Source organism: Sinorhizobium sp. NG07B (assembly GCF_002532005.1).
Classification (GTDB): domain Bacteria; phylum Pseudomonadota; class Alphaproteobacteria; order Rhizobiales; family Rhizobiaceae; genus Sinorhizobium; species Sinorhizobium fredii_C.
In genome coordinates this window covers 964,668-1,010,057 of sequence record NZ_NWTD01000003.1, presented here as the reverse complement: position 1 = coordinate 1,010,057, position 45,390 = coordinate 964,668, and the positions used below count along the sequence as shown (strand labels likewise).

The window sequence follows — 45,390 nt, the reverse complement described above, 5'->3', positions numbered from 1 at the left end:
GCGCAAAGAACTCGTGGACCGGAGATTGGTTCCGGATTGCTCGTTCACAATCAGAGCACGGCCGTGAGCAGGTGCGGATTTCAGGTGGGGTTGAGCGCCTTCACGCGCCGTCGATCGTCAGCCTGGTAGTAGGCACGGGGGTGGTTTGGCAGTTGGGTAAAGGCGGGCGTCACGTCTCCCAGCGACCCGTAAGGATCAGCTCGCGAGCTGCTTCCCGGGTCTGGGAGCTTGAAGGGTCGCATAAATCAGATTGCAGGCAAAAATTAGTGACGCCGGCCCCTGGGGTGTGACCGCTACTGACGTCGCCAAAATAGAGCAGCATCTCTCCGAGGGGGCAGAGGATACCGCTCTCTTTTCCAAGTACTCTGCGGCACGGCTTAATAGTGGTAATAACCGTAGATCGGCCGCGCGCGGCCTTTGCACTTGATTTCTTCCTTGTACCCGTCGTCGTCCCACTTGCGCTCGATCTTGCAGCGGCCGCGACGATACTCTTCCTTGTAGGCTCTCCGCTCGTATCGGGGTTCGTCATAATAGCCGCGCCAACGCCAGCGGCCATGACCGCTCTCATCTTTCCAAGGATCGGCCAGTGCGGTCCCCGCACAGGCGGTCAATGCTATGCCGGCGGCGGCTAACATGGTCGCGATTTTCATGTTCAGTCTCCTTGCGCCAGGTGCCGGGTCAACGCTCATGTGTTGAGTTGGTTTCTAAATCAGTCTGCCAACTCACATCCATAGGACCTTAGTCCGACTCCCAGGGGCAAAGGTCCTGCGCCCATTGCGAGTGTTGCTGCTTGTTCCAGATACCGTCAGGAGCAAGGCCGCGAACGACGGCTGTCGATCAACTCGGGTCTATCGGGTCTTCCGCTATGGCATCAAACACCGGATGGAAACAACGCGTTTTAGAAACCGCTTGGCGCGCAATTTCGAGCCCCTTCACGATCGGCGTGTATATGGCGGTTGCGATCTGGATTGCTTTTCTTGCGAGCGCCAAAACGGGTATTCCGGCGTACATATTCATGGCCGCGGCGTTTTTGCTGGTGATATTCGTCGACCCGCCCGAGCGGCTAGCGAGATTTAGAGAACGTCGACGTCGATCAAGCCCGCTGTCTTCAGCAGCCCAGCGGCGGTCTGACGCTGTAACGGTTCGCGGGGGCGAGCACCGGTAGCCGTCGCTACCGCGATGACCCCTTTGAGAGTCCGAGAGCAGCGCCTTTAAGTCCCTTCTGGGCAACTCTGGGACCTCAAGTTCTTGTCCGACTCGCCTTGTAAAAGGATGTCGTGATGTCCGGGGTCGCGTCACCACCAGTGGTGTAGCTGGGCGGTAGCGAAGCCGCTCGCGAGCGCGCCCTCGACAGCGCCGTAGCGAGCGAGCGGCGTAGCGGTGGTCATCGATGTTCCCCGGTAGGGTCGGGTTGCTGACACCAACCTGATTCGAAGGAACCATCGATGACCGACGACATGATGAACCTGCGCGCGCTCGTGGAGAAGACCCCGGATTGCGATCTCCTGCGCGAGATGATCGGCTTCGCCGCCGAGCGCCTGATGGAGCTTGAGGTGGGCGCCGCCACCGGCGCCGGCTTTGGCGAGAAGACCCCGCTGCGGCTGGCCCAAGACCTATGACAATGCCGATCTCGACCGCTTCGCCACCCAGGTGAACGAACTGGTTACTTCCGTCGACCGCGGCGTTGCCGAGACCCGCCGGGTGATCTCGGCATTGGCGGAGGGTAACCTTACGGAAACCATGCGCGGCGAGTTCCAGGGCGCCTTCGGCGAGCTTCAGTCCAATGTCAATCAGACGATGGCGAACCTGCGCTCCGTGCTCGGCGAGGTCCGCGGGGCGATCGACACGATCAACGGCGGCGCCGGCGAGATGCGGATTGCCTCGGGCGACCTCTCGAAGCGCACCGAGCAGCAGGCCGCCTCGCTCGAAGAGACCTCCTCGGCGCTGGAGGAAATCACGGCCGCGGTCAAGGGCTCGACGGAGCGGGCCACGGAGGCCAGCCACATGGTCGACGAGGCCCGCAAGAGCACCGAGCAGTCGAGCGCTGTCGTCAAGGATGCGGTCTCGGCCATGGGCAGGATCGAAGCGGCCTCCGGCGAGATCGGCCAGATCATCAACGTCATCGACGAGATCGCCTTCCAGACGAACCTCTTGGCGCTCAATGCCGGCGTCGAGGCGGCACGGGCCGGCGAGGCCGGCAAGGGCTTCGCCGTCGTGGCGCAAGAGGTGCGCGAGTTGGCGCAGCGCTCCGCCAATGCGGCCAAGGACATCAAGACCCTGATCTCGCGCTCGGGCACCGAGGTCGAGGCCGGAGTGAAGCTGGTGACGGCGACCGGCGCGGCGCTTACCCTAATCGAAAGGCATGTGGTCAAGGTCAACGAGCTCGTCCATTCGATCGCGACCGCCGCCCGCGAGCAGTCGATCGGCTTGTCGGAGGTCTCGACGGCGGTCAACCAGATGGACCAGGTGACGCAGCAGAACGCGGCGATGGTCGAGGAATCGACGGCGGCGACGAACCGGCTCGCGGACGAGGCGGCGAACCTCGCCCGGCTGATCGCCCGCTTCCGGCTCGAGGCGGGCGCGGCACCGCGCCTCGCCGCAGCCGACAGCATGCCGGCGGCTTCTCCCGCCCGGGCGCTCGGCCGCAAGCTCGCCGGCGCCTTCTGCGGATGAGCGGCGGCGGCCGCGGATTCGAGGAATTCGATCAAGGGTCTGTCTTAAGGACCGCATGTCCGTTCCCATGCCACCGGAACTTTTGTCGATCCTATGTTCGGCAGATGGGCTGCCTGGCGAGCCTCGTTCGCTGCCCGATTTTTACGTGGTAGACATTTTTTTCCGGGCGACATCGGTTTCGGATCGGCACAGAGGCAAACTCTGCTTGCGGAAGGTGCGCCGTTAACGCAAGCCGTCATTATTCGGTCGCGAGCTCCAGGGTAACGGTCGTGCCGGCGCCTATTCTGGATTCGATCCGAGCCTCACCGCCGCTTTGCCGGATGAAACCGTAGACGATGGCGAGCCCGAGGCCTGCTCCGCCTTCCTCGCCGCGCGTGGTGAAATAGGGCTCGAAGGCTTTGTCGACGGCCTCGGGCGCCATGCCGATGCCCGTGTCTGAAACCGCGACCGAGACTGCGCCCGGGGCAGATGTCGCCTTGATGGTGATGACCCCTCCGTTGGGCATGGCGGCGGCGGCATTGAGGCAAAGGTTGAGAATGGACTGCTCGAACAGGGCAGCGTCGAGCGACACTGCCGGAAGGCTGAAATCCAATGCAAGGCTGATTTTGCATTTCGGCCCAACTGCAATTTCCAGGACGTCGGCCATGCCGCGAAGAACGCCCGCCACATCCACCGGCGTGGGGTTGAGCGGATGCTGGCTGCCGACGGACAGCATGCTGGACGCAAGCGCCCGGCCGCGATCGGCCGCCTTGCGGATGCGGGCGATATGCCTCTTCTGGCGTTCGTTGTAGCCCGTCTCCCGCTCCAGAAGACCGAGACTGCCGGTGATGATCCCGATCATATTGCCGACCTCGTGGCTCACCTGATGCGTCATGCGCATGATACCGTCGAGACGCTGCGCCTTTGCCGCGTCCGCCTCCTGACGATCCATGTCCGTCACGTCGCGGGCAAGCAGCACGATGCCGCCATCCGGCTGGCGCGATAGCGAAATTTCGACGACGCGGCGAGCCTCGGAGCGGTGGCGCAGCACCATGCGATCGGCAAGCGTTCCTGCTTCGCCGCCGCAAGGCAGAAGCGAGGGGTCGACCTCCGGCACGCCTTCGACGAACCGTCTCAAGGGCAGCCTTCGCGCCGCACCTGATTGCCCGACCAGTTCGATGACGCGGCGGTTCATGGTGATCGGCCGCCCGGTCGCGTCGAACAGGGCGATACCTTCATTCATGTTGCGAAAGGTGGAACGAATGGTCCGTGCCGCAGCTTCGGCGGTGCGCCGTAAACGGGAGACGCGGTCGACGCTGTCCTTGAAGGCCTTGAATGCCTGAAGCAGCCGCACGAGTTCCGTCTCGCTGCCGGCGTAAACGGGTGGCCGGACATCGCTCTCGCCCCTTGCGAGGTCGTTCATGCCGTTCGACAAGGCGACGATACCGCCGGAGACCCGCATTACCGAGCGTATCGACACGATCGCCATCAGCAGGACGAGGAGCGAGGCGGCGGCGACCGTGAGCAGCAGGCGGCTGAGCGCCTCGGAGGCGGAGGCAAGGTCTTCGTTGAGGCTGCGGGCGATGGCGTCGCTTTGCGCCTCCGTCGCATGCGAGAGATGGCGCGACGCCGAATGCAGACGCGTGACCGAGCCTCTAACCGCGAACATCTCGAGGAGGTATCTCGTCTGGGCCTCGAAGACACGCTCATAGGGGGCAAGCTCCGCCGTTGGAATGGTGTTGAGCGTGGTCTCGGCGACGTAGCGCCGGCGCAATTCTCCGAGTTGGAAGAGACTGTCCGAATTCGATGCGGACTGGACGATGGCATTCAGCCTCTGGCGCAGGGCGGCATTCGCCACCGTTTGGCTGGTCGCGATCTCGCCGATCGCCGCCGCGGCTGCGGCCTTGTGCTGCTGGGCGGATTCGGCATCGCCCGCCAGCACGAGTGTTCGGGCGCGGACATCGTCGAGCAGGTCCAGCATTTCTTCGATGGGGAAATTTGCCACGATGGCTGCGTCCGCCTGCGGTCTGATCGTCCTCAGCAGGTTGTCGACCTGCGAGACGACTGCGCGGCTTTCACTCGCCACGCGATAGGGCGAGGTCGCATTCATCAGCAAGGGGGCACTGGCGACGAGGTCCGAGACGTGCCTGGACACGAGTGACGCCTTGGCGAGGCTCGTGAAAGCATGCGTGCCATAGGCCGCCATCTCATTGCGGGCTTTCTGCAATCCGTAGATGGCGATGACGGCCAGGCTGAAAACCAGAAAGCAGATGAAGACGATCGCAAACGGCAGACGGAAAGCGATGGAGGAAAGGAACGGCCGGCTGATCACGAAATCGGCTCGACTTCGTCGGTGTGCAGAACATAGCCCTTACCGCGGCGTGTCTGGATGTGGCGCGGCAGGTCGGGGTTGCGCTCGATCTTGCGCCTCAGGCGCAGCACCAGTACGTCGACGTTGCGGTCAATATAACGCTCGCTTTCGGCGCCAAGGCGATCGAGTATCTGGGCGCGGCTGACGGGAGTGTTGGGCTGCTCGGCGAGAATTTCGAGCAGTGCGAATTCGGCGGCCGTTAGTGTCCGGCTGCGATCGGCGAGGCAGACGGCACTGCGCGCCTTGAGATCGACCGCCCAGTCGCCGAGGCGGAGCGACGCGGCTGGCTGGTCGCGTTCGCTCTCCTTTTCCGGCCGCAGCGACGGAACGGTACGACGCAGCACCGCCTTTATGCGCGCCGTCAGTTCGATCGGCTCGAAGGGCTTGACGACGTAATCGTCTGCGGCCGTCTCCAGCCCTAGCACGCGATCCGTCGCGCTTCCGGCGGCCGTGACCATTATGATCCCGATGTTGGTCTGGGCGCGCAGCCGCTGGGCAAAGGCGCGTCCGGATGTTCCCGGCAAGTTATGGTCGATCAGCACGAGGTGGACCGTTTCCCGCGCCAGGATTTTGGACGCATGCTCCGCTGATGGAGCGCTCACCGGGAGCCAGCCCTCGGCTTCGACCAGGTCGGAGATAAGCTCCGCCATGTCCGTATCGTCCTCGACGATCAGAATCCTCACCTTCTCCGTCAACACTGTGCAGTCCTCCCGCGGTCATCATAGGCGTGCCACGGCAAATGTTCAAAGCCTCGCTGGTTATGGGTGATTGTCACATTTGCAATTTTTGTAATGCGTGAAACGGTTGCGGTCCTGCGCTGACATAACGGTAACCATTCTCCGATTGCAGTGGCGGCCAGATCTGACGATGCTGGTTTCAGCGATTGGAACGGGGAGGTTCCGATGAGGGAGGCGAAGGTGAGGACAATCACCGCACTTGGCCTGGGGCTTGGCCTTTGGCTCGGATCATCAGGCATCAGCATGGCGGGCGCGACGCTCAATGTCCTTTGCGGCGTCGATGAGAGCTGGTGCGCGCTGATGGCTGCGGCCTTCCGGGCCAATAGCGGCACTGACGTCGTGATGACGCGCAAGAGCAGCGGTGAAATCCTTGATCAGGTTCGTGGCGAACGCCGATATCCGACGGTCGATGTCTGGTGGGGGGGCCCCGGCGACGCCCATCTTCAGGCCGGCTCCGAAGACCTGCTCCAGCCATATCGTTCATACCACGAGCGCGATTTGCTGCCCTGGGCGCAGAACTTCCTTGCCCTGTCCGGCGGCCGATCCGCGGGGATCTATGCCGGCGCGCTGGGATTTGCCTATAACTCCGAGCGTCTCGCGCGCTACGAGGTGCCGGCGCCGACATGCTGGAAGGATCTGACCAGCAGCGCCTATCGCGGCCGCATTCAAGCTGGTAACCCGAACTCGTCCGGAACGGCGTTCACGATGCTCGCGACCCTCGTGCAGCTCTTCGGCGAGGACGAAGCCTTCCGCTTCATGGGCGATCTCGACCGCAACATTGTGGAATACACCAAATCGGGCTCGGCGCCGGTCAAGGCTGCCGCTCGCGGCGAAACGCTGATCGGGATTTCCTTCATGCACGACGCAGTGACGCAAAAGCAATCGGGTTCGTCTCTCGTCATCGTCGCGCCGTGCGAGGGCACCGGCTACGAAATCGGGGCTGTGAGCATCCTCAAGGGCGCACGCAACCTGGAGATGGCCCGGCGTTTTGTCGACTTTGCCCTCAGTCCCGAAGGCCAAGCGACGGGTGTTGCAGCCGGACAGTATCAGGTGCCGTCCAACGCCCAGGCCGCGCTGCCAGCCGCGGCGCCCGACATCTCGATGATCAAGATCGTGGATTATGATTTCGCGACATTCGGATCGCCGGAGGAGCGAAGTCGGCTGTTGAGGCGCTTCGACACAGAGATCCTCGCCGCCAACTGACGTCGGCAAACAAACTCTAACGCAAACGAACGCTTCCCGAAACGGACCGCGACCTCGCGGCGCCGATGGCCGACGTCTTGCTCGTGATGGGCACGGCGCGCGACCGGAATACCCTCAGACGCAACGCAACAGGAGGATAGCCATGCGACTGAAATCCCTCTCGATCCTGCTTTTTGCCGCCACGGCGCTCGGTGGCCTCGAAGCCCGAGCGGCGGGCGAACTCAACCTCATCTGCTCGGCCGACGTCGTTATGTGCGAGATGCTGCAAGGCGATTTCGAGAAAACCCACGACATCAAGGTGAACATGGTCCGACTGTCTTCCGGCGAGACCTATGCCAAGGTCCGGGCCGAGGCACGCAACCCGAAGACCGACGTCTGGTGGGGCGGCACGGGCGATCCGCAAATGCAGGCAGCGTCCGAAAATCTGACGCTCGAATACAAGTCGCCGGCCCTCGATCAATTGCATGACTGGGCGAAGAAACAGGCAGAAAGCTCGGGCTACCGTACGGTTGGTGTTTATGCCGGCGCGCTCGGCTGGGGCTACAACACCGACATCTTCATGGCCAAGGGCTATAAGGAGCCGGCCTGCTGGGCGGATCTGCTTCTCCCGGAACTCAGGGGCGAGATTCAGATTGCCAATCCGAACTCCTCGGGCACCGCCTACACCGCGCTCGCTTCGCTCGTGCAGATCATGGGCGAGGACCAGGCCTTCGACTACCTCAAGAAGCTGAATGCCAACGTCTCGCAGTACACGAAGTCCGGTTCGGCGCCGGTGAAGGCGGCCGCCCGCGGCGAGACCGGTCTCGGCATCGTCTTCATGCATGATGCGGTATCGCAAGCGGCCGAGGGCTTCCCCGTAAAGCCCATAGCCCCCTGCGAAGGCACCGGCTACGAGATAGGCTCCATGTCGATCATCAAGGGTGCGCGAAACCTAGACAATGCCAAGGTCTGGTATGACTGGGCGCTGTCGCCGGAAGTCCAGTCGCGCATGAAGGATGCGAACTCCTTCCAACTGCCGTCCAACAAGACCGCGGAAGTCCCGAAACAGGCCCCGAAGTTCGAGAGCATCAAGCTGATCGACTACGACTTCAAGACCTATGGTGATCCAGCCAAGCGCAAGGAGTTGCTAGCGCGCTGGGATCGCCAGATCGGCGCTGTCGCCAACTAAGCCGAACTCGGCGTGCCGCATCCGGGCGACAAGCCCGGATGTTCGGCTCCTCTGACAATTCCTACGTGACGAGAGCGAGGTTCGCCATGATGAATGGCAATCGCAGACTGGACATCGTCCTTGCTTTGGGGGCCGCGGCGCTGACGCTCGCCCCCTGGTACAGGATAGAGGGCGGCTTTTTCGGTTTCGGCTGGCTTGCCGAATTTCCTTCAGGTGCGGAGACGGCACCTGGATTGCTGCAGATTTTCACCCATGGCAGGACCTGGCTTGTCGGCGTCTTGCTGTTGTTCGCCGTCGCCTGCCTTGCTCGCGGCATGCGCCACCCGATCCAGCGTGGCCTGGCTCTGGCCGCCGTGGGCGGGCTGGGCCTCGTGTTCCTCGCCGCCCAGGGACTGGCAATCGGCTTTGCCGGCTGGACCTGGACGATCAGCGAAATCCTGTTCGGCGCGCTTTCGGAGGGCCAGCCATCCATGGGAGCAGGGGCGGCCTTGATGGCGCTGGTCTTCGTCCTGCTGTTTGCCTTCGGGCTCGCGGAACGCGGCGCGATGAAGGGGGATGCCTTCATCGTGGCATCGATTTCGACCCTCGTCTTCCTTGTCGCGGTGTTTGTCTTCTACCCGATCGGCAGCATGTTCGTCGGCGCTCTGCAGGAATTCGACGGTTCATTCAATCCGGATGGCTTTGTTAGGAACCTGCGGGATCCGGGGATCTGGAGCCTAGGCTGTATCCTTGGAGGCGAGGTTTGCGGGGTGGCGTGGCGCACCTTGTTCCTGGCGAACATGACCGCGCTCGGCTCGACCTTGCTCGGTCTCGCCTTCGCGCTCGTCGCCACGAGGACCCGCTTTCCGTTTAAGAAGGGTCTGAGGCTGCTAACGGTCCTGCCGATCATCACGCCGCCCTTCGTCATTGGCTTGGCGTTGACACTGCTTTTCGGCCGCGCCGGCGTGGTGACCGAGGCATTGTCGAGGCTGTTCGGCGTCGAGCCGGGCCGGTGGCTCTATGGGCTGACCGGCATCTGGATTGCTCAGGTCCTCTCCTTCACGCCGATTTCCTTCCTGGTTCTGATCGGAGTGGTCGAGGGTGTCAGCCCGTCGATGGAGGAGGCCTCGCAGACGCTACGGGCCGATCGTTGGCGCACCTTGTGCCGCGTCTCGCTGCCGCTGATGAAGCCGGGCCTGGCCAATGCCTTCCTCATCGGCTTCATCGAGAGCATGGCCGACTTCGGTAACCCGCTGGTGCTTGGCGGCAGTCACGGCGTGCTTTCAACCGAGATCTTTTTCGCCGTGGTCGGCTCACAGAACGATCCCGCCCGGGCGGCGGTGCTCGCCATCGTGCTCCTCTGCTTCACGCTCTCGGCCTTCCTGGCGCAGCGTTTCTGGCTCTCTGGAAAGAACTTCGCGACCGTCACCGGCAAGGGAGACAGCGGTGCCCATCTCGCCCTGCCACGCGGGCTGTCGATCGGCGTGCATGCGGTTGTGATTCCGTGGGTGGTCTTCACTCTGGTCGTCTACGGTATGATCCTTGTCGGCGGCTTCGTCAAAACCTGGGGCCTCGACAATTCACTGACGCTCGGCCATTACGCCCGTGCCTTCTCCGTCGGCTTCGAGAATGGTGGGATCGCCTGGACGGGGGTTGCCTGGAACTCCTTTTGGACGACGATGGAGATCGCGCTGATCTCGGCGCCGCTGACGGCGATCGTCGGCCTGCTCACCGCCTATATCATCGTCCGCCAGAAATTCGCCGGCCGCAATGTCTTCGAGTTTGCGCTGATGATGAGCTTCGCCATTCCCGGCACCGTCATCGGCGTCAGCTACATCATGGCCTTCAATCTGCCGCCGGTGGAGATGACGGGCTCGGCCCTGATCCTCGTCGCCTGCTTCGTCTTCCGCAACATGCCGGTGGGTGTGCGCGGCGGGATTGCCGCCATGAGCCAGCTCGACAAGAGCCTGGACGAGGCGTCGCTGACGCTCAGGGCGGGCAGCTTGCGAACGATCCGCAAGGTCATCCTGCCGCTGCTGCGGCCAGCCATCAACGCCGCGCTCGTCTATTCCTTCGTACGCGCAATTACCTCGATCAGCGCCGTCATCTTCCTCGTCAGCGCCGAGTACAACATGGCGACGTCCTACATCGTCGGCCTCGTCGAGAACGGCGAATACGGCGTGGCGATCGCCTATTCCTCCATGCTGATCGTCGTGATGATCACCGTCATCACCGGCTTCCAGTTTCTCGTCGGCGAGCGGCGGCTGCGCCGCCTCTCCCAAGCTTCACCCATTTCTGTCGGTCAGGAGAAAACCGCATGACCATCGTCAAACCCGGCTCCGTCGTTTTCGAGAACATCCGCAAGAGCTTCGGCACCTTCACCGCCATTCCCGATCTGTCGCTCACCATCGAGCCCGGCACGCTGGTCACCCTGCTAGGCCCCTCGGGCTGTGGCAAAACCACGACGCTGCGCTTGCTCGCCGGCCTCGAACACCCGACCTCGGGCCGCATCCTGATCGGCGGCAAGGACGTGACGATGCTGCCGGCCAATGCCCGCGACGTCTCGATGGTCTTCCAGTCCTACGCGCTCTTTCCGCACATGAGCGCGCTCGACAACGTCGCCTACGGTCTTGAGTCCTCCGGCCTGAGCAAGAGGCAAGCACGAGCGAAAGCGGATGACGGCCTGAAGCTCGTCGGCCTTGCCGGCATGGGCGAGCGCCTGCCAGCCGAGCTTTCCGGCGGTCAGCAGCAACGCGTGGCGGTTGCCCGCGCGCTGGTTCTTGAACCGCAGGTGCTGCTCCTCGACGAGCCGCTCTCCAATCTCGATGCGCGGCTGCGTCGCAAGGTCAGGACCGACATCCGCGAACTGCAGCAGCGGCTCGGCTTCACCGCCGTCTATGTCACGCATGACCAGGATGAGGCACTCGCCGTGTCCGACCGGATCATCGTGATGAAGGATGGAGAGATCAGTCAATCCGGTACGCCGCGTCAGCTTTACGAAGCCCCGGCCTCGCCCTTCATCGCCGATTTCATGGGCGAGGCGAATGTCGTTGCCTGCGAGATTGTCGGTACCGACGGCGAACAGACGATCGTGCGAGTCGGCGGTCTCGAACACCGCCTGCAGGGACGCAACGCAAAGCCAGGCGCAGCCAAGCTCGCCATACGGCCGGGCGCAATCACGCTGGACGCCCACAACGGGACGGGCATCAAGGGGCGCGTGTTGCATTCGGCCTATCTCGGCGATCATATCGAATACGAGGTGGAAACCGATGTCGGGTCCTTGTTCATCGTCGACCATGCCGTCGATCGTGGCTTTTCGCCCTACGCCGATGTCACGCTCGGCTTCAAAAACCGTGGCGTTGCGCTGATCACTGCGTAAACTTCTCCCATTCGGAAGGAAAAATAGCATGAGCATGGATGAAGCGGGGCTTGATCGGCGCTTTGCACTGGCGCAATCAATCGCCGAGGAAGCGGGAGCGCTCGCGCTCGACTACTTCAACAAGCGTGAGACGCTGGTGATCGAGACCAAGCGCGATCCGCAGGATGTCGTTTCGATAGCTGACCGCGATGTCGAGACGATGATCCGGAGTCGCGTTGCCGCGGAGCTTCCGGAAGATGGCTTCCTCGGAGAGGAATTCGGTCATGCGGAGGGCGATTCCGGCTATACCTGGATTGTCGACCCGATTGACGGCACCGCACCCTTCGTCAACGGCATGTCGACCTGGTGCGTGTCGATCGCGGTGTTGCATGATGGCATCCCGGTCATCGGGATGATCCATGTGCCCTGCCATGGCGAAGTCTATGCTTCGGCTGCCGGTAGAGGCGCGAGCCTCAACGGGAGCAAATTGAGCCTTGACCCGTCTCGTACGATCCAGAACGCCATCACCGGCATTGGTTGCAACAACTTTGTCGCACCAGAGCGGGTCGGCCAGGTCATTGCCGCGCTGCTCGCGATGGGTGGCAACTTCGTCCGCAATGGCTCAGGAGCACTGATGCTTGCCTATGTCGCGGCTGGTCGACTCGTCGGCTACTACGAGCCGCACATGCGTGCTTGGGACTGCATGGCCGGTTTGTGCCTCGTCAAAGAAGCCGGCGGCGCCTACCTGTCCTTTCCAACCGAGCGCGAATCGTTGCTGGAAGGTCATCCGGTGCTCGCCAGCAATCTGAGTGTCTATGCCGATCTGCTGGCGCTTCATGGCTGAAGTACGCCTGTCGCTCGAACGGTTACCAGCCACCTCACGGATCAGGTGACAAAATCAAACCCCGATCACCCTGCGGAGCGGTCGTCCACCCAATGGCCTGGATGACTCCAGTTGGTAGAGGTTAGCCGTTCCTCATCGCGGGATGTTCCCTTCTGCGCAAGAGATCGCGTGGTGCACCGATCGGGGCGCTCGGCGCATGCGAGAAGCGCGCCTCTTGCGGTGGGCGCCTTACAGCGGCTCTAATAGGCAGCGGGAACCGTCGGGTCCCTGGATGGAACGCGACGGTTCCAACAACTGAAGCGCGGAACATTCGCCGGAGCATTGCGTGAAACACATCGTCCTGTTTTCCGGTGGCAGCGCCTGTCGTGCCATCAACATTGCGCTCTGCGGTAAGGCTCACGTGACCCGCATTGTACCCGCCTGGGATAGCGGCGGAAGCTCCAAGGTGATTCGTGAGAGGATTGGACTCCTAGCCGTGGGGGATCTGCGCCAGGCGCTGATGACGATGGCGCACGGCGAAGGCCGCGCGGGAGACGTCGTAAAGATCTGCAACGCTCGCCTCTCAAGCAATCTTGGCCAGGAAGGTGCGTTATCGGAATTCCTCTACTATTCGGAGGGCAGGCATCCGCTTCTCGAGCGTGTGGAACCCGGGTTGAGAGGCGCTATTCTCAATTATCTAAAGACATTCGCCTCCACGGTCGGAAGGGATTTTGATTTTAGAAATGGAAGTATCGGCAACTTCATTCTCGCGGGCGCATGCCTAGCGCACAACGGCGACGTAAACACGGCCGTTTTTGTGTTTCGCAAACTCTGCAGCATCGTGGGCGACGTCTGGACCTCGTCTTTGGACAGCGACCTGGTGCTCAGCGCTACGCTCAAAGACGGCAAGATAATTGAGCGTCAGGATGCGATCACCAGGCTCGCTGACGAAGATGCGAAGATAGGCATTGCCGATGTGCAACTCTCGACAAAATCTGGGGCGCAACCGCGGGCAAATCCAGTGGTGCTCGAAGCCCTCGCCAACGCAGACCTCGTCGCCTTTGGACCGGGTAGCTTTTACACGAGTTTACTACCGCACCTGCAAATCGCAGGAATCGCCAAGGCCCTTTCGCATGTGGACTGCCCCCGTGTCTGGATCGGGAATATCCTGCAATGCAAAGAGACAACGGATAGGACACTGGGCGATCTCCTGAATGCCGTTTCCGACCAATGGCACAAAGAGCAAACGTCCTGCCGCCCCCTCTTGACGCATGTCATGGCCAACCGCGTTTTCTTTCCATTTGAGAAGACCGTCGGGTTGTTCCCCTATCTCTCGCATGCGATGAACTCATCCGATCAATACAAGGTGATCACGGGCGAGTATGAGGACGCCTGGACCCGGGGCCAGCATGACGGCGAGGCCGTTGCAAGCGTGTTGCTCGACCTCGTCGGCGGATAAAACAGGCATCGTTACATGGTCGACAAGATGAGGACCCGAGGAACATGACCAGCAGGACGCCGAAGCGGGCGCTCAGCGAACCGGTGAACCTGCATAGCGACGCGGATACGCGTCGCTATGCCAAGGAGGCGGTGCGGGTATTTCTGAAAGCCTATGGTAGCGGACCTTCAAGCCGATGAATGTCGGCGACTGTGCCTTTTCAGGCAAAAGCAGACAATCCCTTCTCCACCCATCTCAGACAAAGGGAAAGCACTCGGCGGTGGCTGTCCCCGGAAGCTTGCCATTAGCATGCTCAGGCCGGAGAAGTGTTCAACGATGCCCAGTTTCTTCCTCAGAGCAACGCGACCGGAACGGCAGGACGTATGGTTCAAATTTTCATCGTTATCCCACAGTATTAAACAGAACCTGTCGTAAAGACGAAGTGCTTTGAAAAGGAATGAAATGGGCCGCCAAAACACATTCGATGGTTTGTCCGAGTTTTTGGCTATTGCAAAGCGGCAGAGCGTCCGAAAAGCTGCGCTTGACCTTGAAGTGACGCCGGGCGCGATCAGCCAAGCGCTGCAGAAGCTTGAGCGGCGTCTTGGAGCCCCGCTCTTCCACCGCACGACACGGCGGATATCATTGACGGAGGCAGGGGAGACCCTGCTTGCGAAAATTGCCCCTGCAGCGCAACTCATCGAGACGAGCCTGGGGGAGACGCTCCAGCATTCAAACGAACCGTCCGGCACCTTAAAACTTATTGTCGAGCGCCTTGCGTTGCCCCATGTCATAGAGCCGATACTACCGGCTTTTCGCGAAGCCTGGCCGAACGTGAAGGTCGATATAACTGTAAGCAACACGCATGGTGACTTTATCGCCGACGGTTACGATGCGGGCATCCTCATCGGATCATATATCGCCAAGGAGATGATAGCGGTGCGGCTTTCGCCGCCCTTCAAATGGGCGGTCTTCGGATCACCTGACTACTTCATGCATAACGGCCTTACGTCAGTTAGGATGTCACAGAATACGCGCGCGAGACACTTCCACGAACGTTAAGGCTAGTTGCCTTGGGTGACGAACCGCATACCTGCTGCGGACATCCGGCTACCTGCTACGACTGGCATAGCCTAAAGGGCCAAAAAGTTACTGTCGCGAATTTGGGAGTTATGCAACCTAACAGTCATAGGTTCGCCGCGAGGGAAGCTGATAACCTCGTCTGGCAAAGGCCAGTCGGCGATAGTTTCCGGCTCGTCATCCCCATCAACAGCAGCGGTCCTGAGCCGTGAAGCGAGATGGTCTAATGTTGCTCTCGCCTGGGAAGACAACTCGGTTGAATTGGGGGAGAGGTCCTTCGAGAGACCCCAGTAGTCCCATGGTTTCAGCTCTAGCTTACGCAGGGCTGCCACTTCTCGCAGCAGGCTTCCCGCGACGAACCACTCCCCCGCAAGGTTGAGGCTCGATACGCCAAATCGCGAGGCCAACTCCGGATCGCCCATGATCCGAAACCATGCCTCGCTTGCTGTAATGAACCGCTCGCTCGGCACATCCAGGGTGTCGAAAGAAACTCCCCCGATAGCCTCAAACTCCACATCAAGCCGTTTCCAACGCCTGCCGTCGTGCCATTCGCAAAGCCAATGATCTTCCCAATGGTCAGGCACCAGATAGTCCGCAAACCCGACACGAAGGCGAGCCGGGGTGCCGCGCTCCCGAAAACTACTCACCGCCATCATGGCAAAATCCCGGCATACGCCGCCCACCTTAGGCTGCGCGGCATCGCTTTCAAGCAGCTTGCGTTCCACGGCGACCGACAGAATTTCGGCCACGGAGCGAAGCTCCAGATCGGCTATTTGTTGAGGTTTGAAGCCCCGTTTTTTGGATTCAAACCCGCGAGGATGCTGCATGAATGAGCTAATCCACCCGGCGATCAGGTTCGGTTCGCCACCACCGCCCATCAACGTTTCGCGATACGGGCCGGGTTCCGAATAGATGCTTTGAGAAGCATAAAAGGTTCTGCGCATTGTCGTCCCTTTCCAGTTGAGGATTGAGACACGAGAAGAAGGGCAAATTTTCAAAAATTGTCAATCGGTGGGCTCAGGTCGCATTTGCGGGTCGGCGCGGCTGGCCATTGGCCGTCTCGATCGGCGTCAGCGATGCGAGGCTTGCCGGATTGCTGTGTATCGATCTCAAGGATGCATTACGCGCGCCGTAATGGCCCCCGGGGGCCAGAGTGAGTGACGTCTGCTTTCGGAAAGAAGCCACTGCGGCCCCGATGACCGATATAGGGCGCGAAGCGGTCATTCAACCTTGAAGACAGCAAGGTCTCCTCAGGGCCGATTGTGGCCGCTGATCGGGGTCTGGCCGTACGACTGCTGTTGGTCGACTCTTCGCGTTCAACACCGTCGAAGACGGGTGGATTGTCGCCATAGGAGCTTCGGTGCCAGAATGACCAGCATGCCGATGGAACGGACCTTCGCCCTGTCTCCAAATAACGACCGGGTGGCGACTTATGGGGGATCTGACCCTGAGGCGTCGGCTGGAATGAAGCGCGCGCCGGGGTGTCCCGGCAAAAGCTGGAGGTCGCTGACATCTTCCGAGCCTATGGTCCTGCGTGGCGGCGAGCCAATGCCGGGCATGTCAGCCTGACCCAGCTCAAGGTCATGGCGGCGATCGAAGCCTGCCGAACCGAGGCGCTCGGCGGGCATGTGGCTGCTTGCACCAAGTGCGGGCATAACCACATCGCCTATAATTCCTGCAAGAACCGCCACTGCCCGAAGTGCCAAGCACCCGCGGCGCGGGACTGGTTGGCCCGTGCCGAAGACCTTCTGCCGGTCGAGTATTTCCACGTGGTTTTCGCCCTGCGGGCCGAGCACCCAGATCGCTTACTGGAACAAGAAGGCTGTCTATGACCTGCTGCTTCGGGTATCGGCCGAGACGCTGAGCACCATCGCCGCCGATACCCGGCACCTTGGCGCGCGCATCGGCACAACCAGCGTGCTGCAATGTGCTGCCCGACGGTTCCCGCCGCATCCGCCACTACGGCCTGCTGGCCAGTGGGGAGCGCAAGACCAATGTCGCAACGATCCGCACTCTGCTTGGAGCGGAAACGGGCAAACAAGATGATCCGCCAGGCGCTGAGGCGATCCCGCTCACTCTGAGAGAGCCATGCCCCGCCCTTTTGCTTCTGACGTCAGCGCCGAAGTCCACAACACACGCCGCGGCCCCTTGCTTTCCCCCTAGGTCCCACCCAGCCTCCGCGGCTTCTCCTTCCAAGGTTTGTCAACGCGGGCCGCCAACGCCAGCGGCAGACGTCAAACTCCGGCCCGCATCGAAAAACCTTCAGGGATGCGAAGCGACCGGACAGCGGCTTTGCTGTGGTAAGTGGCGGCTCAGCTGAATTCGCCCGAATGTCTCCTTTCGCCGTTCCTGATCTCATGCGGGAAGATGCCGCGCAGGGCCATTCCGACTAGAGCCTCTATGATCTCTTCCATCGGCAGGGCGCCCGTCATGCCGCTGCCCGCCATCCGTTGCGAATGTGACGATATCCATCGCGATAGACCGCTTCGGGCGTCTCGGAGAAATCGCGCCAGACCTTCGTTGCGGCCGCAAGGTCCTTTAATGCACGACCGAAAGCCTCGATCGTCAGCCAGCCGTCATAGCCGCTCGCGCGTATCGCCTTGAAAGTCTCGGACCACGGGATGTTCCCGCGGCCCGGCACGCCACGGTCGTTCTCCGAAATATGGACGTGTACGATATGGTCCTTGTTGCGGGTAAAGGCTCCGATGGGATCAGCTTCCTCGATATTGCTGTGAAAAGTGTCGTACATGGCACGAATGTTGGGGTGCCCAATTGCATCGATATGGTCGGCCAGGTCGTCCATCGTATTGACGAGATAGCATTCGAAGCGGTTCAGCGCCTCGAGCGCTACGGTGAGGCCGCGTTTGGCAGCATGGTCCCCGACCGTGCGCTGCGAGGAAACCGACCGCTTTAGCTCCGCGGCGGTCGGCCCTGTGCCGGAGAACTGGCCGAGCGTGGAATGTAGCGGGCCGCTTAACGTGTCAGCGCCGAGGGCGACCGCGCAGTCGATGACCCATTGCATGTAGGTGATGCCGCGCCTGCGCGTCGCCGGATCAGGCGAGATCAGGTTCATGGAAGGGTTGCTCATGGCGGAGACGGCCGTGCGCTCCAGCCCTATCCTATCCAGCAGGGCGCCGAGCCGACGGTAGTCGTCGGGCGTGCCGTCGAAGATTGGAATCTCGACGCCGTCGAATCCCGTCGCCTTGATGTCGCGGAGTAGCGCCTCATGTTTCCGCCCGACGCTCGTCGTCCAGAGAAACATGCACATGCCGACCTTCATCGTCCCCTCCAGATTTTCGCCAGTGTTCGTGCGTCTCCCGTAGCAGTCTGGTCATACCAAAAGTGCAGACTTGGTCAAGCCGACAGTTAATATCCAGGAGACGCCGATCGACAAAAACCCCCGGAATCCGAAGAAACAAGGAAAAACGGCGCGAGGCGGGGCTTTGTGGATCGCTTGCGGGTGACGTTAAATTGCGATAGAGCTTCTTACGGGGAGAAATTGGCCAAACCAGATAGGGCGGACCGCAAGGAAAAGGTCCCCCGTCGGTGCGGGGGCAACGACAATTTGGGAGGACGTTTATGCACCTTTCGACGCACAACTGGATGCGGGCGGAGCCTCTCGCCGTCACGCTGAAACGCATCAAGAAATACGGCTACGAGAGCATCGAGATTTCAGGCGAGCCGGCCCAGTACGACGTCAACGACACTCGCGCGCTGCTCAAGGAACACGGCATTCGCTGCTGGGGTGCGGTGACGCTGACGCTCGGCGAGCGTAACCTCGCAGCCAAGGACGAGGGCCAGCGCGCAAAGTCGGTGGACTACGTGAAGAGCGTCATAACGATGGTGAGCGAACTCGAGGGCCAAATTGTCACCCTCGTACCGGCGACCGTCGGCAAGGTCGTTCCAGATGGCACCCAGGAGGATGAATGGAAGTGGGTCGTGGATGCGACGAAGGAATGCTTCGCCCATGCCCAAAAGAAGGGCGTCCGCTTGGCAATCGAGCCGCTCAACCGGTTCGAGACTTATCTCTTCAACCGTGCAGCCCAAGCGCTTGCGCTGGCCGAGGCGGTCGATCCCGATTGCGGCGTTTGCCTCGATGCCTTTCACCTCAACATCGAAGAGGAGGACATGTATGAGGCGATCAGGCTCGCCGGGAACCGGCTTTTCGATTTCCATGTGGCTGATAACAACCGCTTTGCGGCAGGTCTTGGCCATCTCGACTGGCCGAAGATCGTCGCAACTCTGAAGGAGATCGGTTACGACGGCGCGCTCACCAATGAGTTCGTGGCGCCGGTCGACCGCACACCGGCGGCGAAATATCCCGACATGGTCGAACGCAATCCGGTCGATATCCCGCCGGAGCAGCTGAAGTTCATCCAGGACCACGGATCGAGCCTGCTGACAGAGAGGTTCTACGATGACCAGATGCGGATTACCGCCGAGACCATCCTGCCGCTGATCAAGTGAGGCCCGGTCCGAGCATGCCCTGCGGCCGGCGCGCCGCGAGGTTGGGGAGTTTGAAATGCGTATCAAGACGGTCCAAGCCTGGTGGGTTCGCATACCGATCGAAGCGAGCCGGCAGCACCGCAGCGATTTCGGACGCCTGACAACCTTCGACGCGGCGATCCTGCGCATAGAAACAGATGACGGAATCGTAGGGTGGGGTGAAGGCAAGAATGCTGCAGGCAGCGCCGGCACTTACGGCACGCTGGTGCACATGCTCAACCATGAGGTGGGCCCGCGGCTCGTCGGCCGCGACGCCGCCGACATCTCCGCTACCTGGGAGATGCTTTATAACGGGGTGCGTCACGAAACAGCGGCGATGTCGGGGCATGCGATGCCGGAACTCTCGCGCCGGGGCCTCTCCATTGCCGCGATCAGTGCCGTCGACATCGCATTGTGGGACATTCTCGGCAAGTCGCTGGGCGTGCCGGTGTGGAAGCTTCTCGGCGGGCGCAAGGCGAGCCGGTTGCCTGCCTATGCATCCGGCGGCTGGGAGAACGCCGAAAAGATCGGCGGCCAGCTGCAGTCCTACATCGCCAATGGCGGTTTCAAGGCGGTCAAGATGAGGGTCGGCGCAATGGACCGCGCGCCGCATGTCTCGGCCGCCCGTGTGCGTGCTGCCCGCAAGGCGCTGGGCCCCTCCGTGGATATCATGGTCGATGCGCATGGCACCTATACGGTTGCCGACGCGAAACGCTTCATCCAACTCGTCCAGGATTGCGACCTCGCTTGGTTCGAGGAGCCGGTGATCGCGGATGACAAGGCCGGAATGGCGGAAGTGCGCGCTGCTTCAAGGGTGCCGATCGCGGCGGGCGAGAGCGAGGCCACCCGTTTCGCCTTCCGCGATCTGGCGATGCTGCGCGCGGCTGATATCTTCCAGCCCGACCCGGCATTCTGCGGCGGCATCACGGAGGCAATGCGCATTGGTGTGATCGCCAGTGCCTTCAATCTCCGTTTTGCCCCCCATTTGTGGGCCGGTGCCCCTTGCTTCTTCTCGGGCCTGCACATCTGCGCTGCCTCTCCGGCAAGCTTTGTCATCGAATATTCCGTTGGCGCGAACCCGATGATCCACGATCTCGTCGAGGAGACTGTGGTTGTGAGGGACGGTATGATAGAGATTCCTGATAAACCCGGTTTGGGATTTACGATCAACGAGCGCGTCCTGGAGACTTACGCGCTAAGACTGTAACCATGAAAGAAAACAATCTGCTATCCGATCTAGCTGCCCATCTATTCACGAGTTCGAGCAGCAACGGGCGAACGCCATCGGAGCGAGAGCTCGCCGAGCACTTCGCCGTCAGCCGCGGGCAGCTTCGGGAGGCTTTGGCAATCCTGGAAGCCATGCGCATCGTGGAGCGCCGGGCGAAGTCGGGCATCTACCTGACGACAACGGAGGCGAGCGTCGAGGCGATCGCACTCTTTGCGCGTGCCGGCGTGCCACTGGACCCGATCGTGATCTACGAGACGGTGGAGCTCCGCAAGATCCACGAGATCAAGGCGGCGGAACTCGCCTGCGCGCGAGCGACGGAGGAGAACTACATACGCCTGCGCGAGATTCTCGCCGCCTCCGAGGCGAAGATCGCTGCAGGCGAGGGCCTCGCGCGCGAGGACCGGGATTTTCACCTGGAGATCGTTCGGGCGACGAAGAACAGCGTGTTTCACCGTGTCTGCAGCGTTTACTACACAATGGGCGAACAGCGACTTCCCATCTACTTCGCAGATATCGCCCGCAGCCGCCGCTCGCATCAAGAACATATCCGTATCTACGAGGCGCTGCTCGCACGCGACGGCAATCTCGCCCAGGCTTTGATGAATGCGCATCTACAGGGCGCGGAAAGCTACTGGAAGGGCCTCATCGGCGGACCAGCGACAGCCGCGGAATAGTCCCCGATCGGTAATGAGGAGGCCGATGAGTTTCATTTTCTCGACCCATCCCCTGCACCGCGACGCCGAGGCCATGCTGAAGGCGGCGGCCGATCTTCGCGTCGCGTCCGCTCCCGATCCCGAGACGCTGCTGCGTGAAGGCGAGGGTGCGGCGATCGTCATCGTGCGCGCGCCGATTCCGCCCGCCTTCTTCGAAGAAACAGCGGCCCTGCGCGCGGCAGTCCGGCACGGCGCGGGGCTTGACATGATACCCTATGACGCGGCCACGGCGGCCGGTGTGCTTATCGCCAACGTGCCGGCCGTCAATGCGCCGACTGTGGCGGAGCATGTCTTCATGGTGACGCTGGCGTTGCTGCGCCGGTTCCGTCCCCTGGACCGAGATCTCAGAAGCAGGGGGTGGGGTGCCGGGCGAGTCCACGCGGACAGAGCACTCGACCTCGCCGGCCGTACCATGGGCATCATCGGCATGGGCAACGTGGGAAAGGCGGTCTTCCGGGTCGCGAAACACGGGTTTGGCCTGGAGATCGTCGCCAACAGCCGCTCGCCCGAAAGCCTGCCTGGCGGTGTGCGGTTTCTTTCGGTCGACGATCTGGTTTCGACGTCGGACATCGTCGTTCTCTGTTGCCCGCTCACGCCCGAGACGACGGGGCTTTTGAGCCGCGAGCGGATTGCGGGCATGAAGCCGGGTGCGATCCTCGTCAACGTGGCGCGCGGTCCGGTCGTGGATGACGCAGCATTGATTGAGGCGCTGGAGTTGGGCCGCATCGGCGGCGCTGCCCTTGACGTGTTCTCTGCTCAGCCCCTGCCGCTCGAGCATCCTTACTTCCGGCTGGACAATGTGATCGTGACGCCTCACCTCGCCGGCATCACTGACGAAAGCATGATGCGCATGGGAACAGGCGCTGCGGCCGAAGCGATCCGCATTTTGAAAGGCGAGTTGCCTGTCAGCCTCCGCAACCCTGAGGTCGCCGAACACTATAGGCGACGGTTTCCGGCGTAAGGCAATGGGATTACGCCCGTTCCAGATGGGACACGCATTCCATGGTCGCGTGAATGACGGGCAAATGGGCGGGAGCCACGAGCAGGATGGAGCCGATCCCGGTGTCGCCGATGACGGGTCAACGGGCGTGGCGCAGGCTCATCCCGCTTCCCCCGTCGAAGAGCACGACCTTTTCCGGATCCCAGGAGAAGCGAACAGGCTCCTCGATCTCGAGGTCGGTCTGAGCAGGCACCGTCGCATGCAAGAAGTGGTTGCCTGTGCGAAGAGTGACGATCTTCTCGACCCCATGATTTTCGACGTCATGCACGCGGGCCTCGCCGGGGGCGCCGCTTTCTAGGAAGAGATCCTCGGGGCGGATGCCGAAGGTGAGGGGCCGTCCGTCAACCGCGGTGTCGAGCGCCGCGTCAAAAGGCAATCGGTAGCCTTGGTCCGCGATGGCCTCATTGCCCGCAAGCCTGCCGGAGATCAGGTTCATCGGCGGCGAGCCAACGGCGCGTGCAACGAAAGTGTTGACCGGATTGCGATAGATCTCCTGCGGCGTGCCGGTCTGAACGAGATGGCCGTTGTTGAGTACGCCGATCTTGTCGCCCATCGACATGGCTTCGATCTGATCGTGGGTCACGAAGAGAAAGGTTGCCCCGAGATTCATCTGGAGGTTCTTGAGCTCGGTGCGGAGCGCCTCGCGAAGTTTGGCATCGAGGGCGGAGAGGGGCTCGTCCATCAGAAAGACGCGCGGCTTGCGCACGATCGCCCGCCCGATGGAAACGCGCTGCATTTCGCCACCCGACAGGCGATCCGTCTTGCGGTCGAGCAGATGCTCAATGCGGAGAGTCTTTGCGACGCGGGCGACACGCTCCTTGATTTCGGCCGGTTCGACACACCGGATGCGAGACTTGAGCGGGAATTCGAGGTTCTCGCGGACCGTGTAGCGGGGGTAAAGCGAATACTGCTGCAGCACAAGCGCCACGTCGCGTTCGGCGGCGCCCCAGTCGGCGACATCCTCGCCGTCGATGAAGATCTGTCCGCCCGTCGGCTTTTCAAGCCCGGCAATCAGCCTGAGGGTCGTCGTCTTGCCGGCGCCCGTCTCGCCGAGCAGCACGAAAAACTCTCCGTCGGCAATTTCGAAACTGAGATCCTTCAGGGCGGTATGGCCTCCGAACGTCTTGGTGATGCCTTTGAGTTCAATGTGCGCCATCAGAGCCTGATCCCAAAAGATGTGCCGGTCGTGCTGTCAAAGAAATGCGCCTGGGTGGGATTAATTCGGGCCCAGACGGCCTCGCCTGGCCTGGCTACGAAGCCGCTTTTCGTCCTTGCCCGCAGCATCTGGGCACCAACCTGCAGGTCTACGATGTCATGCGAGCCGAGCGGTTCGATGATATGGGCCTCCACGGGCACGAAGCCCTCGCGTGCTTCCCGTGAAACGAGAACCCCTTCAGGTCGCACGCCGAGGGTGATATTGCCGTTTTTGACCCCGGCGGCAGCGAGTTGCGCCGTGAGACTGGAGGGAAGATCGAAGGCGGTTGAAGCACCTCCGACCTGGACGCGTGCATGCCCCGCATCCGCGGAAATCGTCACCTCAGCCATGTTCATGACCGGACTCCCGACGAATTGCGCGACAAACATGTTGGCCGGACGAGCGTAAACCTCATGGGGGGTGCCGACTTGCTGCAGGACTCCTTCGTGCATGACAACAATACGATCGGCGAGTGACATGGCTTCGACCTGGTCATGCGTGACGTAGATCGTGGTCGAGCCCTGTTTGATATGGAGCCGCTTGATTTCGGCGCGCATCTCTTCGCGGAGCTTTGCGTCAAGCGCGCCGATCGGCTCATCCATGAGCATCGCCTTGGGACGCCGAACGAGTGCTCGGCCGATCGCCACGCGCTGCATGTCGCCGCCTGAAAGAGCGGAGGGCCTTTTTGCGAGCAGGTGGGTGATCTGCAGTGTTTTTGCAACCGCCCGGACCTCGCGCTCAATATCCGCAGGGTTGCCGCGCGTGGCGCGGAGCGGGAAGGCGATATTCTCGAACACCGTCATGTGTGGGTAGAGCGAGAAGGACTGGAACACAAAGGCGATGTCCCGGTGCGATGCCTTCAAGTGCTGCACCGGCCGACCGTCGATGAGGATGTCGCCTTCATCGACCGTTTCGAGCCCGGCGATCGCGCGCAGTGTCGTCGTCTTGCCGCAGCCGGACTGGCCGAGTAGAACGATGAATTCGTTATCGGCTATGGCGAGATTGAGGTTCTTGATGACCTGAACGGCACCAAAGTGCTTTTCGATGCCGCGCAATTCAATCTGCGTCATGGATTCCTGCTCTCGTCAGTTTTCTGTTCCGGCGGGATCTTGGACGTGATCATGAAGGCAATCAGCCCGACTAACGTCATTGTCAGCCCGTAGCGATGGAGGAATAGGTTCCATGGCTGGCACAGCGCGATAATGCCTAATATCATCAGGAACTGTGAGCCTGGCTCAAGATACTTCCGGTTTATGGCACGAAAGGTCATTTGCGGATCGCTCCGAAACTCATGCCGCGCAGGAGATGGTTCCTGAGCAGGAAAGTGAAGATGGCGACCGGTAGCAGAAACAAGAAGGTACCTGCGGCAATGACGGTCCAATCCGGAAGGCCAGAGCCGACCTGGCTCGGGATGAAGGGCGGTGCCGTTTGCGCGCGCCGGTTCGTCATGATCAGCGCGAAAGCATACTCGTTCCACGCTGTGATGAAGCAAAAGACGGCGGTCGCGGCGATGCCTGTGGCAGCCTCAGGCAGCACGATCTTAAAAAACGCTTGCAGACGCGTGTAGCCGTCGACGAGCGCCGCTTCCTCATACTCCTTCGGAATCTCGTCGATGAAGCCTTTCATTAGCCAGACCGAGAAGGAGAGATTGAAAGCGGTGTAGAGGATGATGAGACCCCAATGGGTGTCGTTCAGCCCGACAGCCCGGTACATCAGGAACATTGGGATTGCCACGACCACGGGCGGCAGCATGCGTGTCGATAAGATGAAGAACAACAGGTCCGCTTCGCCCTTCATCTTGAACCGCGAGAAACCGTAAGCTGTGAAGGTACCCATGCTGACGGCGAGCACCGTTGAGGTGATCGCGACGATCAGCGAATTCATGAAGCGGTTGGGGTAACCGGATAGCTGCACCTCTCCGCGCCCCGAGCGCACCACCTTTTCACCCCCGTCGAAGACCAGCCGTTCCCACCATGGTGCGACGGCATAGTCTTCTGGCTCCGGTGCTGCACGCAGTTGAGAGCGCTTGGTGAAGAGCTTGACGAAGGGCGAGATCTCCGGCTCGAAAATGACCGTCGGCGGGATCGTCGTCGCGAGGTTGCGCGGTTTGAAGGCAGTAGACGTGATCCAGTAGATCGGGGCGAGGAAGAGCAGCGTGATGACAAGTACGGCGGCAATCGCCAGCCGATTTAGCGCGCGCTCGGAGCGAGTTTGGACGGCCGCCATCTCAGCGCTCCTTCACCCTATTGAGATACTTGACATAAATGTTGGTAATCGCGAGCACCATGATCAGCACTATGTAGGCGAGCGCGCAGGACCGGCCAGTCTGCCATTCCTGAAACGCCATCTTGTAGAGGCGAATCGAGATCACTTCCGTGGTCGGCTGGCTCGTGAGGATATAGGCGAGGTCGAAAGTCTTGAACGCCTCCATCGTGCGGAAGATGACCGCGATCATGAGGATCGGTGCCACGAGCGGCAGGGTAATGTGGAAGAAGGTGTAGAACGGTCCCGCCCGATCAATCGCCGCCGCCTCGTAAAGGTGCCTCGGTACGGCCGAGAGACCGGCGAGCGAGAGCAGCATCACGAAGGGGGACCACATCCAGATGTCGGTGATGGCGACGGCGTAGAGTGCCATGTTGGGATTCGCCAGCCATTCGAAAGAGCCGAGGCCGAGCGCGTAGTTGATGATGCCGAAGGATGGATCATAGAGCAGCTTCCAGAAGAGCCCGACCACCGCCATTGACAGCATCATCGGCAGCAGAAGCAGTGTTGTGATCAGACCCTTGAACGGAATCTCGCGGTTGAGCAGCATCGCCGTGCCGAAACCGACGACAACCTGACCGGTAACCGACACGATCACGTATTTCGCCGTAATGGCGAAGTTCGCCCAGATGAATGGGTCGTTCAGCAGTTCCCGGTAGTTCTGCAGGCCGACGAAGGCGGCCGGAGCGTTCGTCGAAGCACGAAAGTCGGTGAAAGAGTAGCCGAGAGAGTAGATCAACGGGAAGATGTTGAAGACGATCAAGAACAGGATCGTCGGAATGATGAAGAGATTGCGAATCTTGATGTCGCTCAAGCCCCGCGAAGCCGCGCGCGACTTCGAATCCAGCGATGTCATAACCACGGTGGCCAATGTGCTCCTCCTCCGAGAGCCCAGCGCCGGGCGCACTTGCGCCATTCTGTTGCGCATTTCAGGAGCGCGACGCCGCGTCCGCGCGAGTATCGTTCGGTGCCAAGTTGAAGAAGCGGGAGGGAGCCAGGCCCCTCCCGCGATGTCTTACCCGTTAGTGGCGGCCGTACTTTTTGAAGGTCGCGTTCCAGTCCTTGGCGAGAGCGTCGAGCGCCTCCTTTGCCGTGCCCTGGCCCGCCGTCACATAAGGATAGATGCGTTGATTCATCTGGATCAGCAGCTCGGCATATTCGGGCGTTGCCCAGAAGTCCTTCACCTTGAACATGGTCTCATAGAAGGCCTTGTTATAGGGCGTCGCGTTTTGGAACTCTTCCGACTCCAGCACCTTGGCGCTTGCCGTGTAACCGCCGAGTTCGGCCCAGCGCTTCTGCGTCTCGTCCTTGATGAACCACTCGAGGAATTTCATCGCCTCTTCCTTGTTTTCGGAATAGGAGACGATGGAAATGCCCTGGCCGCCGAGCGCGGCATACTGGTCGCCATTCGGGCCGGCCGGGTTGGCGAAGAAGCCGGTGACCTTCGCGTTCGGGTTCGATGCTTCATTGACCAGCGCCGGGAAGAAGGCGAAGTAGTTCATGCTCATCGCTGCCAGGTTTTCGGTGATCGCCTGGTTGTTCTCGACGAAGAAGGACTTGGCCCAGCCAGGAGGGGTGAAGCCGTAAAGCTCGCGGTAGGTTTCCAGAGCCTTGACGTTCTTTTCCGAGTTGATGATCCCGTCGACCTTGTAGGTGCTGTAGTCGCCGAGTTCTCCGCCGAAAGAGAAGATGGCGTTCTCTACGCCCATTACGAGACCGTCATAGGAGTTGTCGGTGTAGATCGCGATGCCGTAGCGCTTCTGGTCCGGACGATGGAAGAACTCGGCGATGTCGCGCAACTGCTTCCAATCCTTCGGCGGGGCGAGGTCATAGCCATACTTCGCCTTGAAGGCTTCCATCTCCTTCGGGTCTTCGAACCAGTCCTTGCGATAGGACCAACCGACCGCGTCGCCCTCAGCCGGAATCGACCAGTACTTGCCGGAGTTCGCAGGATACTCCGAGTAGTACTTCACCGTGGCAGGAGCCATCACCTCGTTCAGCTTGTGCTTATTGAAGAACTCGGTGAGGTCGACGTAGTGGCCGGCCTCCGATGCGGCGCCGATCCACTGCGAGTCGCCGACGACCATGTCATAGGCCGAGCCCTTGGCGTTGAATTCGGTGAACGCCTTCGTCTGGAAATCCGCCCAAGGGGTCGTTTCGACCGTGACCTTCACGCCCGTCTCGGCCTCGTATTCGTTGACGAGCTCCTGGAGATAATTGGCCGGATCCCACTCGGCCCAGAAAATCGTCAGTTCTTGCGATTGCGCGGATGTCCCGCTGGCAAACATTAAACTGATACCGGCCAACAAGCCGGCCACTGTCTTGCGCATGATACTTCCTCCCCTTTTGTACACGCCGCCGCCTTGCGGCGGTCCGTCTGTCAAATCCTCCTGATTGGCGCTTCTGCGGGCGGGGTCCTCCTCGACCCAACGTGCGTCGTGCCAGATTTCACGCCTAACGGGCCGCAGCACCAATCTGGTATTACCAAAGCTAGCGAGCGTCAAGGTCCCTGTCCCGTTGTCTAGATTTCAATTCGATGGTGCGCAGCCTGCCATGCCTGCCAAGCAGTTCAATTTACCCCCATCTTCTCCATCAGCAGCCATACATGTGTATAAGCTAAATTGGTTAAACCAGTTGCTAGGAGAGTGCGCGGTGTCATGCCGCGGTTTGCGCCTCCTGAATCGCCGCCTCGACCAAGGCCGCCGCCGCCCATTCGGCAACGGCTTGTGCGCGTTCGGCTGAGAGCCCCCAGATGTCCTTCAGCACGACCAGCACCTCGACACCGAACACCAGCGAGAGCGCCTGAGCGAGGTGCTCGCGGGCTTCGGAGGACACCTTGCCCTCGAGAGGGGCGGTGACCTGTCGCAGGAGTTCGACGCGGTGGCCGCGCGTCAGCTGCGGTTCGTTACCAAGCGTGCCGGCCTGGCGCTGCGCCCATTGGTCAAGCGTAAGCTTCAGTGCCGCCTTGAAGGTTGCCTCGAACTCGTCGATGCGCGGCATGGCGGTCGCGAGAAGATCGGCAATGCGAGTCCGCGCATCGGGCGCTTCGGAGCGCCAGTCGAGGATCGGGCCAAGCGCCTCGTCCACCACCGCATGAACCAGCGCCGCCTGGCTCGGAAAATAACGATACGCGGTGGCGCGCGAAACTTCGGCGGCTTCCGCGACCTCGCTCACCGAGGGCGTGATGCCGGACTGCATCAGCCGCGTCGCGGTCTCCAGCATGAGTTTGCGTGTGCGGGCCCGGGGACCGCGCTCGCTGCGCAAGGGGGATTCACTCTGTTGACGTGAGATATCCATGTCTTTATGATACGCGCATCTCATAAATTTGCAAGAGCCGGCGAACCGGCCGGCATGAGGCGGCAAGTGCTAGGGAGGGCCAGGGCCGCCGGGGAGGAGAGATGAAGCAAATCTACGTCGTCGGCACGGCCGATACGAAGGGGGAGGAGCTCGGTTATCTTGCTTCCTGCATCGAGGCGGCCGGCGGGCGGCCTGTTCTGGTCGATGTCGGCACGCGTCGTCCCACGATTGCGGTCGATATCTCCGCCGAAACCGTGGCGTCCGTGCATCCGGACGGTCCCGCCGCGGTGCTTTCGGGCGACGACCGCGGGACCGCGGTCGCCGCGATGAGCGAGGCGTTCGCGCGTTTTCTTCCCACGCGGGGCGACGTCGCCGGCGTGGTGGGGATCGGTGGCGGCGGCGGGACGTCGATCATTGCTGCCGGCATGCGCAGGTTGCCGCTCGGGCTGCCGAAGGTCATGGTTTCGACGCTCGCTTCCGGCAACGTGGCACCTTATGTCGACGTCTCTGACATCATCATGATGCCGTCGATTACCGATATGGCTGGGCTCAACCGTGTGAGCCGCACGATCCTGCACAACGCGGCCGAAGCGATTACCGCCATGGCTAACCGGCCAGCGAAGGAAACGGCCTCGAAGCCAGCTCTCGGCCTTACCATGTTCGGTGTGACGACGCCCTGTGTGACTGCCATGGTCGAACGACTGAAGGCCGACCATGACTGTGTTGTCTTTCACGCCACTGGCACCGGCGGACGCGCGATGGAGAAGCTTGCAGACAGCGGTCTTCTTTCGGGTGTGCTCGACATCACCACCACGGAGGTCTGCGATCTTCTCTTCGGTGGCGTGCTGCCGGCGACGGAGGATCGTTTCGGCGCAATTGCGCGCACCAAATTGCCCTATGTCGGTTCGGTCGGAGCATTGGATATGGTGAATTTCTGGGCACCCGACACGGTGCCGAAGCGTTATGCCGGCCGGATCTTCTACCGCCACAACCCCAACGTCACGCTCATGCGCACAACGGCGGAGGAGTGCGCCGCGATCGGAAGGTGGATTGGCGCAAAGCTGAACCTCTGCAAGGGCCCACTCCGGTTCCTGATCCCGGAGAGAGGCGTGTCGGCGCTCGATATTGAGGGCGGCGCCTTCTTCGATCCTGCGGCGGATGCGGCGCTTTTCGAGGCACTGGAAGCCACCGTCGAAACAACCGACGCGCGCCGCATCGAATGGCTTCCGCTCCACATCAACGATCCGCAGTTCGCCGAGGCCGCAGTCGCCGCCTACCGAGACATCGCCAACCCCTGAAAGAGACGCCGATGCCAGTAATCCCCCGCAAGACCATTCTTGAAAAGTTCCACGGCATGATCGCCGCCGGCAAGCCGATCATCGGCGGCGGGGCAGGCACAGGGATTTCGGCCAAGGCCGAGGAGGCGGGCGGCATCGACCTCATCATCATCTATAACTCCGGCCGTTACCGCATGGCGGGCCGCGGTTCGGCGGCCGGTCTGCTCGCCTATGGAAACGCCAATGAGATCGTCAAGGATATGGCCCTGGAGGTGCTGCCGGTCGTGAAGGCGACACCGGTACTCGCCGGCGTAAATGGCACCGACCCATTCGTGTTCATGCCGCAGTTTCTCGCGAACCTAAAAGCTATGGGCTTTTCCGGCGTACAGAATTTCCCGACCATTGGCCTCTTCGACGGGCGGATCCGGCAGAGCTTCGAGGAGACCGGCATGGGCTACGGTCTCGAGGTGGACATGATCGCCGAAGCCCACCGGCTCGACCTGCTGACGACGCCCTATGTCTTCAACGAGGAAGAAGCGATTGCGATGACCAAGGCCGGTGCAGACATCATCGTCGCTCATATGGGCGTTACTACGGGAGGCGCGATCGGCGCCACGTCCGCGGTGTCGCTCGACGACTGCGTGAGCGAAATCGACGCGATAGCGGCGGCCGCACGTTCGGTACGGAAGGACGTCATCGTGCTTTGCCACGGGGGACCGATTTCGATGCCGGAGGATGCACGCTACATCCTGGATCGTTGCCCAGCCTGCAATGGCTTTTATGGCGCAAGTTCCATGGAACGCCTGCCGGCCGAGGTGGCGATCCGCAAGCAGACGGAAGACTTCAAGGCGCTTGCCATCAGTACGGTGGTCTGAAGCGAGCAAGATGCGGGAGGAGGCCGCGGCATGGCGAAGGACAAATATTTTCTCTATCCGAAGGATGTCGACAGCTTCGGCTTCGACTGGGGCCGCCTCGCACTGACGGTCGCGCCGGAGGTGAACGGGGCCGAGCGCTTCTCGGGTGGTGTGGTGGACTTGCCGAGCGGTGAGGGGCATGCGCGTCACAATCATCCCGGCTCTGAGGAGATCATCTTCGTCATCTCGGGCGAGGGCGAACAAATGGTGGAGGACGAGAACGGCAATCCGGTGACGCAGAAGGTCGGGCCGGGTTGCACGGTCTATGTACCGGAAAGCCGGTTCCACTCGACGAAGAACACGGGACCCGGGCCGATGCAACTGTTTGTCGTCTATTCGCCGGCCGGCCCCGAGCGTGCGCTTCGCGGCCTGCCGGATTTCCGATTAATCCCGGCTGGTGCCTGAGGCGCGCGGCAACGGCTTTTAGGAGAAAACCGTGAACATCAGTCCAAGCGAAGCGCGGGCGGTGGAACCGCCTTTCGATGCGGCTAAACTCGACAGGCTTATGGAGGAGGCGGGCATCGACGTGCTGCTCGCCACCTCCAAGCACAATACGCAGTACCTGCTCGGTGGCTACAAGTTCATCTTCTTCGCCGCAATGGATGCGATCGGCCACAGCCGTTATCTGCCGATCGTCGTTTATGAGAAGGGCTCACCCGACCACTCAGCCTATGTTGGCAACCGCATGGAAGGGGGAGAACACCAGAACAAGCCCTTCTGGACACCCAGCGTGCTTACGGCGACCTGGGGCACGCTCGATGCGGCAGAACTTGCCGTCGAGCACCTGGAGAAGATCGGCAAGGCGGGTGCTCGCATCGGCATCGAGCCGCCGTTCCTGCCTTCCGATGCGCGGGACCTGTTGGCTTCTCGCCTAGAAGAAGCGCGCTTCGTGGATGCGACGTATACGCTGGAGCGACTACGCGCAATTAAGACACCGCAGGAGCTTCAAAAACTCAAGCTTGCCTCCGAACTGATAACCGATTCCATGCTCGCTACCATCGCGGCGGCACGGGAGGGATCCACGAAGGGCGAGATCATCGAACGCCTCAGGCGGGAGGAGACCAATCGCGGGCTCCACTTCGAATATTGCCTGCTGACCCTCGGCGCCAGTCACAACCGCGCCGCCTCGCCGCAGGCGTGGGCGAAGGGCGAGGTGCTTTCAATCGATTCCGGTGGCAACTATCACGGCTATATCGGTGACCTTTGCCGCATGGGCGTTCTCGGCGAGCCCGATTCAGAGCTTGAGGACCTGCTGGCTGAAGTGGAGGCGATCCAGCAGGCGGCCTTCGCCAGGATCAGGGCCGGCGCTTTCGGCCGCGAGATGATCGCTGCGGCCGAAGCGGTTTTGAAAAGCTTGCCTTCGGCCTCTTTTACCGACTTCTTCTGCCACGGCATGGGTCTCATCAGCCACGAAGCACCCTTCCTGATGACCAACCACCCGGTCGCCTATGAAGGCGTGGACGCGGATCGGCCTCTGGAGGCAGGCATGGTCATTTCCGTCGAGACGACGATGCTTCACCCGAAGCGCGGTTTCATCAAGCTCGAGGATACGCTCGCCGTCACGAGTGACGGATACAAGATGTTCGGCAACAGAGGGCGCGGCTGGAATCACGGGGCGGCATAGCGGGCGGGCAACCTCCCGCGGCAAGACGAAGCCCGGCACGATCGTGTGCCGGGCTCGCAGTCTTATTTATTGTGGTAGATTTCGGTGCCGAGAACCTTAAGGCACTCCCGCATGAAGGCAGCAAGGGCCGTCCAGCCCTTTGCCGATACCATCGTGCCGTCGACATAGGCTTCGGTGGGGGAGAGGTCGATATAGGTGCCGCCGGCCAGCGTAACTTCCGGCTCGCAGGCGCCGAGAGCGCCGACCTTCCTGCCGCGCACGACACCGTCGACGGCAATCAGAATTTGCACGCCGTGGCAGATCGTAAAGATCGGCTTCTGCTTTTCGTGGAAGTGCCGCACGATCGCCTGCACGCGTTTGTCTGTGCGGATGTATTCCGGACCACGGCCGCCGGCGCAGTAAACGGCGTGATACTCGTCGAGTTGAGTTTCTGCTTCCGCGAATGTTTTGTTAATGACGACATTATGGCCGAGTTTCTCGGTGTAGGTCTGGTCGCCTTCGAAGTCGTGCAGGGACGTGCGCAGGATGTCGCCGGCCTTCTTGTCCGGGCAGACGATATGGACGGTATGACCGACGGCCTCCATGGCCTGCTGGAAGACGAAGATTTCGTATTCTTCGGTGAAATCACCGGTAAGCATGAGAATTTTCTTGCCTGGCATGTTTTCTCCTCCTCTGCCGCGGACGAACTTCTCATTCGACTGGATGGGTTGGTCTCTTGTTTCAGAGCGGCGTTAACCGCTTCTCTCCAGCTATCGGGGACCCCTCCCTCTGGGCTTCTTTGCCCTCTGCGTATATCATGGAGACATCAGAAGAGTCCTATGCGTTTCCGATCTAGAGTGCTGGATTGGATTCGGCGCTGTCGAGCTGAACATGACTTGAGTGCGCGTGCGTGATACGTCCGTACCTTTCGGCGCTCAAGACTGCAAGAATGACTGCACAAATCGATATGTTTTCCGACGATGTTGTCGCTCGACCCGAGAAGGCTGCGCGGGCGCTGCATCATAAGCGATCCACACCGCCGGCAGCGGTTGAAGAGGCAATGGCAGCCCATTTGATCTCTACAGGGCGGTATCGCATTCTGAGGAACTCGAACCCCGCCCGGTCATCACAAGCGTTCGGCCTGAATTTCCGCTGAAGGGCGTCATCCTCGACACCGAAACAACCCGGCTCAACCATCGCAAGGATGAGATCATCGAAATAGGGGCAATTGCCTTCACGTTTGACGAGCGTGGCAACATCGGCGACGTCACTGGCCTCTATGGTGGTTTGCGGCAGCCGAGCATTTCCATTCCTGGCGAAATCACCAGGCTGACAGGCATCACCGATGAGATGGTGGCCGGACAGCTCATCGACATGAGGGCATTGGGAACGCTTATCGACCCCGCCGACCTGGTCATCGCTCATAACGCGGGTTTGACCGCCCGTTTTGCGATGCTTTTTCGTCGACTTTTTCAGGCAAGGCATAGGCCTGTTCCAACTCCGAGATCGACTGGTCCTCACGTGGATTCGAGGGAACGAAACTCGGCTAACTGCTTGGCCAGGCTCGCTTCTTTCATGATGGCCATGGAGCGGTCGACGACTGCTTTGCTCCGCTGGAAGCACTCGCTCGGGAAACCGCTTCCCACTCCACGACAGCATTTGCGGAGCTCTACAGCTCAAGTCAGCGCTCACGGGTGCGCATTTTTGCCGAGAACAGCCCCTTCGACATGAAGGATCACCTCAAGGCCCGCGGTTACCGGTGGTCGGACGGGAGCGACGTGCGCCCGAAATCCTGGTGGATCGAGGTCAATGAACCGGAACTGGAAGGCGAACTGCGGTATCTCAGGTCCGAAATCTATCGATACCCTGAGGCAGACCCACCAACCAAGTACCTCACTGCTTTCGATCGGTTAGGGCCTGATGGCTGTAACGCATGTGTCCCAAAGACTGTTGCGGCTGATGCATACCTGCAGTGCAGCATAAACTCTGGCGGACGGCGCTTGTCGCAGTATGATCATTTTCACCGAAGCGATGCTCCTCCTCCCGCAACGCTTCGAATTTCAGACGGCCCACTCCTCCTCCCAGTAGGACGTCTGTTGGAACAGCGGCACTCCTCCTCCCAAGTCGCTGTTCGGTTCTTTTAGGAAAGCCTGCCGCACCTCCTCCCGCGGCAGGCTTTTTTATTTCGGGGCGATGCCCGTCAGAGTCCGAGGTCAAGTTGGGACTGTGATTGCGCATTACTGATTTCGGAGGCCGTCAGCGTTGAAAGCGCGACACCGAGCAGCCTCACAGGTCGCTTGAATGGATAGACGGTTGCCAAGAGGTCCGACGCCGCAGCAAGGATTTCAGGAATGCCCGCAAACGCTGCTGACCCGGTCCGGCTCCGCGTCGCCAAGGTGAAGTCCGAGTATTTGATTTTCACGGTGACCGTCTTGCCGCTGATGCCTTGCGCCTCGCAATAGCGCCAGACCTTCTCTGCGAGCGGTTTCAGTTCCGCGGTCGCCAGATCGAGATCATTGATGTCCTCGACGAAGGTATCCTCCGCGCCCACGGACTTGCGGATCCGGTTGGGCTTCACCTGGCGCTCATCGATGCCACGGGCGATGCCATAGAAATACGGACCCGACTTCCCGAAATGCTCCACCAGGAATTCAAGCGTCTTCTCCTTGAGATCGAGTCCGGTCTCGATGCCATATTTCCGCATGCGCTCCGCAGTCGCCGGCCCGACCCCATGGAATTTCTTGACGGGGAGGGCCTCGACGAAGGCCGGTCCGTTCTTCGGCGTGATCACTGCCTGGCCGTTGGGTTTGTTGAGGTCGCTTGCCATCTTGGCGAGGAACTTGTTGTAGGAGATGCCGGCCGACGCGTTGAGGCCGGTGACGGCCTTGATCTTGGCACGGATCTCCAGCGCGATCTCGGTGGCGATGTCCATGCCTTTCAGGTTCTCGGTAACATCAAGATAAGCCTCGTCAAGCGATAGCGGCTCGATCATCGGCGTGTATTCCGCAAAGATCTCCCGTATCTGCTGGGACACCGCCTTGTAGACGTCGAAGCGCGGCGGCACGAAAATCAGGTCCGGGCACTTTCGCTTGGCGGTGACCGACGGCATTGCCGAATGAACGCCATAGGCGCGCGCCTCGTAGCTCGCCGCAGCGACCACGCCACGCGCGGCGGAGCCTCCGACGGCTATAGGCTTTCCGCGTAAATCGGGGTTATCGCGCTGCTCGACCGACGCATAAAAAGCATCCATGTCCAAATGGACGATTTTGCGAATGGGGGTGGGGCTTATGTCGTTCATGACGGCTTCAGCGATGGCGAGGGGATCGGCGCATTACCGGAGGATCTGCGCCGAAACAAATAGGGAACATACCAGCCTTTACCGCGATATCAACTGTTCGACCGACCTGACCCACGCGCGCCCCGCGAAACTACGGACCGCCGGCCGCGTTGTCATCTGTGAACATCGACGATCGGGAGGCAGACGCCGGCGCCGCTCCTCGTACGACTGGAAGGGTCCGCGAAACCAATGGCTGACAATCTTTCGAAATACCGCGCCAAACGCGATTTCAAGAAGACCAGCGAACCGAGCGGTAAGGTGCAGGTCAAGCCATCGAACCGCCGCCGCTTCGTGATCCAGAAGCACGACGCCACGCGGCTTCACTATGACCTCAGGCTCGAGCTCGACGGCGTGTTCAAATCCTGGGCAGTGACCAGGGGGCCATCGCTCGATCCTAGTGACAAGCGGCTCGCTGTCGAGGTCGAGGATCACCCGCTCGACTACGGCGACTTCGAAGGCACGATCCCCAAGGGCCAGTATGGTGGCGGCACGGTGATGTTATGGGATCGCGGCTACTGGGAGCCGGAGGGTAGGAAGTCACCTGAAGAGGCCCTGAGGAAGGGCGACTTCAAGTTCACGCTTCTTGGCAAGCGGCTGCATGGCAGCTTCGTCCTGGTGCGGATGCGCAACGATCGCGATGGCGGCAAACGGACCAACTGGCTGCTCATCAAACATCGTGACGAACATTCGGTTGAGGGAAACGGCGCGGCGATCCTCGAGGAGAACGCGACTTCCGTCGCCTCCGGCCGCGGCATGGAGCAGATCGCGGAAGGCAAGGGCCGCAAGCCACGACCGTTCATGATGGCGAATGCGGATGTAGAAGCGGATGCCGTCTGGGACAGCAAGCACGGTCTGGCGGCTGACGAGCGCAAGAAGAGATCGCGCAAGAATATCGCGACTTCCACGACAATCGACCTGCCGGGCTTCGTCGCGCCGCAGCTCTGCGAGACGCTTGCGCGGCCGCCGGCCGGCGACGACTGGCTGCATGAGATCAAGTTCGACGGTTATCGGATCCAGATGCGCGTCGCCCAGGGCAAGGTGACGCTGAAGACGCGCAAGGGTCTCGACTGGACCGCGAAATATCCAGAGATCGCCGATGCTGCATCCGAATTGCCCGATTGCATCATCGATGGCGAAATCTGCGCCCTGGACGACAATGGTGCACCCGATTTCGCAGCACTCCAGGCCGCGCTCTCGGAAGGCAAGACCGCTAACCTTGTCTACTTCGCCTTCGACCTGCTCTTCGGTGGCGGCGAGGACTTGAGGTCGATGCGATTGATCGAGCGGAAGAAGCGGCTCGAAGACTTCCTCGCTGCCGGGAGCGATGATCCGCATATCCGCTACGTCGAACACTTCGAATCCGCCGGTGACGCGGTGCTCCGCTCCGCCTGCAAGCTGTCGCTCGAAGGTATCGTCTCCAAGCAGATGGATGCGCCCTATCAGTCGGGCCGCACCGATACCTGGGCAAAGTCGAAATGCCGGGCTGGTCATGAGGTGGTGATCGGTGGCTATGCCAGGACCAACGGCAAGTTTCGATCTCTTCTGGTCGGCGTTCACCGCGGCGATCACTTCGTCTACGTCGGCCGGGTCGGCACGGGCTTCGGCGCCGAGAAAGTCGAGATGCTGCTTCCGAAGCTGAAGGCGCTCGAGACGACAAGATCGCCCTTCACTGGTATCGGTGCTCCGAAGAAGCAGGCGGAAGTGGCCTGGGTGAAGCCCGAACTCGTCGCCGAAATCGAATTCGAAGGTTGGACGGCCGCCGGCCTAGTTCGTCAGGCAGCCTTCAAGGGTCTGCGCGAAGACAAGCCAGCCGCGGAGGTCGAGACCGAAAGGCCGGCATCGCCGGCCAAGACCGACACACCCGAGCCGGCGCCGAGCGCAAGGACGAGGGCGGTTCGCCGCAAAGGGGCGAAGGCCGAAGTGATGGGCGTCCTGATCTCCAGCCCCGACAAGCCACTCTGGTCGGACGCCGGCGATGGCGAGCCGGTCACAAAGGAGGACCTTGCCCGCTATCATGAAGCTGTCGGCACCTGGCTCATCGAGCATATCAGGGGCCGGCCCTGCTCGATCATTCGGGCGCCGGACGGCATTGGCGGCGAGCAATTTTTTCAGCGACATGCGATGCCCGGCACGTCCAACCTGCTTGAGCTGGTGAAAGTCTTCGGCGACAAGAAGCCCTACCTTCAGATCGACCGGATCGAGGGGCTCGCGGCGATCGCCCAGATCGGCGGTACCGAATTGCATCCGTGGAACTGCGAGCCCGGCAAGCCGGAAGTGCCTGGTCGTCTGGTGTTCGATCTCGATCCTGGTCCTGACGTGCCGTTTGCTGCTGTGACCGCGGCCGCGCGCGAGATGCGGGATCGCCTCGACGCGCTCGGCCTCGTCAGCTTCTGCAAAACCACAGGCGGCAAGGGATTGCATGTCGTCACGCCATTCACTGTGAATAAGCGCAAGCCTCTGTCGTGGACGGAGGCCAAGGGTTTCGCGCATGACGTTTGCGAGCAAATGGCGCGCGATAATCCCGATCTTTATCTCATCAAGATGAGCAAGAGCCTCAGGAGTGGGAGGATCTTTCTCGACTATCTCCGCAACGATCGCATGGCGACCGCCGTGGCGCCGCTGTCGCCGCGCGCGCGGCCCGGCGCCACTGTCTCGATGCCGCTCAACTGGACACAGGTGAAGTCCGATCTCGACCCGAAGCGCTTTACCGTTCGCACCGTGCCTGCGCTGCTTGCGAAAACCACTGCCTGGCAGGACTATTGTGATGGCGAGCGGCCGCTCGAACAGGCGATCAAGCGCCTTGGAAAATCCAGACGGGCCGCGTGAGCACTAGGTGCCGCCCGGGTCATGACCGATGGATGAAGAAACGAAAGACCAGGCTTCCAGGCCCGCCCGTGTGGGTGCGACGACCGACCTGCCGCATGACCGAATAACGGTGGCACGGTTTCGGGAGGCGTTCCCGCGGGCGCGCTGGAGCGACAGGCTGAATGCCTGGTTCGTTCCGGGCCGCACCGCCGAAAAGCGCATCAGCCGCTGGCTGGCCGAGATGGAGGCGGAGGCCGATAGATTCGCTGATGAGAAGGGCAGGGACGCGTTCGCCTTCGATCCGATCGAAAGCCGCTATCTCGAGGCGACGACCGCCACGTTACAGATCCAGACGCCCTATTCACGGACGGTCGTCAACGAGATCCGGGAAATTCCGTATGCACGCTGGGACGCCGATCGCCGGCTATGGACCGTCCCTTACCGCTCGTTCAATGAACTCCGGAAGCGATGGCCCACGATCGAGGCGGCGGCGGAGCGCAGTGAGCCGGAAGCACGGCAGGCACGGCGCGAAGCGATCAAGGGAACGCAAGAAGACGAGGCATCCAAGGCGAGGATGAAGGAGCGGCGTCGGAAACGCTATCCCGTTCCTGCCGATTATGCTCCGCCCTTTGACCGCGCCGTCGGCACGCATGTCGGCGTCGTTTTCTTCATCGGCACTGACGGCGAGCTGGCCGACCCGGCGACGATCAGCACGTTCTACTTCCCCGCCGAAGATGGCGAGGAATATGTGTGGACGTCGTGGCGATCGGGCTCGCTCGAAGAACTGGTGACGACCTGGCCCGCACGAACGCCGCCGAACGAGCGCGAGCTCGAACGGGGTTGGTGGATGCCTGATCTGGAGGAACTGCGCGTGGCGCGGCGCAACGCCAAATCAAGGCGACGGGCCAGAGAGCGCAACGACAAGAAGGAATGCTCCCGGTGAAAAATCAGCAAACCGCGCTTGAGGTCTTCCGGAGCCTGCCTCCCGTCGAGACGCGCGAACTGGCCGGGCTTTGGAAAGGACACGGCATCCCGACGGGGCATCCATTCGACGGTGTGCTCGAAAATCTCGGCTGGTTCGGCAAACGGTTCACGCCGGACATGCGCGCCGATGCCTTGCTGTTTCGATCGGGAGACCGGCGACTGGTCGCGATTGATCCGAAGTGGATCCCGTTTCGATTGGCGTTGCGTTTTCACGAGGTCGGCAGGATGCGCATCGCGCGCAACCTGTTTTCCTACCTGCAGCGTCGGCTGCGGGCGAGGGGTCCGGTCGCCTCCTTGAAGACAATGGTGTTTGGCGGCGTCGAGAGCGCGGCCATGGTCTATGACCATCAACCCATTGTCGATCATTTCCGACGGATAGATGCGGACAGGATCATGGGCGCGATGACGATCAATGGTGACGATCGGATCTACTTCTTCGAACTCCAGCGCGTCGACGGACCTTGAAATGCGGGCAGCCGGTGATCATCTATCGCTCACCACCCGTATCGATGACCGCTTTTGCGAGCAACTGTTCTGCCGCGCGGTCGTCCGGGTCCGACAGGGCGCTCCCCGAAAGGGTCGAGCGCCCTGTTCTTTCATCGGGCCGCTTTTCAAATCTCGATGACGTCATACGTAGAACCATTTTCCTCCGTAAGGGTTCGCTTCGTCAGGAGGTCCAAGCTATGAAGCCTGAACAATTCCTTGAACGCTGGAAATCGGAGCATATCGACAGCGGCACGCAGCAGAGCGACGCGTCGAGGCTGGCCGAGGATCTTCTCGCTGATGCGGAGAAGGAGGGCATCAGTCGCGACATGCTGGTGGAAGCGGCCGGCGGCGGGCTCGTCAATTATATCGTCGGCGCTATCAAAGAGGCGGTCGAGGAGGAGCTCTGGTAGCGGTCATCCGCGGTCGGCTCGCCACCCTGCCTTTCAGACTCGCTCGCTCATGTCAAACACCGCGGCATTGTCCTGAACCTCGCGAAGGCCCTTGTAGGATGCGTGGCGCAGGCTCCCGTCATGGGTCCAGCCGCGAAACTCGATCTCCGCGATCAAGGTCGGCTGCGCGAAGATCTGGTTCTTGCCCTTGAGCGGCACCGCCGGCCGTTTGGTCTTGAGCCTGTCGAGAGTGGCGCGCAGGTATGCTGCGTCCTTCGTATTAAACCCGGTTCCGACCGAGCCGACATAAACCCAGTCATGACCTTTGCGGCCGGCGAGAAGAAGGCTGCCAAGCCCGCCGCGGGCAGTCAGCGACTGCTCGTAGCCGACGATCATGAAGCTTTCGCTCTGGACGCATTTGATCTTCAACCAGTCGCCGGTGCGACCGGAGCGATAGGGCCGATCCCGATGCTTGGCGATGATGCCCTCGAGGCCCATGGAGCAAGCCTTCTCGAGAAGTGCGGCGCCATCCCCGAACACTTCCTCGGACAACTGGATCGCGCCGGCGGAGCCGTCAAGAAAGTCTTCGAGCAGATGCCGGCGCACGGAGAGTTCTGTTCCTGTCAGGTCGTGGCCATCGAAATAGAGAAGGTCGAAAGCAAAACACACCGACTCCGTCGATGAACGCTTGCCGCCGCGTCCGCCGAGCGAGCGCTGCAGCGCCCCGAAATCGGACCGTCCTTCCTCATCGAGCACGACGGCCTCGCCATCGAGGATGGCGGTCCCGACACCGAGCTTGCTGGCGGCCTCGGCGATTGCCGGGAAACGATGCGTCCAGTCGTGGCCGCCGCGAGTGATGATCCTGACACCTTTCGGCTCGATATGGATTGCCAGGCGATAGCCGTCCCACTTCACCTCGAACACCCAATCTGGGCCTTTCGGCGGGACCGGCTTCAGGAGCGCCAGGCAGGGCTCGATGCGCTCGGGCATCGGGTCGAACGGAAGATTGGGTTGTGCCGGATTGCGCGGCCGGGCCGGTTTGGACTTAGCGACGGAATCGTCCTGCAGCAAAGGTTTGGCACGACGGCTCATTTGGTCACCCGTTTCTCAGTCGCGACTGACTTCCGCAAAGCGTCCATGATGTTGACGACATTGCTCGGCGACGACGAAGGTGCCACCTTGCTCTTGCCCTTCTGCGGCTTCGACGCCTTCTTCTCGGCCGCGATTATCTCCAGCAGGCGCATGCGGCCGTATAAAGCGCCACCGGACAGGTCACTTCTCCGAACTTGATATAGCCTTTCCAATTCGCTCTTGGACCAACCATGACCCTGATAATCCCGACGCAACTCAAGCGATTCAAGCGAATCAGCGGCGAATCGTTCCGAGTCGAAACGAATCATTTTTCAATAACTTGGCTGCGATCGCGTGCTCGTTTTGCGAGTCCCACTAGAGTCCTGATTCGGTGCATCTTTTCGGGGTCACGCGCGTTTTCTTGGAGGAACAACCGCAAGGGAGTCTCGTCGTGAGCAAGCGCGAACTGATCGATACCGGAACCGACAAACGCTATGTCCGTCGCGACAAGGAGGGCAAGTTCAAGGAGAGCGACGACGTCTCGCGGTCGCTGGCGGCCGACGCCCGGAACGATGCCAAACATGAAACCAAACCGGGCCAGGGTGACAAAGGCGATCGCAAGCATTGAGCCCAGGTGAAGCCTCTCGGCTGGCCATCGGCTACTTTGTCGTGCCGTGCTTGTTCGCGCGCTCCTGAATGAGCGCGCATCGCTCGATCAGTTGCTCAATCTATTCAGAATCTCCAAGCAGAAGGCCGTCATCGACCATTTTTGCGGAGTCCTCACTGAGCGCGCGGAGACCATCTTCGGACGGTGTCAGAACCAGATTGCTATTGACGGCGGCCGCATAGTCGATCGGTGACCGGTCGGCCGCCAGGGCCGATCGAAACCAGCATAATGGATGCAGCGATGGTGATGGCGTTCGTGCGAGCAGCGGATGTCGGGCTCAGCGGCACGGAACTCAAGCCGGAAATCGATGGCAATGCCGCCGTCCTTGCTCGACTGGAGGCGGTCCGCGGCGCGGTCGCGGTCAAACTCGGACTCTGTGTAGATCCGGCAGAGGCGGCTTCACGTACGCCGGCCTTACCGAAAGTCGCTTTCGTCAGTACGCCTCGAAATCATCGTGTGGCGGATGGGCAAAAAATCGCTTCAACACAGATTGATCTGATCGCGCGAGGTGTGTCGATGGGTCGTCTCCACCATGCCTGCATAGTTGAAACGCTCCGACGCCCTGCCCTGTTCTCCTCGCAGGTGACCTACATGCCCAAACCGAGGCCCTTCTTCAGCCCACGTGTGACTTCGTATTTGCAGCTGAGCTCTGCCCGCCCACAACAAGGCCATCGCCGCCACATTCTCGACCCGACGCTGGTGCGCCGGCCGTTTGGAAGGCTCGCATTGATCGTAATAGGCACCCCGTACCAGTGACGGCAACTGTGCCGAAAGACGGGCTGCAAGGTCGGAGGGCAGGCGATCGCGCACGCTGTGAAGAACGGCACTCAAGATATGCCATGCACGCTGACGGTCCGGCCCCTGATGTTCCATGATTTCATAGAGCCGGACATTGGTGATCTGAAGCGTCTTATCGAAGACGGCAACGCCGGAAGCGCTCATGGTCCCCTCCTGCTTTCATGTGATGATCGCCGAACCACAAGAATAGCATCGACGTTCCGGCCGCTATCTTCCGCCGCTTCAGGTGGACTGCCGCGGTATGCACGGGCGAGATCACATAGCCGGTCGCCGGATCCACCTGACACCATGGGGCGCATCGATGGTGTTTGGCAAAGGAGCCTCAACCGGACTGATCCAGGGTGGTCAGATCATTGAGAAAATCCCGGCACCAGCGCGAGACGTCGTGCTCCAGCAGGTGATCCATCATCGTCTTCCAGCGCTCCTTCCGCTCTTCTAGCGGCATGCTGAGCGCGCGCGCGATGGCGTTGGCGGTGCCCTCTATGTCGTATGGGTTGACGAGCAACGCTCCCCTTAGCTCGCGGGCAGCTCCGGCGAAACGCGAAAGTACAAGGACGCCAGGATCGTCGAGATCCTGCGCGGCCACATATTCCTTGGCAACGAGGTTCATCCCGTCCCGAAGGGGCGTCACCAGCCCGACTTTGCCAAGCCGGTAAAGTCCGGCCAGAATATGCCGGCCCACCGAGCGGTTGATATAGCGTATGGGCACCCAATCAACGGCGCCGAGAGCACCGTTCACCCTGCCGGCCTGTTCGGCAACAGTACGCTGCATGGCTTCATACTCGGGAACTTCGGAGCGGGACTTCGGCGTGATCTGTAGATAGGTGACACGACCCTGCTGTGCCGGATTGGCCAGGATGAACCGCTCAAACGCGTCGATGCGCTGCGTGATCCCCTTGGAATAATCGAGGCGATCGACACCGATGATCAGGCTGCGGTGTTCGATGCTTTCACGCGCTTTCCTGACGGTCTTGTTGGTCGATGCCTTTTCGGCCAACTCGGCAAAGGCCGCGGTCTCGATGCCGATTGCATAAGTGCCGCCCTTGAATAAGCGGCCATAGGCAGTGAAGCGGCCTCCGCCAAGTTCGTCGCCACTGCCTTCCCGCCTAAGACAGCCGGCGAAGTTCTCAAGGTCATGATCGGTCTGAAAGCCGACGACATCATAGTGCGACAGGCCACGCATGATCTCCTCGTGAACAGGCATGGTGAAGAGCACGTCCGCGGGCGGCCAGGGGATGTGAAGGAAGAAACCGATGCGGTTCTTCAGGCCCATCTGCCGCAGTTCCGCTGCCAGAGGGATCAAGTGATAGTCGTGCACCCAGATGACGTCATCGGGTTTGACAAGGGGCGCCAACCGCCGTGCGAAGAAGCGGTTGACGCGGAAATATCCGGCCATTTCCTTGCGGCCATATTCGGCAAGATCAAGCCGGTAGTGGCAGATCGGCCAAAGAACCCGGTTGGCGAAGCCGTGGTAGTATTCCTCGACATCGGTGTCGGTCAGATCCGTCAGAGCATAGTTGATATTGCCCTCCTGCAGTTGCGCAAGCGGCTCCGGCTCTTGCTCGCCGCCCGATTTTCCCGACCAGCCCATCCATATGCCGCCTTGCTCTTCGAGGGCGGCTTTCAGCGCGACCGCCAGCCCGCCCGCCGGGGCAATGCCGCCTTTGTCCGGAACGGGCACGCGATTGGACACAATGACGAGACGGCTCATGCCGGATTCCTTTCATGCATGAAAATATGTCAGGTGCTTAAATATTTTAGGAGGCCAATTCGGCGATGATGTCGCGCAGGGTATTGGCAGAGCGAATGGAGCCAAGGGCTTCGCTTGCGGGCAAATGCGATCCGATGCGGATCGAATAGCCGCCGAGCCGATTGGCCGTTCGAAACATCGCTTCGTCTGTCACATCATCCCCGATCGCCAGCGCGCGTCTGCCGGCGAAGGCTCGCTGCGCGAGAAACGCCGCGACCGCGTGGCCCTTATCGGCGCGGGCCGGGCGGATCTCGATTACCATCTTGCCGTGCTGGATCGTCCAGTTTGGCCCTGCCCGGATCAACGCCCGCTCCATCAGCAGT

40 protein-coding genes and 4 pseudogenes (1 of these 44 cut by a window edge) are annotated in these 45,390 nt (G+C 61.1%); 25 read left to right on the top strand and 19 right to left on the bottom strand.

Annotated elements, in window-relative coordinates; translation table 11 throughout:
• Window positions 1-377: 377 nt before the first annotated feature.
• On the bottom strand, window positions 378-650 hold the full coding sequence (locus CO664_RS14630; protein WP_037418625.1) for a hypothetical protein: 273 nt from the start codon (window positions 648-650) through the stop codon (window positions 378-380).
• A 795-nt stretch (window positions 651-1,445) separates the two neighbouring features.
• Between CO664_RS14630 and CO664_RS14620 the strand changes: the two are divergent.
• Together CO664_RS14620 and CO664_RS14615 are read left to right on the top strand one after the other, a co-directional pair.
• Window positions 1,446-1,610: pseudogene (locus tag CO664_RS14620) on the top strand (IS256 family transposase); the annotation flags it as partial.
• Window positions 1,609-2,673, top strand: a pseudogene (locus CO664_RS14615) (methyl-accepting chemotaxis protein); the annotation flags it as partial. The pseudogenes CO664_RS14620 and CO664_RS14615, both read left to right, overlap by 2 nt.
• A gap of 238 nt (window positions 2,674-2,911) precedes the next feature.
• Here the strand turns inward: CO664_RS14615 and CO664_RS14610 are convergent.
• Both CO664_RS14610 and CO664_RS14605 read right to left on the bottom strand, forming a co-directional pair.
• Window positions 2,912-4,984 (bottom strand): ATP-binding protein, encoded by a 2,073-nt coding sequence (locus tag CO664_RS14610; protein ID WP_097539159.1) that lies wholly within the window; start codon window positions 4,982-4,984, stop codon window positions 2,912-2,914.
• Entirely contained in the window at window positions 4,981-5,721 is a 741-nt protein-coding gene (locus CO664_RS14605; RefSeq protein WP_097539158.1) for a response regulator transcription factor, read from the bottom strand. The genes CO664_RS14610 and CO664_RS14605 overlap by 4 nt, the downstream gene beginning before the upstream one ends.
• 204 nt (window positions 5,722-5,925) lie before the next feature.
• Between CO664_RS14605 and CO664_RS14600 the strand changes: the two genes are divergently transcribed.
• The 8 genes from CO664_RS14600 to CO664_RS14570 all read left to right on the top strand — a co-directional run bounded on the left by CO664_RS14600 (window position 5,926) and on the right by CO664_RS14570 (window position 14,788).
• Window positions 5,926-6,963 (top strand): ABC transporter substrate-binding protein, encoded by a 1,038-nt coding sequence (locus CO664_RS14600; protein ID WP_176536581.1) that lies wholly within the window; start codon window positions 5,926-5,928, stop codon window positions 6,961-6,963.
• 142 nt (window positions 6,964-7,105) lie between these two features.
• Entirely contained in the window at window positions 7,106-8,131 is a 1,026-nt protein-coding gene (locus CO664_RS14595; RefSeq protein ID WP_097539157.1) for an ABC transporter substrate-binding protein, read from the top strand.
• A gap of 86 nt (window positions 8,132-8,217) precedes the next feature.
• Window positions 8,218-10,431 carry an iron ABC transporter permease gene (locus CO664_RS14590; RefSeq protein ID WP_097539156.1) on the top strand — a complete coding sequence of 738 codons (2,214 nt, stop codon included), beginning with the start codon at window positions 8,218-8,220 and terminating at the stop codon, window positions 10,429-10,431.
• A complete protein-coding gene (locus CO664_RS14585) occupies window positions 10,428-11,489 on the top strand; it encodes an ABC transporter ATP-binding protein (protein WP_097539155.1) in 1,062 nt (353 codons plus the stop codon). The genes CO664_RS14590 and CO664_RS14585 overlap by 4 nt, the downstream gene beginning before the upstream one ends.
• A 28-nt stretch (window positions 11,490-11,517) precedes the next feature.
• On the top strand, window positions 11,518-12,312 hold the full coding sequence (locus tag CO664_RS14580; protein WP_097539154.1) for an inositol monophosphatase family protein: 795 nt from the start codon (window positions 11,518-11,520) through the stop codon (window positions 12,310-12,312).
• Between the two features lie 325 nt (window positions 12,313-12,637).
• Entirely contained in the window at window positions 12,638-13,750 is a 1,113-nt protein-coding gene (locus CO664_RS14575) for a gluconeogenesis factor YvcK family protein (RefSeq protein WP_097525682.1), read from the top strand.
• Between the two features lie 44 nt (window positions 13,751-13,794).
• Complete coding sequence (locus tag CO664_RS31580; RefSeq protein WP_272938895.1) at window positions 13,795-13,929, top strand: hypothetical protein; 135 nt, start codon at window positions 13,795-13,797, stop codon at window positions 13,927-13,929.
• Between the two features lie 262 nt (window positions 13,930-14,191).
• Entirely contained in the window at window positions 14,192-14,788 is a 597-nt protein-coding gene (locus CO664_RS14570) for a LysR family transcriptional regulator (protein ID WP_245426454.1), read from the top strand.
• Between the two features lie 71 nt (window positions 14,789-14,859).
• Here CO664_RS14570 and CO664_RS14565 read toward each other — a convergent pair whose 3' ends face one another.
• Window positions 14,860-15,750, bottom strand: a complete 891-nt coding sequence (locus tag CO664_RS14565; RefSeq protein WP_097539153.1) for a transglutaminase-like domain-containing protein — start codon at window positions 15,748-15,750, stop codon at window positions 14,860-14,862.
• A gap of 537 nt (window positions 15,751-16,287) precedes the next feature.
• Between CO664_RS14565 and CO664_RS14560 the strand changes: the two are divergent.
• Window positions 16,288-16,729, top strand: a pseudogene (locus CO664_RS14560) (transposase zinc-binding domain-containing protein); the annotation flags it as partial.
• Between the two features lie 505 nt (window positions 16,730-17,234).
• Here the strand turns inward: CO664_RS14560 and CO664_RS14555 are convergent.
• Window positions 17,235-18,086: a sugar phosphate isomerase/epimerase gene (locus tag CO664_RS14555; RefSeq protein ID WP_097539152.1), complete on the bottom strand. Its 852-nt coding sequence runs from the start codon at window positions 18,084-18,086 to the stop codon at window positions 17,235-17,237.
• Between the two features lie 299 nt (window positions 18,087-18,385).
• Between CO664_RS14555 and CO664_RS14550 the strand changes: the two genes are divergently transcribed.
• From CO664_RS14550 to CO664_RS14535, 4 genes are read left to right on the top strand one after another with little or no spacing between them, the layout of a single operon-like run.
• On the top strand, window positions 18,386-19,273 hold the full coding sequence (locus CO664_RS14550; protein ID WP_037418639.1) for a sugar phosphate isomerase/epimerase: 888 nt from the start codon (window positions 18,386-18,388) through the stop codon (window positions 19,271-19,273).
• Between the two features lie 55 nt (window positions 19,274-19,328).
• The gene (locus tag CO664_RS14545) at window positions 19,329-20,498 is read left to right on the top strand and encodes a mandelate racemase/muconate lactonizing enzyme family protein (RefSeq protein ID WP_097539151.1); all 1,170 of its coding nucleotides are present in this window, start codon (window positions 19,329-19,331) and stop codon (window positions 20,496-20,498) included.
• 2 nt (window positions 20,499-20,500) lie between these two features.
• Window positions 20,501-21,193 (top strand): FadR/GntR family transcriptional regulator, encoded by a 693-nt coding sequence (locus CO664_RS14540; protein WP_037418645.1) that lies wholly within the window; start codon window positions 20,501-20,503, stop codon window positions 21,191-21,193.
• 25 nt (window positions 21,194-21,218) lie between these two features.
• On the top strand, window positions 21,219-22,193 hold the full coding sequence (locus tag CO664_RS14535; protein WP_097539150.1) for an NAD(P)-dependent oxidoreductase: 975 nt from the start codon (window positions 21,219-21,221) through the stop codon (window positions 22,191-22,193).
• Between the two features lie 118 nt (window positions 22,194-22,311).
• Here the strand turns inward: CO664_RS14535 and CO664_RS14530 are convergent, their stop codons facing one another.
• The 7 genes from CO664_RS14530 to CO664_RS14500 all read right to left on the bottom strand — a co-directional run bounded on the left by CO664_RS14530 (window position 22,312) and on the right by CO664_RS14500 (window position 28,986).
• Window positions 22,312-23,388 (bottom strand): ABC transporter ATP-binding protein, encoded by a 1,077-nt coding sequence (locus CO664_RS14530; RefSeq protein WP_037418651.1) that lies wholly within the window; start codon window positions 23,386-23,388, stop codon window positions 22,312-22,314.
• Window positions 23,388-24,497, bottom strand: a complete 1,110-nt coding sequence (locus tag CO664_RS14525) for an ABC transporter ATP-binding protein (protein WP_097525708.1) — start codon at window positions 24,495-24,497, stop codon at window positions 23,388-23,390. The genes CO664_RS14530 and CO664_RS14525 overlap by 1 nt, the downstream gene beginning before the upstream one ends.
• Entirely contained in the window at window positions 24,494-24,697 is a 204-nt protein-coding gene (locus CO664_RS31225) for a hypothetical protein (RefSeq protein ID WP_037418656.1), read from the bottom strand. Before CO664_RS31225 ends, CO664_RS14525 begins: the two co-directional genes overlap by 4 nt.
• On the bottom strand, window positions 24,694-25,653 hold the full coding sequence (locus CO664_RS14515) for a carbohydrate ABC transporter permease (protein WP_097539149.1): 960 nt from the start codon (window positions 25,651-25,653) through the stop codon (window positions 24,694-24,696). Before CO664_RS14515 ends, CO664_RS31225 begins: the two co-directional genes overlap by 4 nt.
• Before the next feature lies 1 nt (window position 25,654).
• Window positions 25,655-26,560 (bottom strand): sugar ABC transporter permease, encoded by a 906-nt coding sequence (locus CO664_RS14510; RefSeq protein ID WP_097539148.1) that lies wholly within the window; start codon window positions 26,558-26,560, stop codon window positions 25,655-25,657.
• A 151-nt stretch (window positions 26,561-26,711) separates the two neighbouring features.
• Window positions 26,712-28,019 carry an extracellular solute-binding protein gene (locus CO664_RS14505; protein ID WP_097539147.1) on the bottom strand — a complete coding sequence of 436 codons (1,308 nt, stop codon included), beginning with the start codon at window positions 28,017-28,019 and terminating at the stop codon, window positions 26,712-26,714.
• Between the two features lie 325 nt (window positions 28,020-28,344).
• The gene (locus CO664_RS14500) at window positions 28,345-28,986 is read right to left on the bottom strand and encodes a TetR/AcrR family transcriptional regulator (protein WP_037418667.1); all 642 of its coding nucleotides are present in this window, start codon (window positions 28,984-28,986) and stop codon (window positions 28,345-28,347) included.
• A 101-nt stretch (window positions 28,987-29,087) separates the two neighbouring features.
• Between CO664_RS14500 and CO664_RS14495 the strand changes: the two genes are divergently transcribed.
• From CO664_RS14495 to CO664_RS14480, 4 genes are read left to right on the top strand one after another with little or no spacing between them, the layout of a single operon-like run.
• Window positions 29,088-30,284, top strand: coding sequence for a Tm-1-like ATP-binding domain-containing protein (locus CO664_RS14495; protein WP_097539146.1), 1,197 nt, complete (start codon window positions 29,088-29,090; stop codon window positions 30,282-30,284).
• An 11-nt stretch (window positions 30,285-30,295) separates the two neighbouring features.
• Window positions 30,296-31,138, top strand: coding sequence for a phosphoenolpyruvate hydrolase family protein (locus tag CO664_RS14490; RefSeq protein WP_037418672.1), 843 nt, complete (start codon window positions 30,296-30,298; stop codon window positions 31,136-31,138).
• Window positions 31,139-31,168: 30 nt separating this feature from the next.
• The gene (locus CO664_RS14485) at window positions 31,169-31,582 is read left to right on the top strand and encodes a cupin domain-containing protein (RefSeq protein ID WP_037418676.1); all 414 of its coding nucleotides are present in this window, start codon (window positions 31,169-31,171) and stop codon (window positions 31,580-31,582) included.
• A gap of 31 nt (window positions 31,583-31,613) precedes the next feature.
• On the top strand, window positions 31,614-32,801 hold the full coding sequence (locus CO664_RS14480; protein WP_097539145.1) for a Xaa-Pro peptidase family protein: 1,188 nt from the start codon (window positions 31,614-31,616) through the stop codon (window positions 32,799-32,801).
• Between the two features lie 62 nt (window positions 32,802-32,863).
• On the opposite strand, the gene CO664_RS14475 is transcribed toward CO664_RS14480, so the two are convergent.
• On the bottom strand, window positions 32,864-33,460 hold the full coding sequence (locus CO664_RS14475) for a DJ-1/PfpI family protein (protein ID WP_097525718.1): 597 nt from the start codon (window positions 33,458-33,460) through the stop codon (window positions 32,864-32,866).
• Between the two features lie 269 nt (window positions 33,461-33,729).
• On the opposite strand from CO664_RS14475, the pseudogene CO664_RS14470 reads away from it, so the two are divergent.
• A pseudogene (locus CO664_RS14470) lies at window positions 33,730-34,690 on the top strand (3'-5' exonuclease); the annotation flags it as partial.
• Between the two features lie 290 nt (window positions 34,691-34,980).
• Here the strand turns inward: CO664_RS14470 and dinB are convergent.
• Window positions 34,981-36,078 (bottom strand): DNA polymerase IV, encoded by a 1,098-nt coding sequence (gene dinB, locus CO664_RS14465; RefSeq protein ID WP_097539144.1) that lies wholly within the window; start codon window positions 36,076-36,078, stop codon window positions 34,981-34,983.
• 228 nt (window positions 36,079-36,306) lie between these two features.
• Here dinB and ligD (CO664_RS14460) point away from each other — a divergent pair, with 228 nt between their 5' ends.
• From ligD (CO664_RS14460) to CO664_RS14445, 4 genes are all read left to right on the top strand, one after another.
• Entirely contained in the window at window positions 36,307-38,943 is a 2,637-nt protein-coding gene (gene ligD / locus CO664_RS14460; protein WP_097539143.1) for a DNA ligase D, read from the top strand.
• A 28-nt stretch (window positions 38,944-38,971) separates the two neighbouring features.
• Window positions 38,972-39,865, top strand: coding sequence for a hypothetical protein (locus tag CO664_RS14455; RefSeq protein WP_037418689.1), 894 nt, complete (start codon window positions 38,972-38,974; stop codon window positions 39,863-39,865).
• On the top strand, window positions 39,853-40,371 hold the full coding sequence (locus CO664_RS14450) for a DUF4334 domain-containing protein (protein WP_097539142.1): 519 nt from the start codon (window positions 39,853-39,855) through the stop codon (window positions 40,369-40,371). Before CO664_RS14455 ends, CO664_RS14450 begins: the two co-directional genes overlap by 13 nt.
• Before the next feature lie 218 nt (window positions 40,372-40,589).
• Window positions 40,590-40,802, top strand: a complete 213-nt coding sequence (locus CO664_RS14445; protein ID WP_097539141.1) for a DUF768 domain-containing protein — start codon at window positions 40,590-40,592, stop codon at window positions 40,800-40,802.
• 33 nt (window positions 40,803-40,835) lie between these two features.
• Here CO664_RS14445 and ligD (CO664_RS14440) read toward each other — a convergent pair whose 3' ends face one another.
• Entirely contained in the window at window positions 40,836-41,873 is a 1,038-nt protein-coding gene (ligD, locus tag CO664_RS14440) for a non-homologous end-joining DNA ligase (RefSeq protein WP_097539140.1), read from the bottom strand.
• Entirely contained in the window at window positions 41,870-42,181 is a 312-nt protein-coding gene (locus CO664_RS31220; RefSeq protein ID WP_234820270.1) for a hypothetical protein, read from the bottom strand. Before CO664_RS31220 ends, ligD (CO664_RS14440) begins: the two co-directional genes overlap by 4 nt.
• 122 nt (window positions 42,182-42,303) lie before the next feature.
• On the opposite strand from CO664_RS31220, the gene CO664_RS14430 reads away from it, so the two are divergent.
• Window positions 42,304-42,480: a hypothetical protein gene (locus CO664_RS14430; protein ID WP_097539139.1), complete on the top strand. Its 177-nt coding sequence runs from the start codon at window positions 42,304-42,306 to the stop codon at window positions 42,478-42,480.
• A 519-nt stretch (window positions 42,481-42,999) separates the two neighbouring features.
• On the opposite strand, the gene CO664_RS31215 is transcribed toward CO664_RS14430, so the two are convergent.
• From CO664_RS31215 to otsB, 3 genes are all read right to left on the bottom strand, one after another.
• The gene (locus CO664_RS31215) at window positions 43,000-43,461 is read right to left on the bottom strand and encodes a DUF2267 domain-containing protein (protein ID WP_234820259.1); all 462 of its coding nucleotides are present in this window, start codon (window positions 43,459-43,461) and stop codon (window positions 43,000-43,002) included.
• Between the two features lie 178 nt (window positions 43,462-43,639).
• Window positions 43,640-45,028 (bottom strand): alpha,alpha-trehalose-phosphate synthase (UDP-forming), encoded by a 1,389-nt coding sequence (gene otsA / locus CO664_RS14410; RefSeq protein WP_037418705.1) that lies wholly within the window; start codon window positions 45,026-45,028, stop codon window positions 43,640-43,642.
• 46 nt (window positions 45,029-45,074) lie between these two features.
• A protein-coding gene (otsB, locus tag CO664_RS14405) for a trehalose-phosphatase (protein ID WP_097539137.1) crosses the window boundary here: on the bottom strand, window positions 45,075-45,390 show its final stretch. 473 nt of this gene lie beyond the right edge of the window; only the last 316 of its 789 coding nucleotides appear in the window; the start codon falls outside the window, past its right edge; the stop codon is at window positions 45,075-45,077.

What these genes read in the sequence shown, in the direction of transcription:
- CO664_RS14570 (WP_245426454.1), top strand. Translation starts at nt 14,192, where the DNA reads ATGGGCCGCCAAAACACATTCGATGGTTTGTCCGAGTTTTTGGCTATT.
- CO664_RS31215 (WP_234820259.1), bottom strand. Translation starts at nt 43,461, where the DNA reads ATGAGCGCTTCCGGCGTTGCCGTCTTCGATAAGACGCTTCAGATCACC.
- CO664_RS31580 (WP_272938895.1), top strand. Translation starts at nt 13,795, where the DNA reads ATGACCAGCAGGACGCCGAAGCGGGCGCTCAGCGAACCGGTGAACCTG.
- CO664_RS14540 (WP_037418645.1), top strand. Translation starts at nt 20,501, where the DNA reads ATGAAAGAAAACAATCTGCTATCCGATCTAGCTGCCCATCTATTCACG.
- ligD (WP_097539143.1), top strand. Translation starts at nt 36,307, where the DNA reads ATGGCTGACAATCTTTCGAAATACCGCGCCAAACGCGATTTCAAGAAG.
- CO664_RS14515 (WP_097539149.1), bottom strand. Translation starts at nt 25,653, where the DNA reads ATGGCGGCCGTCCAAACTCGCTCCGAGCGCGCGCTAAATCGGCTGGCG.
- CO664_RS14580 (WP_097539154.1), top strand. Translation starts at nt 11,518, where the DNA reads ATGAGCATGGATGAAGCGGGGCTTGATCGGCGCTTTGCACTGGCGCAA.
- CO664_RS14450 (WP_097539142.1), top strand. Translation starts at nt 39,853, where the DNA reads ATGCTCCCGGTGAAAAATCAGCAAACCGCGCTTGAGGTCTTCCGGAGC.
- CO664_RS31220 (WP_234820270.1), bottom strand. Translation starts at nt 42,181, where the DNA reads ATGATTCGTTTCGACTCGGAACGATTCGCCGCTGATTCGCTTGAATCG.
- CO664_RS14490 (WP_037418672.1), top strand. Translation starts at nt 30,296, where the DNA reads ATGCCAGTAATCCCCCGCAAGACCATTCTTGAAAAGTTCCACGGCATG.
- CO664_RS14535 (WP_097539150.1), top strand. Translation starts at nt 21,219, where the DNA reads ATGAGTTTCATTTTCTCGACCCATCCCCTGCACCGCGACGCCGAGGCC.
- CO664_RS14475 (WP_097525718.1), bottom strand. Translation starts at nt 33,460, where the DNA reads ATGCCAGGCAAGAAAATTCTCATGCTTACCGGTGATTTCACCGAAGAA.
- CO664_RS14505 (WP_097539147.1), bottom strand. Translation starts at nt 28,019, where the DNA reads ATGCGCAAGACAGTGGCCGGCTTGTTGGCCGGTATCAGTTTAATGTTT.
- CO664_RS14565 (WP_097539153.1), bottom strand. Translation starts at nt 15,750, where the DNA reads ATGCGCAGAACCTTTTATGCTTCTCAAAGCATCTATTCGGAACCCGGC.
- CO664_RS14455 (WP_037418689.1), top strand. Translation starts at nt 38,972, where the DNA reads ATGGATGAAGAAACGAAAGACCAGGCTTCCAGGCCCGCCCGTGTGGGT.
- CO664_RS14500 (WP_037418667.1), bottom strand. Translation starts at nt 28,986, where the DNA reads ATGGATATCTCACGTCAACAGAGTGAATCCCCCTTGCGCAGCGAGCGC.
- CO664_RS14585 (WP_097539155.1), top strand. Translation starts at nt 10,428, where the DNA reads ATGACCATCGTCAAACCCGGCTCCGTCGTTTTCGAGAACATCCGCAAG.
- otsA (WP_037418705.1), bottom strand. Translation starts at nt 45,028, where the DNA reads ATGAGCCGTCTCGTCATTGTGTCCAATCGCGTGCCCGTTCCGGACAAA.
- CO664_RS14550 (WP_037418639.1), top strand. Translation starts at nt 18,386, where the DNA reads ATGCACCTTTCGACGCACAACTGGATGCGGGCGGAGCCTCTCGCCGTC.
- CO664_RS14630 (WP_037418625.1), bottom strand. Translation starts at nt 650, where the DNA reads ATGAAAATCGCGACCATGTTAGCCGCCGCCGGCATAGCATTGACCGCC.
- CO664_RS14530 (WP_037418651.1), bottom strand. Translation starts at nt 23,388, where the DNA reads ATGGCGCACATTGAACTCAAAGGCATCACCAAGACGTTCGGAGGCCAT.
- dinB (WP_097539144.1), bottom strand. Translation starts at nt 36,078, where the DNA reads ATGAACGACATAAGCCCCACCCCCATTCGCAAAATCGTCCATTTGGAC.
- CO664_RS14590 (WP_097539156.1), top strand. Translation starts at nt 8,218, where the DNA reads ATGATGAATGGCAATCGCAGACTGGACATCGTCCTTGCTTTGGGGGCC.
- CO664_RS14545 (WP_097539151.1), top strand. Translation starts at nt 19,329, where the DNA reads ATGCGTATCAAGACGGTCCAAGCCTGGTGGGTTCGCATACCGATCGAA.
- CO664_RS14495 (WP_097539146.1), top strand. Translation starts at nt 29,088, where the DNA reads ATGAAGCAAATCTACGTCGTCGGCACGGCCGATACGAAGGGGGAGGAG.
- CO664_RS14595 (WP_097539157.1), top strand. Translation starts at nt 7,106, where the DNA reads ATGCGACTGAAATCCCTCTCGATCCTGCTTTTTGCCGCCACGGCGCTC.
- CO664_RS14485 (WP_037418676.1), top strand. Translation starts at nt 31,169, where the DNA reads ATGGCGAAGGACAAATATTTTCTCTATCCGAAGGATGTCGACAGCTTC.
- CO664_RS14555 (WP_097539152.1), bottom strand. Translation starts at nt 18,086, where the DNA reads ATGAAGGTCGGCATGTGCATGTTTCTCTGGACGACGAGCGTCGGGCGG.
- CO664_RS14445 (WP_097539141.1), top strand. Translation starts at nt 40,590, where the DNA reads ATGAAGCCTGAACAATTCCTTGAACGCTGGAAATCGGAGCATATCGAC.
- CO664_RS31225 (WP_037418656.1), bottom strand. Translation starts at nt 24,697, where the DNA reads ATGACCTTTCGTGCCATAAACCGGAAGTATCTTGAGCCAGGCTCACAG.
- ligD (WP_097539140.1), bottom strand. Translation starts at nt 41,873, where the DNA reads ATGAGCCGTCGTGCCAAACCTTTGCTGCAGGACGATTCCGTCGCTAAG.
- CO664_RS14525 (WP_097525708.1), bottom strand. Translation starts at nt 24,497, where the DNA reads ATGACGCAGATTGAATTGCGCGGCATCGAAAAGCACTTTGGTGCCGTT.
- CO664_RS14600 (WP_176536581.1), top strand. Translation starts at nt 5,926, where the DNA reads ATGAGGGAGGCGAAGGTGAGGACAATCACCGCACTTGGCCTGGGGCTT.